Genomic DNA, 55,433 nt, shown 5'->3' on the forward strand with positions numbered 1-55,433 from the left:
GAACTGATCAACTGATCGTTCTAATTCGCGCGTTGTCCGGCGACTCTGTTCCACCACGGCCCGACCGCGGGCTGAACCCGTGTTAGGTTCCCTTGCGAAGCCATACAACGGGACAGGTGAAACGGTGCCACTTCCTTCTTTGACCCCGGAGCAGCGTGCGGCGGCTCTGGACAAGGCCGCGGCGGCGCGGCGTGAACGAGCCGAGATCAAGAACCGGATCCGGCACTCGGGAGCGTCTCCGACGGAGGTGCTCCACGAGGGGCAGACGAACGACGTGATCGGCAAGATGCGGGTCAGCCAGCTGCTGCAGTGCATCCCCGGAGTAGGCAAGGTCCGCGCCCAGCAGATCATGGAGCGCGCAGGCATCTCGGAGACGCGGCGGGTGCGCGGCCTCGGCTCGAACCAGATCGCCGCGCTCGAGCGCGAATTCGCCGAGTGATTGCCGAGTGATTTCAGCGTGAGCCAGACCAAAACCACGACCGGCTCGTTGGACACTGGTGTGACGATGACCACGCACGCGGGACACAGTTCGAACGAGCCGGCCGCGGCTCCCGACCCGGCGCGGCTGACCGTGCTGGCCGGACCGACCGCGGTCGGGAAGGGCACCGTCGCGGCCGACATCCGCGAACGGTTCCCGGACATCTGGATCTCGGTCTCCGCGACCACCCGCAAGCCCCGGCCGGGCGAGGTGCACGGCGTGCACTACCTGTTCGTGTCGGACGCCGAGTTCGACCGGATGATCGCCGACGGCGAGCTGCTGGAGTGGGCCGTGGTGCACAAGGCCGCCCGCTACGGCACCCCGAAGCAGCCGGTGCTCGACAAGCTCGCGGCCGGCCGCCCGGCCCTGCTGGAGATCGACCTGCAGGGCGCACGCCAGGTCCGCGAGACGATGCCGGGGGCGCAGTTCGTGTTCCTCGCGCCGCCGAGCTGGGACGAGCTGGTCCGCCGGCTGCTGTTCCGCGGCACCGAGACGCCGGAGGAGCGGGAGCGCCGGCTGGAGACCGCGACCGTCGAGCTGGCCGCCGAGAAGGAGTTCGACGTGACGATCGTGAACGCCTCGGTTCGGGAGGCCGCCGATCAGTTGGTAAAGTTGATTCGATCACCCTCCATCTCTGGAAAGAGCTGAACTTGTCTGGCAACCAGCCCGTCGCCATCGGCATCACCTCCCCGCCGATCGACGACCTGCTCACCCACACCGACTCCAAGTACAAGCTGGTGCTGTACTCGGCCAAGCGGGCGCGGCAGATCAACGCCTACTACTCGCAGCTCGGCGAGGGCCTGCTGGAGTACGTCGGGCCGCTGGTCGAGACGCACGTCCAGGAGAAGCCGCTGTCGATCGCGATGCGCGAGATCAACGACGGTGTGCTGACCTGCACCGACATCGACCCCGAGGCCGAGGCGGAAGCCGCTGCCGCGGAGAAGTCCGAGTAACCCACCCCGCATGAAGCCCAACGTGGTGCTCGGGGTCGGCGGCGGCATCGCGGCGTACAAGGTCTGCGACCTGCTCCGGAGGCTGACCGAGTCCGGGCACAGCGTGCGTGTGGTGCCGACCGCGGCCGCGCTGGAGTTCGTCGGCGAGGCGACCTGGGCGGCGCTGTCCGGGCAGCCGGTGACCGCCGATCCGTTCGACGACGTGCAGGAGGTTCCGCACGTCCGGATCGGCAAGGCCGCCGAGCTCGTCGTGGTGGCGCCCGCGACCGCGAACCTGATCGCCAAGGCCGCCCACGGCCTGGCCGACGACCTGCTCACGAACACGCTCCTCACCGCGCGCTGCCCGATCCTGTTCGCGGCCGCGATGCACACCGAGATGTGGGAGCACCCGGCCACCCAGGCGAACGTCGCCACCCTGCGTTCGCGCGGGATCACGGTCCTCGACCCGGCGGTCGGGCGGCTGACCGGCGCCGACACCGGCCGCGGCCGGCTGCCGGAGCCGTCGGAGATCTTCGCGATCAGCCAGTTGATGCTCGCCGACGAGGCCGCCCGCGCGGCGGGCCAGTCGGTGGCCGACCTGACCGGCAAGCAGGTCCTGATCAGCGCCGGCGGGACCCGGGAACACCTCGACCCGGTCCGGTATCTCGGCAATTCCTCGTCCGGCAAACAGGGCTACGCGCTCGCCCGGATCGCCGCCGCCCGCGGCGCCAAGGTCACCCTGGTCGCGGCGAACTCCGAGCTGCCCGACCCGGCCGGCGTCCAGGTCGTCCCGGTCACCAGCACCCGCGACCTGTACGACGAGATCACCGGGCGCGCCGGGGACGCGGACGCGATCGTGATGGCGGCCGCCCCGGCCGACTTCCGCCCGGCCGACGTCGCCGAGCACAAGATCAAGAAGACCGCCGACGGCTCGGTCCCCGCGGTCAGCCTGGTGCAGAACCCGGACATCCTGCAGACGATCTCGCACGACCGGGCCCGCACCGGGCAGGTGATCGTCGGGTTCGCCGCGGAGACCGGCGACGCGGACCACACGGTCCTCGAGCTCGGCCGCGCCAAACTCGAGCGCAAGGGCTGCGACCTTCTGGTCGTCAACGACGTCTCCGGCGGCAAGGTCTTCGGCAGCGACGTCAACGAGGCCGTCATCCTCGACCGCGACGGCAACGCCCTCCCGGTCCCCTCCGGCAGCAAGGACGCCCTCGCCGGCGTCATCTGGAACCTCGTCGCCACCCACTGGCAGTGACCCCGTGCTGCAGGTGAGATCGGCGGTCGAGGCCGACAGGCCGGCCATCTTCGGACTGGCCGGCGAGGTCGAGCACTGGTTCGGCCCGATGGTCGCCGAACCAGGCTTCCACCGCGCACTCGACAGTCACATCGCCGACGAGCGTGCGCTCGTGGCGTCCGACGAGGGTCAGCCAGTGGGAGCGGTCCTGTTCGGCGGCTCGTCGCCACGGTACGCCGTGCACTGGCTGGTGATCTCCGAGCGGGCCCGGGGCCTCGGCGTCGGCCGGCGGCTGATGGCCGCGGCGATCGAGCGGCTGACGGCGGGTCAAGGGCTCGCCGAGGGTGAGGTCGTCGACGTGGTGACCTTCGGCGCTGACCATCCGGGAGCGGTGGCCGGCGGAGCGCGCGTGTTCTACGAACGCCTCGGCTTCGTGCCTGCCGAGCCTGCGCCGGACGGGCCGGAGGGCGGCTCGCGGCAGGTCTTCCGCTATCAGAGGACAGAAGCTGTCCGCTTCCCGTTCTAGCGTGCTGGCCATGGAGATCTCCTGGGAAGCCGTCGTCGCGCGGCGGATGCGGCGGCATGGGTTGACGGCGCCGTTCGGTGCGGCGGTAGAGGCTGTGCGGGCGATGTGTGGGGCGCATGCGCAGATCGCGGCGGCGGGGGAGGCTTCCGTGGCGCTCCGGGTGGAGGGGGCGACGCGGGACACGGTGCGGCGGGACGAAGGGCTGGTGAAGACGTTTGGGCCGCGGGGGACGGTGCATCTGTTGCCGCTGGAGGACCTGGCGATGTGGACGGGTGCGCTGGGTGCGCTGCCGGCGAACGGTTCGCAGCCGGAGCCGATCCGGATGACGCCGGACGAGATCGATCAGGTGGTCGTCGCCATCGGCGCGGCCCTGGCGCACGACGACCTGACCGTCGACGAACTGACCGAGGAGGTCGTCCGGCGGACCGGTGAATGGGCCCGGGAGCCGACGATCCCGGCGTTCCAGGGCGCCTGGGCCCGCTGGCGGCAGGCGGTGTACGTCGCAGCGCACGCCGGCGTCCTGTGCCACGGACCGATGCGCGGCCGCCTGGTGACGTACGCGAACCCGCATCGCCTCCGGCCGTTCGAGCCGATGCCCGCCGAGCAGGCCCTGACCGAGCTCCTGCAGCGGTACCTCTACTCCTACGGTCCTGCGACCCCACAGCAGTTCGCCCGTTGGCTCAGCGTCGCTCCGACGCGAGTCAAGCCGTACTTCGAGGGCCTTCCGCAGGTCGAGCTCGACGGTCAGGCCGCCTGGGTCGCTCCCGGTGACGACGAGTTCCCCGACGACCGCGCCGAGGGAGTCAGGCTGCTGCCGTACTTCGACGCGTACGGCGTCGGCAGCTTCCCACGCGAACTGCTGTTCCCGGGCAAGGCGTTCGCCCGCGCGACCGCCCGCGGCCAGGCCGGCAACTACCCGCTGCTGCTCGTCGACGGGATCGTGGCCGGCGTCTGGCACCAGAGGAAGTCCGGCCGGACGGTGCAGGTCACCGTCGAGGCGCTCGCCCCGCTGAACCGGCGCCGTCGCGCCCAGCTGGACGCGGAGGTGGACCGCGTGGCTGCGATCCTTGGCGGTACGGCGTCGCTCACACTGGGCGACGTGACGGTCGGTGCGCACGCCTGAATCGGCAGCGATTATCCAGAATATGGGCACGGATCTCGTATCCTGGATGAATTCGGAGCGTCACCGGGACGCGGGTGGAAACTGCTGGCATACTTCCCAAGATGCATCGCCAACCGCCGGTGCATGGGGGGATCGCGCGGTTGTGCCAACGCGCAACCGGGCGGCACAAGAGGAATCCGAGGGAGAACTGTGGCGAGGCGCCTTTTCACGTCCGAGTCCGTGACCGAAGGTCACCCGGACAAGATCGCTGACCAGATCAGCGACTCCATTCTCGACGCGTTGCTGGCCGAGGACCCGAAGAGCCGGGTCGCGGTCGAGACCCTGATCACCACGGGTCTGGTCGTCGTCGCGGGAGAGGTCACCACGACGGCGTACGTCGACATTCCCGGGATCGTGCGGTCGCGCATCCTGGAGATCGGCTACGACTCGTCCCTGAAGGGTTTCGACGGCGCGTCCTGTGGGGTGCAGGTCGCCATCGGGAGCCAGTCCCCGGACATCGCCCAGGGTGTCGACACGGCGTACGAGACGCGCTCGGACGCCTCCCAGGACGCTCTGGACCTGCAGGGCGCGGGCGACCAGGGCCTGATGTTCGGCTACGCGTCGAACGAGACGCCGGAGCTGATGCCGCTGCCGATCACCATCGCGCACCGCCTGTCCGAGCGGCTTGCCGAGGTCCGCAAGAACGGCACCCTGGCCTACCTGCGGCCGGACGGCAAGACCCAGGTCACGGTCGAGTACGACGGTGACAAGGCGGTCCGGATCGACACCGTGGTGGTGTCCAGCCAGCACGCGGCGGACATCAACCTGGAGTCGATGCTGACGCCGGACATCAAGAAGCACGTCGTCGACCCGGTGCTCGAGCAGTTCGACATCGACGCGAGCGACTACAAGCTGCTGGTGAACCCGACCGGCCGGTTCGAGATCGGCGGCCCGATGGGCGACGCCGGGCTGACCGGGCGGAAGATCATCATCGACACCTACGGCGGGATGGCGCGGCACGGCGGCGGCGCGTTCTCCGGCAAGGACCCGTCCAAGGTGGACCGCTCGGCGGCGTACGCGATGCGCTGGGTGGCGAAGAACATCGTCGCGGCCGGTCTCGCCGACCGGGTCGAGTGCCAGGTCGCGTACGCGATCGGCAAGGCCGCGCCGGTCGGCTTCTACGTCGACACGTTCGGCACCGAGAAGGTCCCGGTCGAGAAGATCGCCGACGCGGTCCGCGAGGTCTTCGACCTGCGGCCGGCCGCGATCATCCGCGATCTCGAGCTGCTCCGGCCGATCTACGCCCAGACCGCGCGGAACGGTCACTTCGGCCGCACCGGCGAAGGCTTCACGTGGGAGCGCACCGACCGCGTCGAGGCCCTCAAGGCCGCGGTCGAAAAGTAGTTGTCCACAGCGGGCCGGCAGTGCACAAGCGCACTGTCGGCACGCTGCTCTAGCATTCCTCAGTGACATCGAACGTGGCCTCGGACGGGGATTCGCCGGAGCAGCTGACGCTGCTGCGGGACACCGTTCGCAAGTCACGCACCAAGGAACCGGCCGAGATCACCACGTCGTTGCCGGTGGCCCGGATCGCGGTCGACGTCTCGCTCCCGCACCTGGACCGGCCGTTCGACTACCTGGTGCCCGACGACATGGCCGCGGCCGCGCAGCCCGGCGCCCGGGTCAAGGTGCGGTTCGCGGGCAAGGACCTCGACGGATTCGTCCTGGAGCGGCTCGACGAGTCGGACCACGACGGCAAGCTGGTCCGGCTGCGGAAGGTCGTGTCGGCCGAGCGGGTGCTGACACCGCAGATCGCGGACCTGTGCCGGGCGGTCGCCGACCGGTACGCCGGGGTGCTCGCGGACGTCACCCGGCTGGCGGTCCCGCCGCGGCACGCGAAGGTCGAGGGGGAGCCGCTGCGCTGCGATCAGCCGGCGCGCCCGCCGGTGTCGACGTCCCGGTCCGAGTGGTCGCCGTACCCGCCGGGGTTCCTCGACGCGATCGAGCGCTCGAAGTCGCCGCGGGCGGTGTGGACCGCCGTACCGGGGGCCGACTGGGCGCTGGCGTTCGCGCAGGCCGCCGCGGTGTGTGCGGCGTCGGGGCGGGGTGCGTTGCTGCTCGCGCCGGACGCGCGGGATCTCGAGCGGCTCGCTGCCGCGTGCGCCGAGGTGCTGGGGGAGTCCGGCTTCGTCACGCTGTCCGCGGACCTGGGGCCGACGGCTCGCTATCGCGCGTTCCTGTCCGCGCTGCGCGGCTGTGCGCGGGTGGTGATCGGGACCCGGGCGGCGGCGTTCGCGCCGGTCGCGGATCTCGGGCTGGTGGCGATGTGGGACGACGGCGACGAGTCGTACGCCGAGCCGCGCGCGCCGTACCCGCATGCCCGGGAGGTGCTGCTGCTGCGGGCGTTCCGGCAGCAGTGCGCGGCGTTGCTCGGCGGGTTCGCGCGCTCCGCCGAGGCGGCGGCGCTGATCGAGTCCGGGTTCGCGCACGAGCTGATCGCGGACCGGAAGACGATCCGGGCGGCCGCGCCATCGGTGCACATCGCGGGGGAGTCGGACATCGACCTGGCGCGCGACCCCGCGGCGCGTGCCGCCCGGCTGCCGCACCGGGCGTTCGAGATCGCCCGTGAAGGGCTGCGGACCGGGCCGGTGCTGGTGCAGGTACCGCGCGCGGGGTATCTGCCGAGCCTGGTGTGCCAGACGTGCCGGGCGCCGTCGCGGTGCTCCACGTGCGGCGGCACGTTGCGTCGTACCGGCGGATCCGGACCGGCCAGCTGCAGCGTGTGCGGCCGGCCGGCCGTCGACCACCGCTGCCCGGAGTGCGGCGACACCCGGATGCGTGCGGCGGTCATCGGCGCCCGTCGTACGGCGGAGGAGTTGGGCCGTGCGTTCCCCGGTGTCGTCGTGCGGACGTCGGGCGGGGACAACATGCTCGACGTCGTACCGGACGCGCCGGCGCTGGTCGTCACCACGCCGGGAGCCGAACCGGTCGCCGAGGGCGGATACAGCGCGGCGCTGCTCCTCGACACCTGGCTGATGCTCGCCCGCCCCGACCTGCGCGCCCCTGAAGAGGCTGTCCGTCGCTGGTTCAACGCGGCCGCCCTGGTGCGTGCGGGCAGTCCCGTCATCCTGGTCGGCGACCCGTCGGCCTTGCCGCTGCAGGCGATCGTCCGCTGGAGCCCCGAGGGGTACGCGGCCCGCGAGATCGAGGAACGCCGTACGGCGCGCCTCGCCCCCGCCGCCAAGCTCGCCGAGCTCACCGGCCCGTCGGAGGCGGTCAACGACCTCGTCACCCGCCTCCGCGACCTGATCCCGCCGTCCTCGGGCCTCGAGGTCCTCGGCCCCGTGGACGTCGACGACGAGACGGTCCGCGCCGTGGTCCGCACCCCGCGGGCCCACGGCACGGCGCTCGTCCGCGCGTTGAAGGAAGCCCAGTCGACCCGAGCGACGAAGAAGAGCCCGGGCGCGGTCAGAGTCCAGGTCGACCCGCCCAGCTTCGGCTGACGCGCTACCTGCGGAATGCGGCTCTGGTCGCGGCCGCGGTGGCGGCGATGTACTCCGGTGGCTCGATGAACCACCACTCGTCGAACGGCACGCCGTTGGTGAGGTCGCGGTGGTAGCCGAAGCACACCAGGTAGAGCGGCCTGATGTACATCACCCCTTCGAGCCGGTCGAGTTCCTCGTCGGTCAGCTCGACATGTTTGCGGTAGGCGCTGACGACCGCTTCGACGTGCCCTTCGTTGGTGCGTCGGGTGGGAGCCCAGTCCCCGGTGCCCCACAGCAGGAACGCGAGGTCGGCGATCCGCGCTCCGCGGCCGGACGCCTTCCAGTTGATGGCCACCGGCCCGTCCGGGCCGATCACGGCATGGTCGGGAGCATGCAGGAGGTTGCCGTGCAGCAGGCCCTCGGGCAGGCCGTCGCCGTCGTCCGCGGTGCGCACCTGCTCGTGGAGCCGCTCGAAGCGCTCCCGATCGGCTGCCCCGACCTTCGTGTCCACCGCGTCGAGAAAGGCCAAGCCCGCCAGCAGGTCCTGCCGCGGCGTACCTGTCCGGCGCGGGTCCTCACCGCTCGCCCCACCGGGCCGGCTGACCGATTCGTCGAACGGCAGCGCGTGCAGCCGTCCGAGCAGGTCGCCCATGATCGCGAATCCCTCGCCCGGCGGCAGCGGGGTGTGGTCGACGAATTCGGTGACGAGCACCGCGCTGCCGTCGAAGTCGGACACGGCGTCGTCAACGGCGAGACGCTCCGCGGGATAGTCGTGCTGCTCGAGAAAGCGCAGGATCGCGGCATCGCCCTCGACGTGGGCCCGCGGCCGCGCCGGCGGGAACGCCCGCGCGATCCACGGGGCGCCGTCGTTGCGGTCGATGCGGAAGACGTACGTCTTGTGCACGCTGAGCTTGGTCGCCGAGATCGCGTCGATCCCGTACCGCTTCCGCAGGTGGGCGAGCAGCCGGTCCGCGTCCGGCTCGTGGTAGATGCGGTCGTCGAGACCCTCGAGATCGGTCAGAGCCTCGGTGTAGCGCTGCCCGGTCTCCTGGGCGTGCCGCCGTACGACCTTCTTGAAATTGCCGTCCTTCGTCATGACAAGCCTCTCCGTCGACACCTTCGTCCCCCAGTGACGTGGTGTTGAGAGATGGCCTGCTGGCATCGACGACCGAGAGGGCTGACTCCCCTTCGCGAATGGAACCCCGACTGGGGCGGACGTCCCACAGCTCGGCGACCGGTCGGCGCCGTCAGTCAATTTCGCCGATCGCCGCAGCGCTTGTCAAGGATCAGGCGGTCGTGGCGAGGGTCGTGGAGGCGGCGAGGAGTTGCTGGCCGAGCGCGGTGCGGTGGTAGAGCACGGCCCGGCCGTCGCGGCGGGACGTCACGACGCCGGCGTTGCGAAGGATGCTCAGATGAACGCTGAGCGTGGGGGCGGAGACGCCCAACTGGTTGGCCAGATGGGTGGTGGACATCGGCAGGTCGAGGTGGCTGACGATCGCGGCCCGGGTGCGGCCGACCAGGTCGGCGAGCGGCGAGTCGGTGGTCTCCTGGCGGTCCTCCCACAGCCGGCCGAGGCCGCGCGGCGGGTACGTGATGGTCGGGACGTGCGGCGCGCCGGTGACCGCCAGCCCGGCCGGCCAGGTGAACACGCACGGCACCAGCAGGACGCCCTGACCGGCCATCGGCTCGCCGTCGCAGCAGTACGGCCGGTCGATGTCGATCCGGTCGCCGCTGAACTTGATCGACGGGTGCAGGTTGCGGAACAGCCGCTCGATGCCGCCGGCGGCCAGCTCGTTCAGCCGGAACGCGAGGTCCTCCTGCAGCAGCGACCGCATCCGCCGCCAGTCGGGCTCGATCGCGCGCCGCCAGTACGTCTCCAGCGCCGAGGTGATCAGGTCGAGCGCCGCGGCCGGCCGGGCGATCAGGTCCGGCAGCATCGGATGTGGGGTGGCGCGGTACAGCCTGGTCAGCTCGGCCGTCGCCAGCGCGTGCGGTGTCGCGGCGATCGCGGCGAGACCGGACTCCAGGCTCGTCGACCGTCGCGGCGGAGCCGGCGTGAGGAAGTCCGGAATGTAGCCGGCCGACGGGATGAGGGCCCTGAGCAACGTCAGGTCGTCGCCCTCGATCGTCGGCCGGACCTTCTGCAGCCACGGGCCGTGCACGCTCCGCGCCGTGTTGTTGCTCAGCGCTCGCACGCTCGTGACGGCCTCCCAGACCGGTGACAGTGCGAACCGGATCCGCCCGATGTCGCCGGCGTTCAGCCTGATCGTGATCACCGGCCAAGATTAGCCGTGAGCCTAATCGTCGACAAGGTCCGGGCCGTTCGCGGACAGTTGCCCCATGAGTGCAACAGCCGTCGGCAACCCCACGTCCACCGCGCTGCCGCGGGCCTTCTGGGCGTTGTGGGTGTGCCAGCTGGTCAACCGGCTCGGCAGCTTCGTGCAACCGTTCCTCGTCCTCTACCTGACCCAGGACCGGCACCTCTCCGCGGGCACGGCGGGCGCCGTCGCCGCTGCCGTCGGTCTGGGATCGGTCGCCGCGCAGCTCGTCGGCGGTTTCCTCACCGATCGCATCGGTCGCCGGCTGACGATGCTGATCTGCTTCTTCGGGACCGGCGCCGCGCTGGTCCTGCTCGGCTCGGCCCGGTCGATGGCGCTGATCTGGGCGACCGCGTTCCTGGTCGGCCTGCTCGGTGACCTGTTCCGCCCGGCGGTCCAGGCGACCGTCGCGGACCTGCTGCAGCCGACCGAGCGGGTCCGCGCCTACGGTCTGCTGTTCTGGGCCATCAACCTCGGCTTCTCGGTCTCGACGGTCGCCGCGGGCGTCCTGGCCTCCTTCGGGTACGGCTTGCTGTTCTGGGTGAACGCCGCCACGTCGGTGATCGCCGGGCTGGTGATCTGGACGATGGTGCCGGAGACCCGCCCGGCGCCGGTGGCCGGGTCGGCGAGCCGGGCGCTGCTGCCGGTGGTCGCACGCGACACGGTGTTCCTGCTGATGATCCTGATCCAGATCGGCTACGCGACGATCTACATGCAGGGCTACTCGACCCTTCCGCTCGCGATGGCGGGCGACGGGCTGTCGTCGCGGGTCTACGGCCTGGTGATCGGGCTGAACGGCGTCGTGATCGTGCTGGTCCAGCCCTTCCTCGGCCGGTGGATGGTCAAGCTCGACCGCCCGAAGCTGCTGGCCGCCTCGATGCTCGTCGTCGGACTCGGGTTCGGCGTGGGCGCGGTCGTGCACAGCTGGTGGGGTTACGCGCTGTCGGTCGTGGTGTGGACGCTGGGGGAGATCGGGTTCGCCGCGGTCATCGGCGCGGTGTTCGCCGACCTCGCCCCGATCGACCTGCGCGGCCGCTACATGGGGCTGTCCGGTATGGCGTTCGGCGTCGGGACGGTGATCGGCCCGCTCGCCGGGACGAACGCCCTCGAGCACCTCGGCCCGACCGTCACCTGGCTGGGCTGCGCGGTCCTCGGCGTCACGATCTTCCTCGGCCAGTACGCACTGGCTCCCGCTCTGCACGCCCGCGCCGCCTCGAACGCCGAGGTGGCCTCGTAGGGTTGCGGTATGAGCGACCGGACGATCGACGTGGTGGTGTTCGACATCGGTGGGGTGCTGCTGGACTGGAGCCCGACGTACCTGTACGCCGACCTGATCCCGGACGAGGAGCAGCGGACGCACTTCCTGACCAAGGTGGCCACGCCGGCCTGGAACCACAAGCAGGACGAGGGGCGTCCGTGGGCGGAGGCGGTCGCCGAGCTGACCAGCCTGCATCCGGAGCACGCCGAGTGGATCCAGGCGTACGACACGGGGTGGCTGAAGATGGTGAAGGGCGTGTTCGAGGACACCGCCGCCGTTCTCGCGCAGCTGCAGGCCGCCGGCGTCCCGACGTACGCGTTGACGAACTTCTCCGGTGAGAAGTGGGAGGTCGCGAAGGAGGCGTTCCCGATCCTCACCCACTTCGACGGCGAGGTCGTGTCGGGTGTCGAGCAGACCGCGAAGCCCGACGAGAAGATCTACCGGATCCTGATCGAGCGCTTCGGGCTGGACCCGGCGCGCACGTTCTACACCGACGACATGGCCTACAACGTCGACGGGGCGCGGGCGGTCGGTCTCGACGCCGAGGTCTTCACCGGCGCCGCGGACCTGCGAACCCAGCTGCGTGAGCGGGGTCTGCCACTACAGTGAGCCGGTGACGTCGATGCCAGAAGACCGCTCGCCCGCGATCGGGGACGTGGACCGCAACGCGGCGGTGGAACGCGTCCAGGCGGCGTACACGGGTGGGTATCTCACCCACGACGAGATGGAGCAGCAGCTCCACCAGGTGCTGTCCGCCAGGACCCGCAAGGATCTCGAGGTCGCTGTCGCCGCGCTGCCGGCCGAGCAGCCGGGCCGCTCGGCGACCATCGGCGCCTCCGCCGGCCGGATCGTCCGGCGCGGCGTGTGGCGGGTGCCGCGACACCTCAAGGTCGAGTCCCTGCACGGGCGGGTGCGGCTCGACCTGTCGCAGGCGCAGTTCGAGCACGCGGACGTCGACATCGAGCTGAACGTGCTGCACGGCGGTGTCAAGATCACGCTGCCGCGGGACGCGGTCGTCGACTTCGACGCGGTCCGCACCGAGTGGAAGGACACCCGGTACAAGCCGGCGCGCACCTCCACCGGCGACGGCCCGCGGATCCGGATCACCGGCGTGATGGGCTTCGGTCGGCTGAAGATCCGGCACGCGCGCCGCTAGAGCGCTGCCGAGATGGCTTCGGTGTACGTCGGGGAGCTCGCGAGGTACGCGGCCTCGACGTACACGGTGCTGTCCTGGCACGTCATCGGCGTGAGCGCGACGCCGGGCTTCGCGGCGTACAGCCGTTGCGGGGCGGCCAGACCGGGACGCCAGCGGTTGATCTGGTAGGTCTCCTCGCCGGCCGGGCTCACGGTCCTCGTCTCCCACAGGATCCAGTTGCCGCAGGCAATAATCGTGTCGGTGACGACGGTGCCGAGCAGGCGGGCGGGGGAGTCGCCGGAGTCCCGGACGTACGCCTTGCTCTGGTACTGGTCCGGGTCCGCGGCGCCGACCTCGGACCACACGGTCGCGCCACGCAGGGTCGCGCCGCTCCACTGGATGCAGTTGGTTGCTGCGGGCACCGGCTGTGCGGCGCCCGCGGACAGCGGAGCGGCGAGGAGGCGCTTGCACCGGCGGGCAGTCTCCGGCGCGACGATCTCGCTGAACGTCACGGTGTCGGCCGACACCACCGGATCGGCCACGTAGCCGGGCGCCGCGACGCAGGTGACGGTGCGCGACTTCAGCGTCGCCAGGTCGGCGACGATCAGGCAGGAGCGGTTCTTCGCGTCGGTGGAGCTGTACGCGAAGGTGCCGTCGTAGGCGCCGATCTCCGGCTCGGACACCGGCGGCAGACCGGCCGGGACGGTGGCCTTGCCGGTCGTGAGGTCGTAGCGGACGACCTTGATCTGCGGGTCAGGACCATCGGAGCGGATGTCCTCGACCAGCGCCCACCGATCGTCGATGACGACCGGCGACTGCGCGACGAACCCACTCGTCGGGACGTGTTGGACGACGACCTTCTTGCTCGTCCGGTCCGCGATGGTCGTCGTACCGGCCTCGTCACTGCCACGCGTGACGACGTACTTGCGCTGCCGCGTCACGAGATGCTGCCCATCGACCGGCTGCCGGAGAACATTTGCCCACGCCGGCAACGCGGTACCGGTGTCCATCGGGCGGGTCGGCTGGGGCTGTGTCGTCGGCGCCGCTGACGTGGTCGGTGTGCGGCTGGGGGACGGGCTGCTCTGCGGCGGTTCGGCGGAGCAGCCCGCGACGAGCAGCACCAGGAGGGTGCCTGCAGCAACGGTACGACGACGCATCTACAGCCCGATGTTCTGGAAGGAGTTGGCGAGTGTGGCGTTGAACAGGGCGCTGGCCGGGATGTTCTTCGGGCCGTCGGTGACGTTGCCGCGGCTGTTGAAGCGGCGCTCGTTGAACACCTCGAAAATCGCGATCGTGCCCTTCGCCTTGTCGTAGCCGCGGCCGACCTGGTAGTGGCCGCTGTGGTTGAAGGCCAGGTACGGGAAGTACCGCTTGAGAAGCTGCACGTGCTCGATCACCGGTGCCTTGTACACGCCGAGGTGCTTCTGGTGCACGGTGAAGAAGGTCTGCGCGTTCCAGTGCGAGACGTTCTGCACGATGTACGTGCCCGCCGACTTGGGCCACGCGGTCTTCAGGTTGGTCTGCTTCACCATCGCCGAGATCGCCGTACCGGACGTGGTCGAGCCGAGGTCCTTCGCCCACGACGTCTGGGTGTCCTTCTGGTTGTCGTCGGCCCAGTCGATCGACTGGAACGTCGCCGGACCGCACCAGTACCCCTTCTCCTGCGAGGTCTGGAACCCCTTCATCAGGTACGCCGAGGCAGGTGCGGCGACCGGCGCAACCGGAGTCGACGGCACCGCGGTGGGCGTCCCCGCCGTCGGAGCGGTCCGCGTCGGCAGGAACGTGGGCGTCGCAGTCGAGGTCGGCGTCGCAGTCGGCGTCGCGATCGGCGCGGTAGTTGCCGCCTGGTCCGGCGTCGCGGAGGAGCCCGGTGTCGCCGAGGCGTCCGGTGTCGCCGTGGAGTCCGGTGTCGGTTGTGCGGTCGTGGTTTCCGGGGTCTGGGGGTTCGGCGGCGGCGTCTCGGCTTCGGCGAGTTCGCGGAGCTCGCGAGCCTTTTCGCGGCCGTTCCAGGCGGCTTCCATCTCGTCGAGTTCGGCGGTCACTCTCTGGGTCTTCGGCAGCGCGGCCCGCTCGGCGACGAACGCTGCAGGGGTCAGATCACCGGTCGAGATGTCCTGCTCGGCACCCAGCTCGTCCGCGGCGCGAAGGCTCGGCTCGGCCATCAGCGCGTGCCGCTGCGGCCCGGTCGGCACCTGGTCCACGAAGCCGAGCCCAAGGCAGTAGTTCTCGGTGTCGAGCTTGAAGCACCGGAGCATCGACGCGGCCTGCGCGGAGGTGTCCGCCGACCGCAGCTGCACATCACCCGGTGACGACTCGGTGACCTGCTTCACCACCTCGCTCCACGACCGCGCCGGTGGCTGCTCCGAACTGGAGCTCGACGGCTGTGCGGTCGGTTCCGTGGTCGGCGTCGTCGGACCGGTCGGTCCGGTGCGGAACTCCGGCTCGCGGGGCTGGTAGGCCTGGGCGGTGAGGGGTGCCTGGGTGAGTAGTGCACCCAGGAGGACCAGTGTTGCTCCCCGTGCTGCTGTGCGCATTGGGTCTCCCGAGCGGCGTGTGACGGCAGTGACTGAGGGTACGCCTGGGACCACAGTACGTGCTTGTGGCAACAAACGGGAGGGGCCTCCCAGCGGAAACGGCTCCGGCGGGCCAACTAGACTTGCCCGGTCCCGGTTCGTGGAGTCCTGTGGAGAGTCTGTGTCGGTCCAACCCATCCGTCTGTTCGGCGACCCCGTTCTGATCACCAAGGCCGAGCCGGTCGTCGACTTCGACGCCGAGCTGCGCCGCCTGGTCGCCGACCTCACCGACACCATGCAGGACGCGCCGGGCTCGGGGCTGGCCGCGCCGCAGATCGGCGTCGGCCTGCGGGTGTTCACGTACCACGTCGAGGGCGAGCTCGGGCACCTGATCAACCCGGAGCTGACGCTGTCGCTGGAGGAGCAGTTCGGCCCCGAGGGCTGTCTGTCGATCCCCGGCCTGACCTTCGACTGCCGCCGGGCCCAGTCGGTGATCGCCAAGGGCTTCAACATGTACGGCGACCCGGTGGTGATCGAGGGCTCCGACCTGCTGGCCCGCTGCATCCAGCACGAGACCGACCACCTGGACGGCGTCCTGTTCGTGGACCGCCTCGACCGCGAGACCCGCAAGCAGGCGATGAAGGCCATCCGCGAGGCCGAGTGGTCGGGCCTGGGCGGCCCACCGCAGATCAAGGTCTCCCCGCACCCCACGAACGGATTCGGTCTGTGAGAGTCGTCTTCGCCGGTACGCCGGAACCCGCTGTCACCGCGCTCGAGGCGATCGTCGCCAGTCGGCACGAACTGGTCGGTGTCGTCACCCGCCCGGACGCGCCGGCCGGCCGCGGCCGGAAGCTGGTCGCTTCGCCGGTCGCGCAGTACGCCGAGGAACTGGGCGGCGTCGAGATCCTGAAGCCGGTGAAGCCGAGTGACCCCGAGTTCCTGGCCCGGCTGCGGGAGATCGCCCCGGACTGCTGCCCGGTCGTCGCGTACGGCGGTCTGCTGCCGCAGGCGGCGCTCGACATCCCGCGGCACGGCTGGATCAACCTGCACTTCTCGGTGCTGCCCGCGTGGCGCGGCGCCGCGCCCGTGCAGCACTCGATCATCGCGGGCGACGACGTGGCCGGTGCGAGCACGTTCCGGATCGTGAAAGCGCTGGACGCCGGCCCGGTCTACGGCGTACTCACCGAGCCGATCGGCCCCGAGGACACCTCGGGCGACCTGCTGCACCGGCTGGCGGTGTCGGGGTCGAAGCTGCTCGTCGACACACTCGACGGCATCGAGGCCGGCGTGCTGGAGGCCCGCGAGCAACCTGCCGACGGCGTGACGCTGGCCCCGAAGATCACCGTCGAGGACGCGGAGCTGGACCTGACCGCGCCGGCGCAGCGGGTCGATCGGCTCGTGCGCGGCTGCAACCCGGCGCCGGGTGCGTGGACGATGTTCCGCGGCGAGCGGCTGAAGGTGCTCGCCGTACGGCCGACCGACGACGATCTGAAGCCCGGTGAGCTGCGCGCGACGAAGTCGAGTGTGCGCGTCGGCACGGGGAGCAAGGCGGTGGAGCTGGTGACGGTTCAGCCGCAGGGCAAGAAGCCGATGGCCGCGCCCGACTGGGCCCGCGGCGTCCGTCTCACCGACGAGGACCGGCTGGGACCTGCGGCGTGAGCGACCGGAATGCGCGGAACAGGGCGCCGCAGCGGCGGCCGGACCGGGTACGGCGGGTCGCGTACCAGGTCATCCGGCAGGTCACCGGCGAGGGCGGGTACGCGAACCTGGCGCTCAACAAGGCACTCCGGGAAGCGCGGCTCGGCGGGCGGGATGCGGCGTTCTGCACCGAGCTGGTGCACGGCACGCTGCGCTGGCAGGGCACGTACGACGCTTTCCTGGCGCGGAGCGTGTCGCGGCCGCTGGCGGAGCTCGATCCCGAGCTGCTCGACATGCTCCGGCTCGGCAGCCACCAGCTGCTGAACATGCGGGTCGACTCGTACGCCGCGGTGTCGGAGATGGTCACACTCACGCGGTCCGAGCTCGGGCAGAAGCGCACCGGACTGGTCAACGCGGTGCTCCGCAAGATCAGCCAGCGTTCCTTCGGCCACTGGATCGACGCGGTCGCGCCGTCACCCGACGAGGATCTCCTGGGTTACCTGGCTGTCGCCGAAGCCCACCCCCGCTGGGTGGTCGAGGCCTTCGACCGCGCACTCGCCGGCGAGTCGAACGAGCTCGAGGACTTGCTCGTGGCGGACAACGAGCCGCCCCGCGTGACGCTCGTCGCCCGGCCGGGTTTGGCCGCTGTCGGCGAGTTGGTCGCCGCGGGCGCGACGCCGGCGCGGTGGTCGCCGTACGCGGCGGTGCTCGAGGGTGGCGGCGACCCGGGGCGGATCGAAGCCGTCGCGACCGGGCGGGCCGGCGTCCAGGACGAGGGGTCGCAGCTCGTCGCGATCGCGCTGGCCTCGGCGAAGGTCGACGGCGACGACGCCAAGTGGCTCGACCTGTGCGCGGGCCCGGGCGGCAAGTCCGCGTTGCTGGCCGCGCTCGTCCAAGACGGTCAGCTGACCGCGGTCGAGCCGCTCAAACACCGCGCGGAACTCGTCCGCCAGAACCTGCGAGCGATCCCCGGCAACCACAGGGTGCTCGTCGGCGACGGCACGAAGCCCACCTGGCCGGAGGGCTCGTTCGACCGCGTGCTGGCGGACGTGCCGTGCAGTGGCCTCGGTGCGCTGCGCCGCCGCCCGGAAGCGCGCTGGCGCCGCACGCCGGAGGACGTCGAGGAGCTCCGCCCGCTGCAGGAGGCGTTGCTCGACTCGGCGATCACGTCCGTCCGGCCCGGCGGGGTGGTGGCGTACGTGACCTGCTCGCCGCATCCCGACGAGACCCGCGCGGTGGTCGACGCCGTCCTTGGCCGTCGCGGCGACGCGACCCTCGAGGACGCGCGGCCCCTGTTCCCCGGCGTGCCACACCTGGGTGCCGGTCCGGATGTCCAGCTCTGGCCGCACCTGCACGGCACCGACGCGATGTATCTGGCGCTGATCCGCCGGTCATGATGCGGACCTGCTGTCAGGCGCTATTGCTCGAACGGTGATGATAGTGCGGTGACCACCACCGCCACCCGTCCGGCCCCTTCGACCCGGCGGCACCACGTCGTCGGCCTCGCCTCGGCGTTCGGGATCGGGATGCTGGTCGCGGTCCAGTCGCGTCTGAACGGTGAGCTCGGCGGCATCCTCGGCGACGGCATCCCGGCGGCGCTGATCTCGTTCGGCACCGGTCTGCTGATCCTGCTGGTCGCCACCGCCGTCGTGCCGCCGGTGCGGCGCGGCCTGGTCACGGTGTGGCGCACGATCCGGCGTCCGATGCGCGGGTACGGCGGCCTGCGCTGGTGGCAGTGTCTGGGCGGAATCGCGGGGGCGTTCCTGGTGGCGACGCAGTCGATCACCGTTTCCGTGATCGGTGTGGCGGTGTTCCTGGTGGCAGGCGTGGCCGGGCAGGCGATCAGCAGCCTCGTCGTCGACCGTCTCGGCTTCGGTCCGGCCGGCCCGCAGCCGCTGACCGCCGTCCGCATCGTCGGTGCGGTGGTTGCGCTGGTCGCGGTCGGCCTCGCCGTGTCCGAGCAGTTGCGGCACCCCGACGGACTGCTGCTGGCGATCCTGCCCGCTCTGGGCGGCGTCGGCACGGCTGTGCAGCAGGCCATCAACGGGCGGGTGGCGCGGACCGCGTCCTCCGACGCGTACGGCGCGGTCGCGGCCGGAGTGGTGAACTTCCTGGTCGGATTCGTCGCGCTGCTGCTCGTGTTCCTGGTCGATCTCTCGCTCCGCGGTGCGCCGCGGCACCTGCCGAGCGAGCCCTGGCTGTACTTCGGCGGCGCGTGCGGCGTGATCTTCATCAGCGCCGCGGCCGCCGTGGTCCGGGTGGTCGGCGTCTTCGTGCTCGGCCTCGGCACGATCGCCGGTCAGCTGATCGCCAGCCTGTTCATCGACATCTTCCTGCCGGTGGCCGACAAGCCCGTCACCACCCCCGTCGTCGCCGGCACCCTCCTCGCCCTAATCGCGGTGGTCGTCGCCGCGATCCCGAACCTCCGTCGCATCTGACGCAGCTCGACAGTACGTATGCGTGTAGCACCCGCTACCCGCACGCCTGACCGTGGGCTTGAAGGTGCGGCAGTGGACGTATACGTACTGTCGAGCTGCATAGGTTCAGGTGGCAGGTGCTGCGGCGAGCGGTTTGCGGCGGAGGGCCGTGAGCAGGCCCTGGGAGACGGCGACACCGAGCAGGACGACGAGACCGCCGACGGGCTGGTACCAGGTCAGGTGCTCGTGCAGGACGAGGATGCCGACGACGATCGAGAAGATCGGCATCAGGTACGTGACCATCGACGAGCGGCTGGCGCCGATCAGGCGGATGTTGCGCATGTTCAGGACGAAGGCCAGGCCGCTGCCCAGCGCGCCCAGGGCGAGCACGCTCAGCACGGTCTCCGGGGACAGCGACCACGGCGCGGGCGGCGCCTGCCTGGTGACCAGCGGCGCGACGACGGCCAGCTGGACGGTTGCGCACAGCAACAAGCTCGTGGACAGCGCGGTGCCGGACAATGTCGTACCGGCCAGGAACCGTTTCTGGTAGGGGATCGCGAGCCCGTACGACACCGCGGCGAGCATGCACAGCGCCTGACCGGCCAGGTCCGCGCCGCCCTGCACCCGCCAGGCGCCGAGGACGACGAGCATCCCGGCGAAGCCGATCAGCAGCCCGATCCCGCGCTGCGCCGAGAACTTCTCGGTCCGGAAGATCAGCACCGCGATCGGCAGCACGACCAGGGGGGTGATGCCGTTCCAGATCCCGGCGAGCAGCGACGGGATCCGCTCCTCGCCGTACCCGAACAGGGTCCACGGGATCGCCGAGCCGATCGCCCCGACCACGAACGAGTGCGCCCACAGCCGCGGGTCGCGCGGCAGCGGCTCGCGCTTGGCGATCAGGATCGTGAGCAGCACGACCGAGCCCGCGATCACCCGACCCAGCGCGAGGTAGAGCGGCGGCAGTTCGCGGACGCCGACCGAGATGAACAGGAAGCTGCAGCCCCAGATGGCCGCCAGCGCCAGCATGATCGGGAGCCAGGCCCGGACCGGGGCCGCCGTGCTGTCAGGAGTCGTTACCATGCTCACTCCTGACATCCTGCACTACACCACGGACAGTTCGCGCATTTTTATCCGTATTCGGGCAGGCGGTAGCGCGCGCTGTCAGGACCGAGAGAGGATGACGCGCATGAATGCCTTCGACGTGGTCGCCGTCCGCAAGCAGTTCCCCGCGCTCGACGAGGGAGCCGCGCACTTCGACGGCCCCGGAGGGTCGCAGACCCCGCAGGCCGTGGCCGACGCGGTGGCGCACACCATGACCTCGGCCCTGGCCAATCGTGGCCGGCTGACCGCCGCCGAGCGCCGCGCCGACGAGATCGTGGTCGGCGCCCGGCAGGCGATGGCCGACCTGCTCGGCACCACCGCCGAGGGGATCGTGTTCGGCCGCAGCATGACGCAGCTGACCTACGACTTCTCCCGCGCGCTCGCGAAGACCTGGTCCGCGGGCGACGAGGTGATCGTCACCCGGCTCGACCACGACGCGAACGTCCGTCCGTGGGTGCAGGCCGCCGAGGCCGCCGGCGCCACGGTCAAATGGCTCGGGTTCGACCCGGAGACCTCCGAGTTGGACGACATCGCGCCGCTGCTCACGGACCGCACCCGCCTGGTCGCTGTCACCGCGGCGTCGAACCTGCTCGGCACCCGTCCGGACACGCAACGCATCGCCGACCAGGTCCACGAGGCCGGCGCACTGATCTACGTCGACGGCGTCCACCTGACGGCGCATGCGCCGGTCGACGCGCGGTACGCCGACTTCTACGTGTGCTCGCCGTACAAGTTCTTCGGCCCGCATCTCGGCGTACTGACCGCGGCGCCGGCGCTTCTCGAGACGCTGCGGCCCGACAAACTCTTGCCGTCGACGGACGCCGTACCGGAGCGTTTCGAGCTGGGCACGCTGCCGTACGAACTGCTGGCCGGCACGACGGCCGCGGTCGACTTCATCGCCGGGCTCGGAGGCAGCGGCACGACGCGGCGCGAGCGACTGATCACGTCGCTGCGGAGCGTCGAAGCGCATGAGGACGGGCTGCGTGACGAGCTGGAGACGGCCCTGAAGGCGATCCCCGGCATCACCCTCTACGGCCACGCCGCGCACCGCACGCCGACCCTGCTGTTCACGCTCGACGGGCACACGCCGGGGGAGGTGTCCGAGCAACTCGCGAAGGCCGGCGTCAACGCCCCGGCCGGCTCGTTCTACGCATACGAGCCCGCGCGACACCTCGGGCTCGGCCCGGCGGGCGCGGTCCGGGCCGGCCTCGCGCCGTACACGGACCGCGCCGACGTGGAGCGTCTCGTCGCCGCCGTGACCGCCTTGACCGGCCCGAGCGCGACTAACTAAAGTCTCTGGGGAAATTAAGTACCCCGAGGAGTCAGGTGAGAGAACCGAGCGCTGTTTTCGTCCAGGCGGACCCCTCGGACGGTTTGACCGCCCCGGCACGGGCCGGCATCGAGGTCAGCTGGAACGACGGGACGGTCGAGGTCACCGCGGCGAAGGTCTCCCGGGTCGCGCTGCGCTGGTCGGAGAAGCTGCCGAGCGACGCCCTGATCCTCGGCGATGCGTGGGAACGCTCGTACGGCGACCTGCAGTGGCGGCACCGGCAGCCCGAGCGGCTGCTGCCGTGGTACTTCCTCGCCCACTCCGCCGCGGGCACCTTCGGCATGGGCGTCGATGTCCAGCCGAACGCGTTCTGCGCCTGGACCGTCGACGGCGACGGCTTCACGTTGTGGCTCGATCTGCGCAACGGCGACGGCCCGGCGCTTTTGGACGGTCGTACCCTGACAGCAGCGGTCGTGCGACGATTCGAGGACGCCGGCACACCCTGGCAGACCCTGCACGCAGCGGTCACCACCATGAGCACCCGGCTACCGGCGCGACCTGAGCCCGCGCCGGTGGCCGGGCCTGTTGTCGGTGCCAACAACTGGTACTACGCCTACGGCGAGAACTTCGACGAGAAGGCCGTCCTGAAGGACGCGGCGACCATCGTCGAGCTCGCCGACGGCCACCCGGTGAAGCCGTTCAGCGTCGTCGACGACGGCTGGTACCCGGGCGGCATCGCCTCCGGCGGCCCCTGGGACCGCGGCACGCCCGGCGTCTTCGACGACCTGGCGGGTACGGCGGCCGCGATCAAGGCGATCGGTGCGCGGCCGGGCCTGTGGTTCCGCCCGCTCCTGGTCCGCGAACCGAGCCGGTGGGCGAAGTCCGGTCCGCACGACAAACCGGGCCGCGCCCTCGACCCGACCCGCCCCGAGGTCCTCGACGGCGTGCGCTCCGACCTCGAACGCTTCCGGTCCTGGGGATTCGAGCTCGTCAAGCACGACTTCAGTACGTACGACATCTTCGGCAACTTCGGGCCCGCGATGGGATCCCGCCTGACCACCGGGGGCTGGCAGTTCCACGACCGGTCGCGGACGACGGCCGAGATCGCGCTTGCGTTCTACCGCGAGATCCGGGCGGCGGCCGAGGACGTCGTACTGATCGGCTGCAACACCGTGGGCCACCTCGCGGCCGGGCTCGTCGACGTCCAGCGGACCGGCGACGACACCTCCGGCCGGGACTGGGAGCGGACCCGGAAGATGGGGGTGAACACCCTCGCGTTCCGGCTCCCGCAGCACCACCGGTTCTTCACGGTCGACGCGGACTGCGTCCCGTGCACGCCGCAGACGCCGTGGGAGCTGAACGAGCGGTTCCTGGATCTCGTCGCGCGGTCAGGTACGGCGCTGTTCCTGTCGATCGACCCGGCGGCGCGGACGGACCGCACGGACCGGGCGTTGCGGGACGGTATACGGTTGGCGCTCGACGGTGGTGCTGCCTCGGAGATCGAGCCGGTCGACTGGCTGGTCAACACCACTCCGAACGAATGGCGCACGGGTGGGGACACCATCCGATACGACTGGTCGCAACCGTGGGGTGCGGATCCAATTGGTTAGACGGGGGACGAACCTCGATCGCGTCGGGGGATTCAACGACGCCGTGGTGCTGGACGCGATCCGCCGCAGCGAGCAGTTGAGCCGCGTCGAGCTCGCCGAGGCCACCGGTCTGTCCGGTCAGGCGATCTCGAACATCGCGCGCCGCCTGCTCGACGCGGGCCTGGTCCGCGAAGCCGGACGGTTGCGGGGCGCGGGCCTCGGCAAGCCGCGGACGCTGCTCGAGCTCGAGCCCACCGGCCGGTACGCCGTCGGCGTCCACCTCGACCCGTCCGTCGTCACTGTCGTCCTGCTCGACCTGACCGGCGAGGTGGTCGCGCGGCGGCCCGTGGACCAGTACGCCGACGACCCCGGCCTGCTGATCGACGGCATCGCGAAGACGATCGAGGAGGTGATCGCCGAGGCGGGGGCGCCGCGGGACCGGGTGACCGGTGTCGGCATCGCCGCGCCCGGGCCGATCGACGTCGAGCGCGGCGTGGTGGTCGACCCGCCGAACCTCTCGACCTGGCACCTGGTGCCGCTCCGCGACGAGCTGGCCGAGCGCACCGGCCTGCCGATCGTCCTGGACAAGGACGTGACCGCGGCCGCGTCCGCCGAGCGGTGGGCCGGTCAGGGCGGCAGCTTCGTCTTCTTCTACCTCGGCACCGGCGTCGGCGCCGGGCTGGTGATCGGCGACGAGGTGGTCCGCGGCTCGTCCAGCAACGTCGGCGAGATCGGTCACGTGATCGTCGATCCGGACGGTCCGTTGTGCTACTGCGGCCGGCGTGGCTGCGTCGGCGAAGCCAGCCAGCCGCGGTACCTGGTGCAGCAGGGCGTCCAGGCCGAAGTGCTTGCCGATGGCATCGACCTGGACGACCGCCAGGCCGTCGAGGCGGCCTTCTCCCGGCTGTGCGCGCTGGCCGCGGACGGCTCCGCACCGGCGCGGGCGATCGTCACCGCGCTCGCGGAGCGGATCGCCAAGGTGGTCGAGGACATCGCGAACCTGCTCGATCTGGAGCGGGTCGTCTTCGGCGGCCCGCACTGGGAACACCTCGCACCGGTCCTCGACACCGCGGTCCGGGAGGCCTTGGACGGCCGGTTCCTGCTGCGGGCGGTGCATCCGTTCGAGGTCACCGGCACGACGCTCGGCGTGGACGTCGGCGCGATCGGCGCCGCGAGCCTGGTCCTGGACCGGACCTTCTCGCCCGACCCCTCTCTCGGCCTGACTCTTGATGGTGAAAGGTAGATGTGTTGATGATCGACCCCGAGGTCCTCGCCCGCGCCACGGAGGCTGTGCGGAAGGCGGGCGGCGACGACGTGATCGCGGAGATGTTCCGGCGCTCGATGGCCGAGAACCTGCCGGCCGTCGCCGAGCGGCTGCCGGACGGGACCACGTTCGTGCTCACCGGCGACATCCCGGCGATGTGGCTGCGCGACTCGGCCGCGCAACTGCGCCCGTACCTGCTGCTGTGCAAGGACGACCCGGGCCTGCAGGAGATCCTGGTCGGCGTGCTGCACCGGCAGCTCGAGTACGTCGTCCTGGACCCGTACGCGAACGCCTTCAACCAGGAGGCGAACGGCGCCGGTCACGTCACCGACGAGACCGAGATGTCGCCGTGGGTGTGGGAGCGCAAGTACGAGATCGACTCGCTGTGCTTCCCGCTCGAGCTGGCCTACCGGCTGTGGCGGATCACCGGCCGCGCGGACGTGATCGACGACCGCTTCCGGGCCGCCGCGGAGGCGATCGTCGAGCTGTGGACCGTCGAGCAGGACCACGAGGCGCGCTCGCCGTACCGGTTCCAGCGGCACGACGACCGGCCGTCGGACACCCTGGTCCGCGAAGGACGCGGGCGGCTGACGCGACCGACCGGGATGTCGTGGAGCGCGTTCCGGCCGAGTGACGACGCGACCGAGCTGGGCTTCAACGTGCCCGGGAACATGTTCGCGTCGGTGGTGCTCGGGTACCTGCAGGAGATCGCGACCGAGGTGCTGCGCGACGAGCCGCTGGCCGACCGGGCGAAGGCGCTGAAGGCCGAGATCGACGAGGGCATCGCGACGTTCGGCACGGTGCAGCATCCGGTGCACGGCCGGGTGTACGCGTACGAGGTCGACGGCCTGGGCGAGACGTTGCTGATGGACGACGCCAACATGCCGAGCCTGCTCTCGATCCCGCTCACCGGCTACGCCGCGCCGGACGACCCGACCTACCTCGCGACACGTGCGTTGCTGCTCAGCCCGTCGAATCCCTACTACTACAGCGGTACGGCGGCCGCCGGGATCGGCAGCCCGCACACCCCGCCGCGCTACATCTGGCACATCGCGCTCGCCGTGCAGGGGATCTCCAGTACGTCGGCGCAGGAGCGCCAGCAGTTGCTGGAGCTCCTGCGCGACACCACCGGCGGCACCGGCCAGATGCACGAGGGCTTCGACGTCGACGACCCCACGCAGTACACCCGCGAGTGGTTCTCCTGGGCCAACGCGATGTTCTGCGAGCTCGCGTTGGTGCACGCCGGGATCAGGTGACGTCGCGGCGTCGCGTGGTCCAGGCCGCGAGGACGGCGAACACCGCGCAGTAGCCGATCAGGGTCAGGAGCGCCCGTCCGCCGCCGACCGCATCGCGGACGCCGGGTGGTGCGTCGGCGGCGGCCATGCCGGTGACGCTGAAGACGAGTGAGCCGGCGTTCGTACCGGGCAACGCGTTGGCGAGCCAGTCCAGGCTCGGCAGCAGACTGCTCACGACGCCGGCCAGCAGCGTCTCGATGCCGAGGATCCACACCACACCGAGGCCGATCGGCAACGCGACGTTGCGGAAGGCAACGGCCAGGACGGCACCGGCGAGGCACCACATCATCAGCACCAGCCAGCCGCCGCCGAGGCCTTGCAGGAGATCGCCGAGGCCCGGCCAGTTCGTCGAACCGTTCTCGGCCGCGGCGACGCCGAGGCTGCACAGCGCGCAGGCGGCGAAGATCCCGAGCACCCAGAGCGCGATCATCGTGCCCAGCGCCAGGAACTGCGCGCCGAGGATCGTGCCGCGCTGCGGGCGCTGGGTGAGGACGGTCTTCAGCGTGCCCCAGGTGTACTCGCCGCCGATCACGATCGCGCCCAGCACGAGCGCGAGCGCGCCGGCGAAGATCGGGTACCCGCCGATGGTGTTGTCGACGACGCGTTCGGGCAACATGCCGCGCAGGATCTCGGCGCGCGGTACGCCGTCGGTCTGCGGGTTGTCGTCGCCGGTCGCGTAGCCCAGGTACGGCAGCAGGTACCCGAAGATCAGGCTCAGCACCAGGCCGGCGCCGAACAGCACCCAGACGGCGGAACGCTTGCGGAGCTTGAGCAGTTCGGCTCGGTAGCTACCCAACATCGGTGGTCTCCTCCCCGGTCGACAGCTCGGTCGACAGCTCGGTCGACAGCTCCGTGGTCAGCTCGAAGAAGATGTCTTCGAGCGCGCGTTCGGTGGTGTGCAGCTCGGACACCTCGATGCCGGCCTCGACGAGCGTCCGGTTCACCTCGGCGGCCTTCGCCGGATCCACCTGCACCCGGAGCGTGTCGTCGTACTGATGGACGCTGCCGAAGCGGGCCAGCAGGCGCTGCGCGTCGTCACGCGGCGACGCCCTGACCACCAGCTCCTGCTCGCCGCGCAGGTCGTCGACGTTGTGCTCGGCAACCATCCGGCCGGCGTTGATGATGCCGACCCGGTCGCAGATCTGCTGTACCTCGCCGAGCAGGTGGCTGGACAGCAGCACGGTCCGGCCGCCGCTGCCGAGCTCGCGGATCAGTCGGCGCATGTCGCGCATCCCGGCCGGGTCGAGGCCGTTGGTCGGCTCGTCGAGGATCACCAGCTCCGGGTCCTTGAGCAGCGCCGCCGCGACTCCGAGGCGCTGCTTCATCCCCAGGGAGTACGTCGAGAACCGGTCGGTCGCACGATCGGCGAGGTCGACGAGTTCGAGCACCTCGTCGATGCGCTGCCGCGACACCCCGGCGTACTCGGCCAGCAGCCGCAGGTTGTCCAGGCCGGACAGGTACGGGTAGAACGCGGGCGACTCGATCATCGAGCCGGTCCGCCGCAGCACGCCGGACTCGCCCGGCCAGCCGCCCAGCACCCGCACCCGGCCGCTGGTCGGCGCGATCAGCCCGGTGAGGATCCGGAGCGTCGTCGTCTTGCCCGCCCCGTTCGGCCCCAGGAATCCGTACACCTCACCCGGCAGCACCGTCAGATCGACACCGTCAACCGCCAAGGTGTCGCCGTATCGCTTCGTCAGCCCGCTGACCTCAACTAGCGCATCCATACCTAGAGCCTGACCGTCACCCCCCACCTCCGGCGTCGCCCAGGAGGAGTCACCGGCCCTACCCCGAGGGGAGTAGTCAGGTGCTGGGATTGGTCTCCAGCCGTTGCACACTGCCTGCCGCGAGAGCTTCCGCCACGTGCTCGAAGCCGCTTCTGATCAGGTCGCCGTAGTCCCCGGCGGGGAGCTTCGAGAGGTTGGCCTCCGCCATTGCGAGGTGCCGTCGGGCTTCTTCGGGGCGGCTCAGCCGGCGGTAGTCGTCGGCGAGGCTGAGGTGCAGGGACGGCAGCCACTGGTCGTCCGAGACGAGCTCCAAGGCCCGGAGATCCCAGCTCAGCTCGTCCTCGGTCTGATCCTGTACGTCGGCGAGGAAATGCGCGATCACGCACCGGGTCGCCGGGTCGTCGATCTCCTCCCAGAGCGCGGTCAATCGGGTGCGGGCAGCCTCACGATCCCCGCCCCGTCCGGCCTCGACAGCGGCGGTGATCTCCTCCAGTCGCATCATGCAACCACCCTCGCCCCTCGACCAGCTGGAAGGTCAACTCCGCAGACGAACCCGTGCAGTCTCGACAGGACGTATCCGTCGACAACAACCCACAGACCTCGAATCACGCGAGCCGGCAGCCGCGAGTTACAGAGACGTCCTGTCGACCTTGCACGCTCCGGCGGGTCAACCGAGCCAGCCGGGCCGCACGAGCCCGGTTTGATAGGCGACCACCACCAGTTGGGCGCGGTCGCGGACGCCGAGTTTGATCATCGCGCGGCTGACGTGGGTCTTCGCGGTCGCCGGGCTGAGTACCAGCCGCCCGGCGATCTCGTCGTTCGACAGGCCTTCGCCGACCAGCGCGACGATCTCCTTCTCGCGCTCGGTGAGGACGTCGAGCTCCTTGCTCGCATGCGGCTGCCGCGACCGCGACGCGAATTCCGCCACCAGCCGGCGCGTCACACCGGGAGACAGCAGCGCGTCACCGCGCGCCACCACCCGCACGGCCTGCAGCAGTTCGACCGGCTCGGTGTCCTTCACCAGGAACCCGCTGGCCCCGACCCGCAGCGCCTCGAACACGTACTCGTCGAGGTCGAACGTCGTCAGGATCACGACGTGCACGTCGGCCAGCTCCGGATCCGCGCCGATCTGTCGAGTCGCCTCCAGCCCGTCCGTCCCGGGCATCCGGATGTCCATCAGTACGACGTCGGGCTTGTCCCGCCGCGCCATCGCGACCGCCTCGGCGCCGTCCGCGACCTCGCCGACCACCGTGATGTCGTCCTCGGCGTTCAGCAACGACCGGAACCCGGCCCGCACCAACGCCTGATCGTCCGCCAGCAGCACCCGAATCATGCGCTGGAGCCTAGAGGACGCGCGGACAGATGGCACTTGCCGCGCGTCCTCTAGGCGAGCCCCGCGTCATGTGCGAGCAGCGCGATCTGCGTGCGGTTCCCGAGCTCGAGCTTGGTGAGGATGTGCGAGATGTGCGCCTTCACGGTCGCCAGGCTCATGAACAGCTCGGAGGCGATCTGCGCGTTCGCCTTGCCCTGGGCGACCGCGAGCATCACGTCGTACTCCCGGGGCGACAGCCGCTGCAGCTTCTGTTGCGCGATCGTGTGCGCATCGGCCTGGACGGCGGCGCGGTCCATCAGCCGGCGGGTGATCGCCGGCGACAGGATCGGGTCACCGGCCGCCACCCGCCGTACGGCGTCGACGATCTGCGCAGGCGGCGTGTCCTTGAGCAGGAACCCGCTCGCTCCGGCGCGGAGCGCGTGCAGGACGTTCTCGTCGGTGTCGAACGTGGTCAGCACGACGACCTCGGGCGGGTTCGTCCGCGCCCGCAGCCGCCGGGTCGCGACGATCCCGTCGACCCGCGGCATCCGCAGGTCCATCAGCACGATGTCCGGGAAGTGCGCGTCGACGGCCGCCGGTACTTCGTCACCGTCGGCGGCCTGCGCGACCACGGAGATCCCGTTCGCACCGTCCAGCATCATCTCGAGGCTGGCCCGGACCAACGCGTCGTCGTCCACCACGAGCACCCGGATGTTCACGAGGGCCACGGTAGCGAGGCCTCCAGCCGGAACCCGCCACCGGGCACCAGCCCGTGGTCGAGCGTGCCGCCCGCGAGCTGGACGCGCTCGGTCAGCCCGACCAGCCCGGTCCCGCTCCCGGGCGCCAGCGGCGTACCGTTCGAGGCCGGGTTGGTCAGCTCGATCCGCAACCGATCACCCGGTTCGCCGGACACCAGCACGGTCACCGGGTGTCCCGCCGCGTGCTTGCGAGCGTTGGTCAGGCCCTCCTGCACGACCCGGTACGCCGTCCTCCCGGTTGCCGGCGGCAAGGACGCCGGATCGGCGACCTGGTCCTCGTACGCGATCGTCGTACCGGCCTCGCGGGATTCGTCGACGAGCGCCCGGAGGTCCCCGAACGTCGGTTGCGGCCGGCCTTCGTACACGTCCTCGTCGCGCAGCACGTTGATCACCTCGCGCAACTCGTCGAGCGCCTGGTGGACACCGGTCCGGATCACGCCGGCCGCCTTGGCGAGCTTCTCCGGCGACGAGTCCGGGCGGTACTCGAGCGCACCGGCGTACGTCGCGAGCAGCGAGAGGCGATGGGCGAGGACGTCGTGCATCTCGCGCGCCATCTTGGTGCGCTCGAGCGAGCGCGCCTCGGCGATCCGGCGGCCCTGCTCGGCCTCCGCGCGCCGGGCGCGTTCCCGCAGTGACTCCAGCAACTGCCGCCGTGCCTGCGTTCCTTGCCCCCATCCGAGCAGTGCGGCGTGCACGGCCACGTCCAGGACGGCGAACCAGAGGAACGGGAGGCCGTGGATCGGTTGCCACAGGCCCTGGATCAGGTGCGCGACGGTGCCGATCACGGCGACCAGGATCGCCGGACGCCAGGGGCGGCGCATGGCCACGTTCAGCGTGCCGAGGGTGGAGGGCGGTGTGGCGGCGGGGGAGAGGGCCGCCAGGACGGCGAGTGCGATCGCGCCCGGCACCGGGCGGCGGAGCGCCACCGGGATCAGCGCGACCGCGAGGATGCCGACCACGATGTCGAGGAGCAGGAACTTGTGGTGCTCCGGATCCGGCAGCCGGCCGACGATCGTCAGCGCGACCAGGACGCCCATCGCGCCGGTCGCGACGAGGTCGACCCGCTTCGACGGCTTCCGCGGCATGCACTCCTCCATGACGCCGACCCTAGGCGGTCGGCCCCGATCCCTACCACCGACCAAAGTCGAAGCCGCATAGACTTCCGGTCGGCCGGACCCAGCACATCGGCGCGATCGCCGTCGTGGTGTCGGCATCGGGCTCGGCGCCAAGCTCGACCTCGCGTCACTCCACCTGGTCGTGGGCGCGGTTGTCATCCTGGGCCTGCGCCGCACCAGCCTCAGCGGCGCCGAACGGTGCTAACTGGGCCGCCTGGTAGAACCCCCGGATGTGCGCGGTCACGAGCCCGGCCGCGCGCTCCGGGTCACCGCCCCGCACCGCCGCCAGGATCGCCCGGTGCTCGGCCCGCAGCCCGACCGCGGTCGCCTCCCAGTCCGGGAGGTTCGGTACGGCGGCCAGCACGTACCCGTGGATCGCCGACCGCAGCGACGTCATCACCGCGGCGATCAGCACGTTCCCCGCCAGCCCGGACAGTGCGACGTGGAACTCCGCGTCGAGCACGTGGAACTCCTCCGGCGACAGCGCGGTGTCGTCCATCCGGTCGAGCAGTTCCTCCGCGACCTTCAGTTCGTCCGCTGCGAGCTCCCGCGCCGCGGCCTCCCGCGCCGACCAGGACTCCAGCAGCAGCCGGGTCTGCACGACGTCGCCCATCGGCAGATGATTGGTTGCCAGGTGCAACCGCAGTACGGCGGTCAGCGGCGACACCGGCTCGGCCACGATCACCGCGCCGGCCTCCGGCCCGGAGCCGGTCGCGGTCCGCACCACGCCCATCGCCTCCAGCACCCGGACCGCCTCCCGCACCGACGGCCGGCTGATCCCGAGCTGCTCGGCCAGCGCCCGCTCACCGGGCAGCCGGCCGCCGATCCGCAGCCGCCCGGCGGCCAGATCGGCCTCGACCCGGTGCAGGACCAGCTCGTAGTTCTTCATGTGGACAAGCCTATCTGTGTGGTCGGACCACAGGGTAGGGTGTGGTCCGACCACAGATTCAGCCGGGAGACCTGATGACCGATCGCCAGATGCCCAAATGGTCCGAGTTGAAGCCGCTGCTGCGGCCGAAGCCGATCACGGTGAACCCGACCGAGCGGCGCCTGGAGAAGGCGCTGACGATCGCGGACCTGCGGGCCATCGCGAAGCGCCGGACGCCGCGCTCGGTGTTCGACTACACCGACGGCGCCGCCGAGGCGGAGATCAGCCTGCGCCGCGCCCGCCGGCTGTTCGCCGAGATGGAGCTGCAGCCGTCGATCCTGCGGGACGTGTCCGACATCGATCTCGGGACGTCGATCCTCGGTGGCCGCTCCGAGCTGCCGTTCGCGTTCGCGCCGACCGGCTTCACCCGGATGATGAACCACGAGGGTGAGAGCGCGGTCGTGAAGGTCGCCGAGCAGGTCGGCATCCCGTACGCGTTGTCGACGATGGGCACCACCTCGATCGAGGACGTCGCGGCCGCGGGCCCGAACGCGCGCAAGTGGTTCCAGCTGTACGTGTGGAAGGACCGCACGGCCGGTGAGGACCTGGTGAAGCGGTCGGCCGCCGCCGGGTACGAGGCACTGATGCTGACGGTCGACGTACCGGTTGCCGGTGCCCGCCTCCGCGACGTCCGCAACGGCTTCACGATCCCGCCGTCGCTGACCGCGAAGACCGTCCTGGACGCGTCGCTGCACCCGGCCTGGTGGGCGAACCTGCTGACCACGCGGCCGCTGACGTTCGCCTCGCTGTCCACCTGGGACGGCACCGTCGCGGAGCTGCTCGACAAGCTGTTCGACCCGACCATGACGATCGACGATCTCAACTGGCTGCGCTCGATCTGGGACGGCCCGCTGATCGTCAAGGGCATCCAGACCGTCGAGGACGCCCGCCGGGTCGTCGACGCCGGCGCGGACGCGGTCGTGCTGTCGAACCACGGCGGCCGCCAGTTGGACCGTGCCCCGACGCCGTTGCGCATCCTGCCCGAGGTCCGCAAGGCCGTCGGCAGCGACGCGGAGATCTACCTCGACACCGGCATCATGTCCGGCGCCGACATCGTCGCCGCGATCGCGCTCGGCGCCGACGCCTGCCTGGTCGGCCGCGCGTACCTGTACGGCCTGATGGCCGGCGGTCAGCGCGGTGTCGCCCGGGCCGCGGACATCCTGACCAAGGAGGTACGCCGCACGATGGCCCTGCTCGGCGTCTCCCGCGTGGCCGACCTGAACCCGTCCCACGTCCGCCTGCCCTGACACCGGCCGGCGTGTTCACAGCGGCAGCGTCGCCGTGATCCGCAGGCTGCCGGTCGGTGTGCGGTTCGCGGTCAGGGTGCCGCCGAGTGCGGTGGCGCGTTCGCGCATCCCGGAGATGCCGTTGCCCTCTTGGGGCGCACCGGCCAGCGACTCCCCGTTGTCGTCGACCTGAAGCACCAGGGATTGCTCGCCGTACTGGATCCGGACCGTCGCCGACGTCGCCCGGGCGTGCCGTACGACGTTCGTCAGCGACTCCTGGACGATGCGGAACGCGGCGCGGTCGAGTCCGGCCGGCAGCGGCCGGGGGTCGCCGTGCACGATCTTGTGTACGTCGAGGCCGGCCCGCTCGGTCCGGCTGATCAGGTGGTCGAGGTGATCGAGTCCGGCGACCGGCTGCCGCGGCGCGGACTCGTCGGACTGCCGCAGCACGCCGACGATCGAGCGCAGCTCGACCAGCGCCTCCTTGCTCGCGTCCTTGATCGCGGACAGCGCCGGGGCGGCTTGCTCGGGCTGCCGGTCGACCAGGTGCAGCGCGGTGGCTGCCTGCACGTTGATGAGCGAGATGTGGTGCGCGACGACGTCGTGGAGCTCCTGCGCGATCCGCAGCCGTTCCTCACCGGCGCGGCGCAGCTCCGCCTCCTTCCGTGTGCGCGCCGCGGCCATCACCCGGTCGCGGTGCGCGCGGAAGAGCTCGGCGACGAAGCCGAGGACGCAGAAGCAGGTGCCGACGAGCAGCACCTGGTAGACGCCCTGCTCGTTGATGCCGAGGATCATCCGCCCGCCGACATGGCCGACGTACAGCGTGATCAGCCCGAGCCAGCCCGCCAGCCGGTGACCGAGCCGGATCGTGGTGAACACGGCGATCACGAACGCGAACACGACCGGGCCCCACGGATACTCGCGGAGCATGTAGACCAGCGTCGAGAGGACCGTTGCCCACAGCACCGGGATCGGGTTCGTCCACAGCCAGTACAGCGACAGCGAGCCGATCAGCAGCAGGACCACCATGAGCACGTCCGGCTCGTGGCGGTCGGTCTGACCGCGGGACGCACCGAACGTGCCGACCACCGAGAACACGGACAGCGCCACGGGCAGCAGCACGCGGCGCACTCGTGCCCCGAGGGTCGGGGTCACCTCTGTCGTGCTCACAGTACGGAACCGTAGAGGCCGGGCGGGGCCGGTGTCATCGTCGCCACGGAGTACATCGGCCTGCGCCCGGCGCGGTAGTTCAGTACTTGACCTTGTAGATCTTCTCCTCGTACGCCGTGCCGTAGTACTCCTCCAGCGTCGCGAGCTCCTCGTCGGGCCGCTCCAGCGCCTTCGCGATCCGCGGGCGGCTCGGCATCGCCTCCGGGTTCCAGGTCTCCGGCTTCCACAGCTGCGAGCGCAGGAACGCCTTCGAGCAGTGGTGGAAGATCTCCTCGATCTCGACCAGCAGGGCGAGCTGCGGGCGGTTGCCCTTCACGACCATCTCGTCGAAGAACGGCGCCTCGCGGACGATCCGGGCGCGGCCGTTGATCCGCAGCGTGTCGCCGCGGCCGGGCAGGAAGTAGATCAGCCCGACGTGCGGGTTGGAGAGGAGGTTGGTGAACCCGTCGACGCGCCGGTTGCCGGCCCGCTCCGGGATCGCGATCGTGGTGGCGTCGAACACCTTCGTGAACCCGGCCCGGTCGCCCTTGGGGGAGACGTCGCAGGTGCCGTCGGCCGCGGACGTGGCGATCAGGCAGAACGGGGAGGCCGCGAGCCACTCCCGGTCGAGGTCGTGCAACTCCTTGCGGGCCTTGCCGGCGGCGGCTGCCAGTGGTTGCGGGACGACCTCCCGCAGCTCGTCGTACGTCGTGATCTCGACCAGTCCGGGAATCTCCATCAGGCGGCGTTCTCCTCTACCAGCGACGGCGTGGCGTCCTCGTTGACGGCCCTCGTCCGCGCAGCCCATCGTACGGCGGGACCAGTCGCGCAACTGGTCCCCAGGAACAGTGCGCCGACGACCAGCCAGCCGATCGGGCCCCAGCCGAGCACCACCGTGGTGAGCAGTGCCGGGCCGAGCATCCGGGCGATCGCGGGGCCGGTGCCGAAGAAGCCCTGGTACTGACCCTGCTTGTCGGCGGGGGCCAGCCCGAAGCTGATTTCCCAGGCGCCGGAGGCGAGTTTCATCTCGCCGAGAGTCAGGAGTGCGGCGGCGATGACCAGGACGACGGCGGTGAGCGGGGCGCTCAGCCCGGCGGCGGTGGTCGCGAAGACCGCGCAGGCGGCCAGCATCGCGACACCGGCGTACCGGACGCTGCGGGACGCGGTGCGCAGATCCTTGACGCGCTTCGCGATCCGGACCTGGAAGAACGTGACGCCGAGGGTGTTCACGATCATCAGCGAGGCGACGACCCAGTCGGGTGCGTTCGTGCGGGTGACGATCCAGAGCGGGCCGACCAGGCTGATCAGCGGCATGAAGAGCAGCATCACCGCGTTGATCAGCGCGAGCACGGCGTACGGACGGTCGTGCAGCACGGCCAGCCGCGGCTCGCCCGCGACGCGCAGCGTGGTCGCGATCGACGGCACCCGGCGCAGCAGCCCGGCCGCGATCAGGAAGCTGAGGGCGTCGACCGCGAACACAGTCAGGTACGCCGCCGTGCTGTCGAACCGGAGCGCCACGCCGCCGAGAAGCGCGCCGATCGCGAGCCCGGCGTTCACGGTGGACTGCAGGAACGCGCGGATCCTGGTCCGCTCCGCCGGGGCGACCAGGCCCGCGAGCAACGCCTGCCGCGCCGCGGTGAGCCCGGTCTGACTGCACGCGTAGATCACCGCGGCGATCAGGAAGCCGGCGAAGCTCCTGACCACCAGGAACGAGGCGACTGCCGTTGCTGTCGTCAGCGCCAGCAGGACCGCGGTGCCGCGGGCTCCCTTGCGGTCCGCGAGGTTTCCGAGCGGGACGCCCGCCAGGAATCCGACCAGCCAGGCGATCGTCAGCCCGAGCCCGACCTCCGCGGTCGAGAGCCCGACCACGCGGGTGAAGAACAACGCCGAGGTGACGACGAACGCCCCGTCCCCCACCGAGTTGGCCAACTGCGCCATCGCGAGATCCCGCGGCGCTCCGGACGGCGGAAGCATCTGCCCAAGTCTGCTGCTCATGTCCTCGAGCCTAGATGCGCAACGGCCCACCCAAGAGATCCATTCCCGCCTCCAGAACATGGGCCAATTTCAGCTGTGGACAACCCGGCCCGGCGGCCGGAATCACGGCACCTTTACAGGCATGAGCTTCGAGAACCTCTCCGCTACCTGGCCCGACCGCCCGCTCACCGACCCCGCCGTCACAGCCGACGTCGTCGACCTCATGGTCAGCCACGGCGACCGCCGCCGAGGCACCCTCACAGTCCTCATCTGCGCCCCCGACGACCACTACCTGGCCACCGTAACCGTCGAACTCCCAGCCGACGCCATCCCAGCCGACGCAATCCCGCCCGAGGCCGTCTCGGTCGACCGGTCGAGCCATGCCGCAGGCCCCAGCCCGGCCCAGGTCTGCGGGACCGCCATGCACCCGATCATCCCGGCGGTCCGTACCGCCCCCGGCACGGCTCTCATCCTGGCCCTCGGCCGCCCCGGCCCCGCCTGCCTGAGCGACCTGGACAACCAGTGGTCACAAGCCGCCACCGCCATCTGCCGCGCCGCCGGCATCCGCCTCCTCGGCTTCTACATCGCCACCAAAGACGGCATCTACAGCCCAGACATCACCGCCTCCGCAGCCGCCGCATGAAACCGGCCTACGCGACCTGGCCCCTAGCCCCGCCCTCAACCAGAAGGTCCGGTGGCTTATCGGACGCCGCGCGGGCGGAACTGGATGCTGATTCGAGGGCCCACACGGCCGGTGGCTTTCGGGATGGCGTGTTCCCAGGTGCGTTGGCAGGAGCCGCCCATGACGATCAGGTCGCCGTGGCCGAGTGGGTACCGCACGGTCGAGCCGACCGGTCCGCTGGCGGCGCCTGGCCGTGGTCGCAGGGCGAGCACTCGTGGCTCCCCGACAGACAGGATCGCGACCATCGTGTCCTCGTGGTTGCCGCGCCCGATCCGATCCCCGTGCCACGCCACGCTGTCCCGGCCGTCGCGGTAGAAACACAACCCCGCCGTACGGAACGGCTCGCGCAGCTCGTCCGCGTAGTACCCGCTCAGCGCACCCCGCGCCTCGTCGAGGATCGGCAAGGGCAGCTCCGCGGTCTCACCGTAGAAGCACAGCAGGCGCGGCACGTCGACTACCCGGTCGTACATCTGCCGCCGCTCCGCCTGCCACGGCACCTCCCGAGCCAGCCGCTCGTACACCTGATCCGCCCCCGTCAACCACCCCGGAAGCACGTCGATCCAGGCCCCGCGCCCCAACTCGGTCCGCGACACCCCGTCCAGCGACCCCAACTCCGGATCCGCGAACGCATCCAGCAACGAGCCCTGAAGGTCAGCACCCATGCCCCCACCATACCCCCGCACACCTGAAACTCGAACACCTGTTCCCCTCGAAGATTCCGCGGCGGCGAGGAAAGGTCCGGCGGCCGACGTGTCACTGAGGAGGTATGTCTATGGAATCTGTTGCCAATTCTGTGCAGTTGCCGCCACTGGACAATCCGAACGAGCGGGCGGCCGTCGGTGAAGAACTGCAGGTCGTGCTGCACGACCTGATCGATCTCTCCCTGATCGGGAAGCAGATGCACTGGAGCGTGGTCGGGTCGGCCGCCCGTGGCGTGCATCTGTTCCTCGACGAGCTGGTCGGCGAGTGGCGCGAGCTCGCGGACCTCGTCGCCGAGCGTGCGGTGACGCTGGGATTCGTTCCCGACGGCCAGAGCTCGGCGGTGGCGAGCGGGTCACGGGTCGAAGCCGTCCCGGCGCGGTCGCTCGCCGACCATGCGGTGGTCTGGGAGTTGGCTCGGCGGGTGGCGGCGGTGGCCGAGCTGATCCGGGCACGGCTCGGCGCGATCGGTGCTGCGGATGTCGTGACGCAGGACGTCCTGGTGAGGGTGGTCGGGGCGTTGGAGAAGCAGCAATGGCTGCTGCGTGTGCAGCTGGGGGAGAAGGCCTGATGGCGGTCAGCAGGGGGTTCCTCGGCCGGCGCACCGCAGACTCTTCGCGAGTGCCGCCCGGGCAGTACGTCACGCGTGACTTCCCGGTGCTCTCGGCCGGGCCGACGCCGTACACGCAACTGGAGACCTGGGACTTCACGATCCGTGGTGCTGTGGATCATCCGGTGTCCTGGTCGTGGGCCGAGTTCCAGGCCTTGCCCCGCGAGACGTTCACCGTGGACATCCACTGCGTGACCAAGTGGACGAAGCTGGACATGACCTGGTCAGGGGTGTCCCTCGACACCTTCCTCGACGCGGTGCCGACGCAGGCGTCGTACGCCGTGGCGTTCTCCGACGGCGGCTACACGACGAACGTTCCGGTGGCGGACCTGCGCGGTGGAAAGGCCTGGGTCGTCGACGAGTACGACGGGCGGCCGCTCGAGCCGGAGCACGGTGGTCCGGCGCGGCTGCTGGTGCCCCATTTGTACTTCTGGAAGAGCGCGAAGTGGATCCGCGGTCTGGACCTGCGCCCGACGGATCAACCCGGCTTCTGGGAGATGTTCGGCTATCACAACTATGGAGACCCGTGGAAAGAACAGCGCTACTCCGGCGACTGACCTGGCGGACCGGCACGGTGATCTCGACGACCTTCGAAACTCCGCGGGTGAAGACCATCACGCTCGCGGTCGCCGATTGGCCCGGGCACCGTGCCGGGCAGCACGTCGACGTACGGCTGACAGCGCCTGACGGATATCAGACCGAGCGGAGTTACTCGATCGCGTCAGGACCGGAGGACGACGGCCTGTCACTGACCGTCGAGCGACTCGACGACGGGGAAGTGTCTCCCTATCTGGTGGACGAGCTGCGGGCAGGCGACGAGCTCGAGTTCCGCGGGCCGATCGGCGGTCATTTCACCTGGGACGACGACGTCGGCGGCCCGTTGTTCCTGGTGGCCGGTGGATCCGGGGTGGTCCCGCTGCGCTCGATGCTTCGGCATCATCGCGCCGTCGGGAGCCGAGTGCCAGTTCGCGTGCTGTGCTCCGCGCGCTCCCTCGAGCTGCTGATCTATCGCGAGGAGCTCATGGAGATGGCGGCCGACGACCTCGTCACGGTCTCGATCACCTTGACGCGGGCAGCCCCGAGCGGCTGGCAGGGCTATCGCGGGCGCATCGACCCGATGCTCTTGTCCACGGCCGGGTGGGCGGCCGGCTGTGATCCGCTGACCTACGTCTGTGGCCCGACCGCGTTCGTCGAGACGGCTGCGGCCGGGTTGGTGTCCTTGGGGTACGCCGCTGAACGGATCCGGACCGAACGCTTCGGCGGGACAGGCGGGTGACGACAATGGGACCACTCGACGGCAACGCCCTGGCGGGTGTGCTGCACGACCTCTTCGGGCGAGACATGACGACCATGGGCTACACGTGCACCAGTTGTGGCCGGACGGGGGTGATGGCGGAGCTGGTCGTGTACATGTCAGGGCCTGGCGCGGTGGCGCGCTGCAGGAACTGCGACACGATCCTGCTGATGCTGACCGAGCGCCATGGCAGGTACTGCGTCGACATTTCAGGCATGACAGAGACACCTGCACCTTTGAAAGGAGACTGATGACCATCCAGAACCCACCCGATCCGGGCGCGGCCGACCTGGCGAAGCAGCTGCCGGCGGCGATCATGAGGTACCTGCGCGAGGCCGATCCCCAGCGCAAGGCGAATGCCCACGACCTGTTGTCGGCGTTCGCGGCCGACGCGACGGTGATCGACGACGACGGCACCACCTACACCGGCCACGACGAGATCCATCGGTGGCGGGAGAGCGAGACCAGCGAGTACACCTACACGGTCGAGGTCGGCCACGTCGAGAAGTTCGACGACGCCCATTACGTCGTCACGAATCATCTCGAGGGTGACTTTCCCGGTGGCGAGGTCGACATCATCTACCGTTTCACCCTCGTCGACGGCCTCATCAGCAGGCTCGAGATCGCTCCCTGACCCCGGCGCCTGTCCTGCGGTGCCGGCTGGTGCTGAAGGACGACCTCCCTCGAGGTTGTCCTTCAGCACCGTTGCCTCGGAAGCCGGTCAGCTACGAGCGAAGGCGGACGATCGTCTTGCCCTTCAGCCGTTCGGTCGAGTTGAAGGTGGCCACCGCGTCGTCGAGCGTTGCGACGGTGCCGATGTTCGTCCGCAGCCGCCCGTCCCGAACCCGCTGGACGATCTCGGTCAGCTGGCCCCGGTCCGCCTCGACGACGAAGTCGATCGCCAGCCCGTCCGCCGGCCGCGCCTCGGGCGGGCCCACGACGGTCACCAGCGTCCCACCGGGTTTGATCCGGGCCGCGGAGCTCTTCTGGACGTCTCCGCCGATCACGTCGAACACCAGGTCGACCGGCCCGACGTCGTCCAGCGAGTCGTTGGCGAGGTCGACGAACTCGTGCGCACCGAAGTCGAGTGCCTTGTCACGGTCCGCGGCGCGTCCGGTGCCGATGACGTAGGCGCCGAACTCGCGGGCGAGCTGCGTCACCATCGTGCCGACGGCACCGGCCGCGCCGTGGGCGAGGACGCTCTGCCCCGATTGGAGGCGGCCGTGCTGAAACAGGCCCTGCCAGGCCGTCAGTCCCGAGATGGGCAGGCTCGCCCCCACGGTGAAGTCGACGTCACCCGGGAGCGGCGCGACGTTGCGTGCCTCGATCGCCACGTACTCCGCCAGCGTGCCGTCGCGATGCCAGTCCGCGAGGCCGAACACCCGTTGACCGACCGACAGACCTGTCGTGCCGTAGCCGAGCTCGGTGACCACACCCGCCAGCTCGTGCCCGAGGATCGACGGTGCTCGGTCCCGGCCGGCGCGGTCGGTCCAGGTCGAGGGCCACTCGAGCTCGGTCGGAACGTAACCCGACGCCTGGACCTCGACGACAACGTCGTTGATCGCCGCCGACGGCTCCGGCCGCTCCGCGAGCGTCATGCCGGCTGTTCCTGCTGCCTGGTCGGTCACCACGATTGCCCTCATCAGGCACCTCCTCGTATCCAGTCCTTCGCCGACACGGCACTGTCGGCTCGTAACCATTCGCGGCACCGCACACTCGACGTCTTACCACCAGAAGCGGCACTTGGCTGCAAGCAGGACGTAAGATCCGTTCCCGTCCGAACACCAACGGTTATCCGGACAGGACATCGGCGACAACGCGGCTTTCTGATCGACTGCTAGAGGTGAACAGTGACCGGCTGGCGGGAGGGGCTCGAGCGATTCCTCGCCACAGACCCGGACGACGTCGGGTGTGACGAGGCGACGGCTGTTCTGCACCTCTATGCCGAGCTTCTCGCAGCCGGAGTCGACGCCGCCGACCACTATCCCGGACTCGCGGCGCACCTGGCTGCCTGCGAAGCCTGTGCGGACGACGCCGACGGACTGCTGGCCGCCGTGCAGAACCACGATCCATTCAGCGACACGTCCGATCTCGACCCGTAAGCACGAGGGGATCGACGGCCACCAAGGAGTCGTACAGACTCGAAATGGAGGCCCGAGCGCGATGAGTGACAGACTGCAGGACTTCGACACGACCGACGGTGCGGCGGTTGCCGCGGCTGACATCCCGAAGGCGGTGACGGCCGGCCGGTTCGTCTACTCCGACGGTGCGACGCAGATCTTCACGATCGACGGGCAGACCACGTACACCGAGCGAGGACATGACAGCGCGGGGGAATGGTACGTCGATGGCCAGGGCAGGTTCTGCTCGTTCTGGCCGCCGAGCTATCGGGCCTGCTACGCGCTTCGCTGGATCGTCGAGGACACACGGATCGTCGGAGTCAGCTTCACCGGGCTCCAGGACGGCGTGACGTTCGAGGGCCGCTATGCGTGATCGGGTGCCGGCGTGTCTGCGACGGCGGCCCTGATCCTCCACGGCACCCCCGGCCGCAGCGTTCCACAGAAAACGGGACGAGATAGACCATTTACGGCTCACCTGAACAGCCGTGATGGCCTTATCTAGGCGGAGTGGACGGAGTCATGAATGGACGGTATCGTCCATCTTGCTGATCCGGGATGCGCCACACCGCCGTGCCGCACCTGTGGGGTCACCGTGTTCCGCTGATCGCCGGAGATCCATGAAGAGCCAAGCTTCCGAGTCCTCCCAGGTGCAGGTCGTCTCCATCGACGTGGCCCTGGAGAACTGTGCCTGGGTTCGCGACCTGAGCAGCGCGGGAGAGCGGCGCGAGCTTGCCAGCCGGCGCCTGTACGAGATCCTGCTGCGCGCCGCGCGAGCGGAGGTCGGCCGGCGGGCGACCAGGCTGCGACTCGCCGGACCGGAGCTGGACGACCTCGCGCACCAGGCCGCGGCCGACGCGCTGCTGGCGATCTGCGGCAAGATCGAGACCTTCCGCGGTGACTGCAAGTTCACCACCTGGGCGTACAAGTTCGTGATCTTCGACGTGGCCGCCAAGGTCAACCGGCACTTCTGGCAGCGAGCCGGTGTCGCGTTCGACGAGGAGGACTGGGGCCGCCTTCCGGCCCGGCTCGGCATCGGCCCGGAGGCGTACGCCGAGGGCCGGGACCTGCTGAACGCCGTACGCCGTGCCGTCGACGAGAGGCTGACAGCCAAGCAACGGACGGTGTTCGTCGCTCTGGTGCTGAACGGGATGCCCACCACGGTGCTCGCCGATCAGCTCGGCGCGACCCATAATGCGATCTACAAGACGATGTTCGACGCCCGCCGGAAACTGCGCGCCGCGTTGGTCGACGCCGGGTACCTGCCGGAGCAGCGAATCGCCTGATCGGTGTCGACGAGCAGCCCGACAGATCGGCCGGCAGGGGAGGACCGGATGGCAGTCGTCAACCGCGGGTTCGGTAGCAAAGGCCGGTCCGACGATCCCAGGCTCCCACCCGGCCAGCACCTCACCGACGGTTTCCCGGTGCTGTCGGCGAGTCCGACTCCGCTGATCCCCAAGGACACATGGGTGTTCACGCTCACCTCGGAGACCGGCGAGGAGCGACGCTGGCGGTGGCACGAACTCCTCGATCTTCCGTCCGAGCCGGTCGTCACCGACATCCACTGCGTCACCAGGTGGTCGAAATTCGACACTCACTGGGAGGGCGTCTCCGTCGATGTGATCCTCGCCGGCGTGACCACGGATGCGACCCACGCGATGGCCACCTGCTACGGCGGATACACCACCAATCTGCCGTTGTCCGAGCTCCGCGGCGGGAAGGCCTGGATCGTCTACCGGTACGGGGGAGAGGATCTCGGAGCGCTGCACGGCGGTCCTGCCCGTCTGCTCGTCCCGCAGTTGTACTTCTGGAAGTCGGCCAAGTGGCTCAACGGACTGCGGCTGCTGGTGCGGGACGAGCCGGGCTTCTGGGAGGGAGCGGGGTACCACAATCACGGTGACCCGTGGCGCGAGCAACGCTACGAGTTCGACTGACCGGTCCGGGGCGCGTCGGTGTGATCGACGGTTACCCGACGTCGGGAGTCGGGCTGTCGTTCAACGTGCCGATCGTCGCGCGCATTGTCGTCCTTCCGGTCTACTTGACGGTCTCGTCGTAGAAGCTGTTGATGCCGTCGACGATCTCCTGCAGGCAGTCCTCGGTTGCGAAGTGTCCGGAGTCGAGGCGGACCAGCTTCGCGTCGGGGAGGTCACGCAGATAGGCCTCGCCGCCGGCCGGGGTGAAGAAGATGTCACCTCGGCCCCAGAAGATCAGCGTCTTGGGCTGGTCGCGGCGCAGCCGTCGCTGCCAGGCGGGATACTGCGCCGCGTTCGTCCGGTAGTCGTAGAGGAGATCGAGTTGCACCCTGCGGGCGTTCGGGCGGGCCAGGAAGTGCAGGTCCAGGTTCCAGTTGTCCGGGCTGATCTTCGCCGGATCGCGATGGCCGGTCAGGTAGATCGCCTTCACCGCCTCCGGTTCGAGCAATGCCTCGACCGGCGCCTCTGTCCGCCGGGTGCGCTCGACCCAGAAGTCCTGACGGATCCCGTCCCAGATCTCGGTGAAGCCCTCGTCGTAGAGGTTGGAGTTCTGGATGACCTGCCACTCCAGCCAGTCCGGATGGAGCGAGATCAGCCGGTTCCCGATCTGACCGCCGTAGTCCTGCATGTACAGCCCCATCGGCCCGGTGAAGTCGATCGCCAGCAGCGACTCGTCGACGATCTCCGCGAGATGGTCGAAGCTGTAGTCCCACCGCGCGGGATCGGGCAGCTCGGTGTTCCCGAAGCCGGGGTAGTCGATCGAGACCAGGTGGAACCTGTCCGCAAGCGCCGGCATCAGGTTCCGGAACTGGTGCGACGAGGACGGGAATCCGCCGAGCAGCAGGAGTTTCGGCGCTCCCGCCGTGCCCGCCTCGCGGTAGAAGACCTGCAGCCCGCCGGCGGACACGGTCCGAAAACTCGTCATGGCACTCCACAGTCGTTCGGCGGGGTTCGGCCGGCACAGGTTCAGTTGCGCCCGGCCATGACGCCGCCGTCGACGTTGAGGATCGCGCCGGTGATCCAACTGGCCTCCGGAGAAAGGAGGAACACGATCGCGGACGCGATGTCCTGGGCTGTCCCGACCCGTCCCAAGGGATGGAAGGCGTCGAATCCCTTCACCGTCTCCTCGAGTTGGTCTGCCGGGACGAATCCCTCGTACAACGGTGTGGCCACCACCGCGGGAGCAACGGCGTTGACGCGAATGCCGTCGGCCGCCAGTTCCATGGCCAGGTTGTGGGTCAGTGCGTGCAGGCCGGCCTTCGCCATCGAGTAGCCGGTCGCCGGCGTCGCCGCCACGGCCTGATGGGCCCACATGCTGCCGATGTTGGCGATCGCACCGCCGGAGCCGCTCGCCTTCATCCCGCGAACCACTGTCTGGGTCAGGAAGAACGTCGCCCGGCTCAGCTCCAGGTAGGCGTCGTAGTCGTCCTGGCCGTAGTCGAGAAAGCCCTTGGGAATGAAGAATCCGGCCGCGTTGACCAGCAGCGTCGCGTCGGCGTGCTCGGCGGCGAGTTGCTCCTGCACGTCCTCCACCTGTTTGCGGTCCGCCAGGTCGGCGGTGATGCCCCAAGTCTCGCCCTTCTGGCCGAGCTCAGCGACGGTCTGGTCGACCTTCGCCTGCTGACGCCCGACGATGACTGCCTTGCCGCCTTGCCCGACAACCTCGGCAGCAGTCTGCCGACCCATGCCGCTGCTCCCACCGATCACGATCAGCTTGCGGCCTTCGAAGTATGCGCTCATCGGGTTTCCCCTCGATTCGTTCCGGGCCGGGGTGGCCCGGATGGTCCCTACCTGTGTGCCGGTCGGCGGGCCCGGCCTTACGGCTTCCCGGGATCCGGATGGGTGTGAGGTGCCTCGTCAGGCGTGCCGAACAGGTAGTGGGAGAAGGCGGAATGCTGATTCGCGTGCTCGGCCGACTCGCTCGGAAGCCCACGTCCTTCCAGCTCGTCCCAGGTCGAGTCGGCGATGCGCCACAGTTGGTGTGCCAGTCGGCCGGCGACTCCGGCGTGCGGCGAGTTGGGGTGCGGCCGCGTCGGCGACGTCCACTGCCGTTTCGCCAAGGATCGCGCCAGCTCCGTGGCGCCGTCGCCATCATGGAGTCGCTCGAGAGCGAAGACGATCCGCGCCGCGGTAGATTCGTGCTCGCTCAGGAGGCGTCGGGCCTCTCGCCACGTCTCGGCTGCGCTCAGGTCCAGGAAGCGCGCGTCGCCGTACGCCCTGCCTTTGAGCACTCGCAATGCTTGCTCGAACTGTTTGAGATTCTCGAGCAGCAGGGCTGCCTCGTCGCCGGGCAATCTCCTGGCCGCGGGCAGCAGGACATCGGCGACGGCCGCGGCGTGTTGCGCGGCGACAGCGGTGAACTGGTCCGTGACCCGACGCCTTTCGAATCCGTCCAGGCCCGGATCCTGAGCGCGTTCGGCGAGCTCTCGGAGCCTGGTGTGCTGGGCGTGTACGAGCTGCTGCAATGGCGCGGCGTGCGGATGTAGCGGTGGGTGTGACGCGTCGAGCACCACGAGGTACTCCGGCTGGGCGCGGAGAAAGCGGTCGACCGCCGGGCAGTAGTTCGTGACACGGACTCCATGGGCGATCAGGTCGTCGAGAACCGCTTTGATCAGCTCGGTGCCGAGTCCGCGGCCACGCTGGTCGGCGGCGATTTCGGTGTGCCCCAGGACACGTCGCCGACCGAGGATGCGGAAGTCGAGGGTCCCGACGATCGTGCCCGCGACAAGCAACTCGTACCTGCGCGACTCGTCGTTCTCGACCACGGTCACGTCGCGATCGGTGTCGTTGACCAGGGTCCTCATCGCTGATCAGCCGATCTCATCGAGCGCCACCGGTTCATCGTCGACAAGGTGGATCGCGGCTTCCTCGGCGCTCGCGGCGCCGCCGTCGATGCCGACGTCGGCCGCGACGAGCTCTTCGTCACGATCGAAGTGCGACCCTTCGTCCGGGGCGACCAGACGACCGGCACGATCGTGGCCGACCTCCGGGCCGTCGACGTACTCCGGGGGTACCGCGTACGGATCGATGTCCGGCTCCTCCTGGGCCAGCCGCTGCTCGAAGGTCTCGCCCTGCAACGCCTCCGCCGCGGTCGTGCCGAAGCCCTCGCCGGCCGACCACCTCTCCGGCGGTGAGTAACCCTCGTCGAGAAGATCGGCGACGCCGCGCCCGTCGAGCGTGTCCGCGAACTGGAGCTGGTCCTCGTCGTCCACGCTGTAACTGCCGTAGTACTCCCGACTGACTTCGCTCATGCGACCTCCTGTCGATCGGCCGGCGGTCTGCCGGCTGTGCACGAGTGGTTGGTGTCGGGCACGGCGGCATTGCTTACGCCGTCCGGCGCCAGCAATCGTTGCTCCGTCCCGATAAGCTCTTTGCGTGCCCGAGACTGTGAACGAGCTCGATCGCCGGCTGACCGCCCGCGGTGCGGCGACGCGAGCCCGTATCGTCGCTGCGGCCGATGAGCTGATGTCTCTCAAAGGCGCCGCGGCGACCACGCTCGACGAGGTGACCGCGGCGAGCGGCACGAGCAAGTCACAGTTCTACCGGCATTTCAGCGACAAGAGCGCTTTGGTCCAGGCGGTGATCGCACTGCGGGGCGGCCGGGTGCTCGAGCGCGAGGAGCAGTATCTGCGCAGAGTCGACTCGTTCAACGGGCTCGACCGATGGTGCAGGGCCATCCTCCAGCGGGTCACCGCACGCCGTGGAGCGCTGGGCTGCGAACTCGGATCCCTCTCGACCGAGCTCTCCGACCAGGACGAGGCGGCGCGCATCGATCTCGAGGCGCACCTGACATCGTGGATCTCCCTACTGACCGCCGCGCTCGAGCGGATGAAGGCCAACGACACGCTGTCCGAGGACGCCGACCCGGCGACGCTGGCGACGGGCATCATGGCCGCACTGCAGGGCGGATACGTCCTTGCCCAGGCGGCCCGTGATCCCGCCCCGATGCGGATCGCGCTCGAGCTCGCGATGGACTCGGTCCGAGCGCACGCGAAACCGGCCGGCGCCGGCACCTAGAGTTTCACCATGCGTCAGGCCGTCCGTGGTCTGGCGAGGATGTCGCCGTACTCAGGATTCTTCTCGACGAAACGGCGCACGACCGCGCAGTAGTTCGATACTGTCACCTCCCGCGTGCGGATGTCGTCGAGAGCGCGGCCGACCAGCACCCAGGAGAGTCCTTGTCCGCGGTACGTCGGTTCGACGACGGTATGCGTGATCGACAGCTGCGAGCCGATCACGTGGTACACGAGAAGCCCAGCCTGGTGGCCGTCGACGAGCAGCTCGTAGTACTCGTCTTCAGGGTGGTGGACGACAGACACTGTCGGCCGGGGTGCGGGATCTGGTTCAGCAACCGCGCCGTCGATGGTCAGCAGATCCGCCAGCGGAGCCGGCCAGCCCTCGCCGAATGCCTCGGGAGGTAGGTCGGACTGCCAGGTGAGGCCCGCTCCGGCCCGATCCCGGAAGTGGAGAACGAGCCGCCAGGCACCGTCGGCGTCCTGGAGTGGCGCCGCGGCGCGCACTCGAATACGCACGCTGCTCGGAAGCGAGTTGAGCATCACCGGCTGCGTCTGCACGGGCAGGGTCATTCGCCCGTCCTGCGAGCGCAGGCAACTCGTCCCGGTGCTGCTCCAGCTGGCCAGCACCACATCCGAGTCGTCACCACCGAACAAGGCCGCCGTGACACTCAGATCGACTGGCCGGCCGACCGCGGGCACCGTCAACCTGCCGTCGGCGAGGTGGTACCCCGTTCCGTCGGGTCGCATCGCTACGTCCTCCCTGCTTCGCACTCAGTAGAGGACTATATCGTCCACTGGCGAGTCCTTGACACCCGGCCCACTTGATCGTCTGATCCCGAAGTGGACCGATGCGGCCTCTTCAGTCCTTGACTGCCACCGATGGACCTCTGATTGGACAAGATGCTGTACGTCGACGAGGCGGGAGGACGAATGGCGCGACTGGTGGTCCGCAACGTGTCCGTGCTGGTCGTGCCCGAGGAGGGTGAGTGCCGCGTCGACGAGGCGCAGGACATCCTGGTCGAGGACGACCGGATCGTGTCCGTCGCGCCGACGGGAACTCATGCTGTGCAGACGACCGACCCTGCGGCACCTTCCGAGGTCCTGGACGGGACCGGGTTGCTGGCGGTGCCTGGGCTGGTGAACTCGCATACGCACAGTCCGATGGTGATGATGCGCGGGGCGGCCGAGGATCTGGCGATCGAGGACTGGTTCAACCGGCGCATCTGGCCGATGGAGGTCAACCTGACGCCGGAGCGAGTCCGGGTCGGGGCTCGGCTGGCGTGTGCGGAGATGTTGCTGGCCGGGGTGACGACCTTCGCCGACCACTATTTCCACGCCGACCAGATCGCCGAGGCCGCGGTCGAGTCCGGGATCCGCGCAGACCTCGCGCCGACGTTCTTCTCCTCGGCTGGTGAGCAAGCCCTCGGCGCGGCCTTCGACACGACCTTGGAGCTCGCGCACCGGCATCCGCGGATCACCGCGAGCCTCGGCCCGCACGCGACGTACACGGTCACCGACCAGGACCTCCGGCGTACCGCGGACTTCGCGCGGGCGGAAGGGCTGCGGATCCACGTGCATGCCGCCGAGACGGACGACCAGACGCAGGCCTCGCTCGACAAGCACGGAGTCACACCGATCCAGGTGCTCGAACGGACCGGTGTCCTCGACGCAGGCGCCCTGGTCGCGCACGGCTGCGGGATCCGCGCGGACGACCTGCCGATCCTGGAGCGGTACGCCGGGACGACCGTCGCGTCCTGCCCCAAGGTCTACCTGAAGCTCGCGATGGGCGAAGTCACCCCGATCAAGGCTCTGCGCGCGGCCGGCGTCAACGTCGGCATCGGCACCGACGGCGCCGCCGTGCACAACACCCTCGACGTCTGGGAAGCGATCCGCATGGTCGCCCTCACCCAGAAGCAACGTGAACACGACGCCGAGTGGATGACCCTGTCCGACACCCTCCGCCTGGCCACCCGCGGCAGTGCGGCGGCTGCCGGGCTCGCCGACCACATCGGCGTACTCGAGCCGGGCCGGCAGGCCGACATCGTCCTCGTCGACCTGAGCGCACCCCACAACCAGCCGCTGCACGATCCCCGCGCCGCACTCGTGTACTCGGTCCGAGCCTCCGACGTGGTCACTGTCCTCGTCGCAGGTCAGATCGTGGTGCGCGACCGCCGGCTGACGACCATGGACCTGGCCGGGGTCCTGGCCGATGCGAGATCCCTCGCCCACACGCTCGTGGACCTGTCCGCGGGCGGCGCCGTGCAACACTACGCGCCATGACCGCGGATCTGGCCTCCTGGCGGAGGGCGCCGTTCGCCGGTGCCGGCCTGACCTACGACTGCTTCGAGAAGGGCGAGGGACCCGGCGTCGTCCTGATCCCGGAGATTCCCGGGTTGACCCCGGAGGTGGCAGCGTTCGGCGAGCATCTGGTGCGCGAGGGGTTCACCGTCGTCATCCCGTCGCCGTTCGGTACGCCGGGACGCGCCGAGACCCCTGGTTACACGCTCGGCGTGATCGCGCGGTTGTGCGTCTCGAAGGAGTTCCGGTGCTTCGCGGCGAACGCCGAGCGCCCGATCACGCAGTACCTGCGGGCCGTCGCGACCGATCTGGCCGCGCGGACGCCGGGCCGCGGCGTCGGTGTGGTCGGGATGTGTTTCTCCGGCGGGTTCGCGCTCGCGACCGCGGTCGAGGACGTGGTGACGGCGCCGGTGCTGAGCCAGCCGTCGACGCCGTTCTCGGTGACGCCGAAGCTGCGGCGGGATCCCGGCCTGTCGCCGCAAGAACTCGACAAGATCAAGGAGCGGACCCGGGCCGACGGGCTCTGCGTCCTCGGTCTGCGCTTCAGCCGGGATCGGATGTCGCCGCCCGAGAGGTTCGTCACGTTGCGTGCGCAACTCGGCGACGCGTTCGAGGTGATCGAGCTGGACTCGGCATCCGGCAACCCTGACGGGTACGGGCGGCCCGCGCACTCGGTGCTCACCCGCGAGTTGCGCGAGGATCCGCCGAATTCGGCGTACCACGCCCGGACCCGGACCGTGGACTTCCTCCGTCGACAGCTGACAGCGACCGCGTGACGACGTTCCGTGCGGAAATGCAAAGATCGCGTTCGGTAACCCGAACGATGTGATTCAGTGGCCCTCCGGCGGGGAATCCTCAGTTTTGCTGGGGGTGTTCGTTGCTGTCTGCGAAAGTGGGGGAGCGGTGGGTCACGCTGTCGTTCTTCCTCTGGTCCTGGGTACCGGACGCATGGCACGATCGGCCACCGAGGCACCACAGGGGACTGGGACGAGTGAGGCTCTATGAACGGGCGGACAGCGCAGGAAAGTCGGCTCCCGAAGAGCGGGGGCGCAGCGGCGAACGGCACCAACGGTCACGCTCCGCAACCAGCTCCTCACCCTGAACCGTCGCCCGAGTGGCAGCCGGGGCAGCAGGTCGGTGAGATCAAGCTGGATCAGCCGCAGGACGTCGTACGGCGTTCGGAGTGGCTGTCCGAGGTGCGCGACCGGCCGCGGGACACCTCCGGTGCGACGCTGCGCCAGTTCAACACGCCCGTCCGGGTCGACGAGATCGCGGTCGCGGCGATGACGCTCGCCGAGGACCTGCACGCCGCGACGCAGAACATGCCCGAGTCCGTCGAGCTACGCCGGTTCCGGCGTGACCTCGACCAGGCCGCGACCACGTTCCGCGACCTGGCGAGCAAACTGGAGGTCACCGCCGGCAAACTCGTCCGCCTGGCCGCGAACGAGGGCCAGGCGTGTGGTGTCGGCTGGGGCGTCTGCCCCGAGCACGGCCTGACGCTGATGAACGTCGGCGAGACCGTCACCTGCCACGTCCTCGGGTGCGGCCGTGAGAACGAGGGTGAGGTCGAGCGCTGCGAGCACCCGGTCGCGTACCGGGTCGTGGACGCCGCGGGGCCGGCCCTGCTCACCTGCACCGGCCACGCGATCGCCTGCCGCCTCTACTTCGACAACCCGGTCATCACGGCCACCGCCGACAGCATGGAGCTGTTCTAGGAGATCCAACAGGACGTCAGCTCGTCGTTCGCGTTCGGCGTCAGCGCGACGAAATTCGGCGTGTCCGCGGTCCGTACCCACGACTGCCCGCCGAAGTTGTCCTCGGCGTAGACCGTCACCGTCCAGCCGGCCGGCACCCGCACCGACGACGCCCAGTTGTCCGGGATGCCGGCCGCCTGCAACTGCGCTCGCGTGTAGTTGCCCTTGGCAAGCACGGCGCCGGCCGCGCCGCCGTAATCCACGTGCTCGTAGAAGATCACGCCGGCGCCCGGTGCGGGCATCGGTACGGTCGGGCGCGTCGCGGTCAGCGGCGCCTGCCCCTTGAACATCCGTCCGCCGTCGTTCGTCAGCCTCAGGTAGTAGTCGGCGGAACAGGCCGTGCCGTCCTCGTCGAGAGCGCGGATCCCCGAGCCGGCCGGGACCCAGGCGGACGTCTCCGCGGTCTTGGCGATCTGGTTGCCCTCGTTGAACTCGTCGAACATCGAGATGTACAGGCCTTGGACGCCGACGCGCGTGAGGTTGTAGAACTGGCGCCACATCAGGTCGCCGTGCCGCCGGTGCCCGGACTGCAGGTCGCCGGGGATCACGCACGGCTGGTAGTCGATCCCGTGGGCATTGCAGTCCGCCTGGTCCTGCTGGTTGACGTTGTTGTAGTAGTGATCCGCGCCCGCGATGTCGCTGATCCGGCCGACCATCCACGGCGAGAGCATGTTGAACGCGTGGTACACGTCCAGGTACCCGGGCCGCGAGTCCTCGTTGCCCGGCAGCCAGTGCGTCGGCACTCCGCCGATGACGTAGCAGCCCTGGCCCTTGAACCAGTTCACGACGTCGAGACACACGTCGGCCGGCCACGCCTTGTTCGCTTCGTTGAAGCCGAAGCCCCAGATGCAGACGACCGGTTTGCCGTTCTGGCGCGCGTAGGCCGGTGAGGACGTGTAGGCGCGCATCTTGTTGATCCAGTCCGCCTTCATCTCGGACTGCATCGACGTCCAGCCGGTCGCGTCGTACATGATGTAGAACTTGCGGCCGTACTGCTCCGCGGCCTGGCGCACCTTCGCCGCCATCGCGTCCCGCGTCGGTCCTTCGCCGCCCGTCGGGTTGAACCGCTGCAGCGCGGCCGTGTCGCAGCCGTTCTGCTGCATCCACTGGAAGTGCGTGTTCACGGTCTGCTGGTCGTACGACGAGAACAGCCGCGCGGGCTGCCCGTTGCCGAGGTTGGCGTACGCCGTCTGGTACGTCGCGGTGAAATCGCGGACGTCGGGCCAGCTGACGATCGCGGTGTTGGTCGGCGACGGCGGCTGGCCCCAGTTCTGGCTCCAGTGCCACCAACCGTTGATCGGGGCGCCGTCGCCGGCACAGGCGAACCAGCCCTGGTAGCCGACGGTGACTTTGCCGACGACGTCGCCCGGGGGACTGGCGGCGAAGGCGAACTGGGACTTGCCGGCAAGCGCGACTGCGGCGGTGCCGGCGAGGAGGGTACGACGACTGAGCTTCATGGGCGGGCTCCTGGAGGGGGCGGGCAGGAGAAAGCTCCGTGAGCGTACAAAACCCTACAAAGCGCTGCAAGAACTCGACTGTTACGAACTCTTGACGACGAAAAGGCGCGGACTTAGTTTGTTGGATCAACAGACAAAGTCTGCACAGTCTGCACAGGGGGTGCTCGCATGACCTTGACCGACGGCCGCCGCCCGGGAAGCCGGGGCGTTGCCGCCGATCACGTGTCGCTGCGGCGCAACAACCTCTCGGTGGTCCTGCGGCACGTCCGCGACCTCGGCCCGCGGTCCCGCGCCCGGATCGCCGAGGAGACCGGCCTGAACAAGGCGACCGTGAGCAGTCTGGTCGCCGAACTCGTCGAGCGCGGCCTGCTTCGCGAGGGCTCGGCCGACTCCAGCCGCGCCCTCGGCCGCCCGGGCCAGCTCGTCGAGCTCGACGGCACTGGCGTCTGCGGGGTCGGCGCCGAGATCAACGTCGACTACCTGGCGGTCGCGGCGCTCGACCTGGCCGGCCGCGTGGTGCTGGAGAAGCGCGTGCCCCTGGACGTCGCGCACCTCGAGCCGGCGAAGACGCTCGACCGGCTGGCCGACCTGATCCGGGAGGCGCTCGCGGCGATGGATGCCCGCGGCGGGCAGCTCGCCGGCGTGACGCTGGCGGTGCCGGGTCTGGTCGAGGGCGAGACCGGCGAGCTGAAGCTCGCACCGAACCTGGGCTGGGGCGAGGTCTCGGTCGCCCAGGAGATGCGGACCCGGCTGGGCGACCCCGGCTACCCACTGCACGTCGACAACGAGGCGAACCTGGCGGCGCTCGCCGCGTACGCCGAGCTCCAGCGCGCGGCAGACGCGGGCCAGGACCGCCCGCCCCACGACCTCGTCCTGCTCACCGGAGCGGTCGGCGTCGGCGGCGGCATGGTGTCGAACGGGCACCTGCTGCGCGGCGGCCGCGGGTACAGCGGCGAGGTCGGGCACATGCCGGTCGCCCCGCCCGGGCGGACCTGCGGTTGCGGCCGGACCGGGTGCTGGGAGACCGTCGTCGGGCTGACCGCACTGTTGCACAAGGCAACGGACAGGGACGACCCGGTGCGGGACCCGTCGCTGGACGTGGAACAGCGGCTGGCCGGGATCACCCGGCGAGCCGTTGCGGGGGACACGCGGACGCTGTCCGCGTTGAAGGACGTCGGCACCTGGCTGGGGATTGGGGGAGCGATCCTGGTGAACATCCTGAACCCGGACGTGCTCGTGCTGGGCGGCTACTTCGCCGTCCTCGGGCCGTGGCTGAAGGAACCTCTGGAGAAGGCGATCCGCGACCGCGTGATCGCACCGGACGGCGGCGGCTGCCGGGTCGTCCGGTCGGAGCTCGGTTTCGCGGCGGCCGTCCGCGGCGGGGCGCAGATCTCGCTCGACCAGATCTTCGTCGACCCGACCCGGATCGGGGTCGTGGCATGACCGAACTGCTGACCATGACGGGGATCGTCAAGGAGTTCCCCGGCGTCCGCGCGCTGGACGGCGTGGACCTCGACGTCCGCGCGGGCGAGGTGCACTGCCTGCTCGGGCAGAACGGCGCCGGCAAGTCCACGCTGATCCGGGTGCTGACCGGTGCCCACCAGCCGGATGCGGGCACGATCCGGATCAACGACGAGCCGGTGCAGCTGAACAGCCCGACCGCGGCGATCCAGCGGGGCATCGCCGCGATCTACCAGGAGCTGGACCTGGTGCCGGAGCTGACCGTGGCCGAGAACGTCTTCCTCGGCCACGAACCGTCCCGCTACGGCTTCAGCCGGACCCACGAGGCGAACGCGAAGGCGCGCAGGATCCTGCAGGGCCTCGGCCACGCCGAGATCCCGGTGCATCGCACGGTCGGCTCCTTGCCGGCCGCCGGGCAGCAGATCGTCAGCATGGCCCGCGCACTGTCCCGCGACGCCCGTCTGATCGTGATGGACGAGCCGTCGGCCGTGCTCGACCCGGAAGAGGTGTCGAACCTGTTCCGGGTGATCCGCGGCCTGACCGATCGCGGTGTCGCGGTCGTCTACATCTCGCACCGGCTCGAGGAGATCCGGGAGATCGGCGACCGGGTCACGGTGCTGAAGGACGGCGCGACCGTCGCGACCGGCCTGGACGCCCGCGAGACGCCGACCAAGGAACTCATCCAGCTGATGACCGGGCGGTCGATCGAGTACGTCTTCCCGCCGCGCACCGAGGTCCCGGCCGCGGCGCCCGTCCTCCTGGAGGTCGTCGGCCTGACCCGGCCGGGCGAGTTCTCCGGCATCGACTTCGAGGTCCGAGCGGGAGAGATCGTCGGACTGGCCGGACTGGTCGGCTCCGGGCGTTCCGAAGTCCTCGAGACCGTGTACGGCGCGCGTCGACCGGCGACCGGATTCGTGCGGGTCGACGGGGCCACGCTCCGGCCGGGCAGGGTGCAGGCTGCCGTCAAGGCCGGGGTCGGGCTGGCGCCGGAGGAACGCAAGAGCCAGGCGTTGCTGCTCGACGAGGCGGTGTTCAAGAACATCACCGTGTCGACGCTGGGACGGTTCGCCAGCACCGGATTCCTGAACAACCGGGCCGAGCGGGAGGCCGCGGGCAAGCTGGTCAAGGCCCTGGACGTCCGCCCGGCCGGTGTCGATCACCCGGTGCGCAACCTGTCCGGCGGCAACCAGCAGAAGGTCGTGCTGGCGCGCTGGTTGCTGCGGGACTGCCGGGTGCTGCTGCTCGACGAACCGACCCGGGGAGTCGACGTCGGGGCCCGCTCGGAGATCTACGCGTTGATCCGGCAGTTGGCGTCCAACGGGGTC

60 protein-coding genes (2 of these 60 cut by a window edge) are annotated in these 55,433 nt (G+C 70.0%); 37 read left to right on the forward strand and 23 right to left on the reverse strand.

Annotation, left to right across the window (positions count from 1 at the left end; all coding sequences use genetic code 11):
• The 9 genes from ABZX12_RS10145 to ABZX12_RS10185 all read left to right on the forward strand — a co-directional run.
• Positions 1–7, forward strand: the end of a protein-coding gene (locus ABZX12_RS10145; RefSeq protein ID WP_355691705.1) for a hypothetical protein. The gene continues 368 nt to the left of window position 1, outside the view; the window shows 7 of its 375 coding nt (coding positions 369–375); its start codon lies beyond the left edge, outside the window; its stop codon occupies positions 5–7.
• A gap of 117 nt (positions 8–124) precedes the next feature.
• On the forward strand, positions 125–439 hold the full coding sequence (gene mihF, locus ABZX12_RS10150) for an integration host factor, actinobacterial type (RefSeq protein WP_132145957.1): 315 nt from the start codon (positions 125–127) through the stop codon (positions 437–439).
• A gap of 66 nt (positions 440–505) precedes the next feature.
• The gene (gene gmk, locus ABZX12_RS10155) at positions 506–1,126 is read left to right on the forward strand and encodes a guanylate kinase (RefSeq protein ID WP_355692838.1); all 621 of its coding nucleotides are present in this window, start codon (positions 506–508) and stop codon (positions 1,124–1,126) included.
• A 2-nt stretch (positions 1,127–1,128) separates the two neighbouring features.
• Positions 1,129–1,431, forward strand: coding sequence for a DNA-directed RNA polymerase subunit omega (rpoZ, locus tag ABZX12_RS10160; RefSeq protein WP_355478349.1), 303 nt, complete (start codon positions 1,129–1,131; stop codon positions 1,429–1,431).
• 10 nt (positions 1,432–1,441) lie between these two features.
• A complete protein-coding gene (coaBC, locus tag ABZX12_RS10165; RefSeq protein WP_355691707.1) occupies positions 1,442–2,671 on the forward strand; it encodes a bifunctional phosphopantothenoylcysteine decarboxylase/phosphopantothenate--cysteine ligase CoaBC in 1,230 nt (409 codons plus the stop codon).
• A gap of 4 nt (positions 2,672–2,675) precedes the next feature.
• Complete coding sequence (locus ABZX12_RS10170; RefSeq protein WP_355691709.1) at positions 2,676–3,176, forward strand: GNAT family N-acetyltransferase; 501 nt, start codon at positions 2,676–2,678, stop codon at positions 3,174–3,176.
• A 10-nt stretch (positions 3,177–3,186) separates the two neighbouring features.
• The gene (locus ABZX12_RS10175) at positions 3,187–4,299 is read left to right on the forward strand and encodes a winged helix DNA-binding domain-containing protein (RefSeq protein WP_355691711.1); all 1,113 of its coding nucleotides are present in this window, start codon (positions 3,187–3,189) and stop codon (positions 4,297–4,299) included.
• A gap of 189 nt (positions 4,300–4,488) precedes the next feature.
• Complete coding sequence (gene metK / locus ABZX12_RS10180) at positions 4,489–5,682, forward strand: methionine adenosyltransferase (RefSeq protein WP_355691712.1); 1,194 nt, start codon at positions 4,489–4,491, stop codon at positions 5,680–5,682.
• Between the two features lie 62 nt (positions 5,683–5,744).
• Positions 5,745–7,781, forward strand: a complete 2,037-nt coding sequence (locus ABZX12_RS10185; protein WP_355691714.1) for a primosomal protein N' — start codon at positions 5,745–5,747, stop codon at positions 7,779–7,781.
• 4 nt (positions 7,782–7,785) lie between these two features.
• Here ABZX12_RS10185 and ABZX12_RS10190 read toward each other — a convergent pair whose 3' ends face one another.
• Positions 7,786–8,859, reverse strand: coding sequence for an aminoglycoside phosphotransferase (locus tag ABZX12_RS10190; RefSeq protein ID WP_355691716.1), 1,074 nt, complete (start codon positions 8,857–8,859; stop codon positions 7,786–7,788).
• Positions 8,860–9,049: 190 nt separating this feature from the next.
• Positions 9,050–10,039, reverse strand: coding sequence for a helix-turn-helix domain-containing protein (locus tag ABZX12_RS10195; protein ID WP_355691717.1), 990 nt, complete (start codon positions 10,037–10,039; stop codon positions 9,050–9,052).
• Positions 10,040–10,103: 64 nt separating this feature from the next.
• Here ABZX12_RS10195 and ABZX12_RS10200 point away from each other — a divergent pair, with 64 nt between their 5' ends.
• Genes ABZX12_RS10200 through ABZX12_RS10210 form a run of 3 tightly spaced genes read left to right on the forward strand, consistent with a single transcriptional unit; the run spans position 10,104 to position 12,495 of the window.
• Positions 10,104–11,318, forward strand: coding sequence for an MFS transporter (locus ABZX12_RS10200; RefSeq protein WP_355691719.1), 1,215 nt, complete (start codon positions 10,104–10,106; stop codon positions 11,316–11,318).
• A 9-nt stretch (positions 11,319–11,327) separates the two neighbouring features.
• A complete protein-coding gene (locus tag ABZX12_RS10205) occupies positions 11,328–11,948 on the forward strand; it encodes an HAD-IA family hydrolase (RefSeq protein ID WP_355691721.1) in 621 nt (206 codons plus the stop codon).
• A gap of 13 nt (positions 11,949–11,961) precedes the next feature.
• Positions 11,962–12,495, forward strand: coding sequence for a DUF1707 domain-containing protein (locus tag ABZX12_RS10210; protein WP_355692840.1), 534 nt, complete (start codon positions 11,962–11,964; stop codon positions 12,493–12,495).
• On the opposite strand, the gene ABZX12_RS10215 is transcribed toward ABZX12_RS10210, so the two are convergent.
• The gene (locus tag ABZX12_RS10215) at positions 12,492–13,631 is read right to left on the reverse strand and encodes a hypothetical protein (RefSeq protein ID WP_355691723.1); all 1,140 of its coding nucleotides are present in this window, start codon (positions 13,629–13,631) and stop codon (positions 12,492–12,494) included. The genes ABZX12_RS10210 and ABZX12_RS10215 overlap by 4 nt on opposite strands.
• Positions 13,632–15,008, reverse strand: a complete 1,377-nt coding sequence (locus ABZX12_RS10220) for a C39 family peptidase (RefSeq protein WP_355691724.1) — start codon at positions 15,006–15,008, stop codon at positions 13,632–13,634. It abuts the gene before it with no gap.
• A 160-nt stretch (positions 15,009–15,168) separates the two neighbouring features.
• On the opposite strand from ABZX12_RS10220, the gene def reads away from it, so the two are divergent.
• From def to ABZX12_RS10240, 4 genes are read left to right on the forward strand one after another with little or no spacing between them, the layout of a single operon-like run.
• Entirely contained in the window at positions 15,169–15,717 is a 549-nt protein-coding gene (gene def, locus ABZX12_RS10225; RefSeq protein WP_355691726.1) for a peptide deformylase, read from the forward strand.
• Positions 15,714–16,646, forward strand: coding sequence for a methionyl-tRNA formyltransferase (gene fmt / locus ABZX12_RS10230; protein ID WP_355691728.1), 933 nt, complete (start codon positions 15,714–15,716; stop codon positions 16,644–16,646). The genes def and fmt overlap by 4 nt, the downstream gene beginning before the upstream one ends.
• Complete coding sequence (locus ABZX12_RS10235; protein WP_355691730.1) at positions 16,643–18,022, forward strand: transcription antitermination factor NusB; 1,380 nt, start codon at positions 16,643–16,645, stop codon at positions 18,020–18,022. Before fmt ends, ABZX12_RS10235 begins: the two co-directional genes overlap by 4 nt.
• Before the next feature lie 48 nt (positions 18,023–18,070).
• Positions 18,071–19,063 carry a DMT family transporter gene (locus ABZX12_RS10240; RefSeq protein WP_355691732.1) on the forward strand — a complete coding sequence of 331 codons (993 nt, stop codon included), beginning with the start codon at positions 18,071–18,073 and terminating at the stop codon, positions 19,061–19,063.
• 105 nt (positions 19,064–19,168) lie between these two features.
• On the opposite strand, the gene ABZX12_RS10245 is transcribed toward ABZX12_RS10240, so the two are convergent.
• The gene (locus tag ABZX12_RS10245) at positions 19,169–20,122 is read right to left on the reverse strand and encodes a DMT family transporter (protein WP_355691734.1); all 954 of its coding nucleotides are present in this window, start codon (positions 20,120–20,122) and stop codon (positions 19,169–19,171) included.
• A gap of 106 nt (positions 20,123–20,228) precedes the next feature.
• Between ABZX12_RS10245 and ABZX12_RS10250 the strand changes: the two genes are divergently transcribed.
• The 4 genes from ABZX12_RS10250 to ABZX12_RS10265 are packed head-to-tail and all read left to right on the forward strand — an operon-like array spanning position 20,229 to position 25,522.
• On the forward strand, positions 20,229–21,434 hold the full coding sequence (locus tag ABZX12_RS10250; RefSeq protein WP_355691735.1) for a cysteine desulfurase-like protein: 1,206 nt from the start codon (positions 20,229–20,231) through the stop codon (positions 21,432–21,434).
• A 35-nt stretch (positions 21,435–21,469) separates the two neighbouring features.
• Entirely contained in the window at positions 21,470–23,023 is a 1,554-nt protein-coding gene (locus tag ABZX12_RS10255) for a hypothetical protein (RefSeq protein ID WP_355691737.1), read from the forward strand.
• On the forward strand, positions 23,016–24,245 hold the full coding sequence (locus tag ABZX12_RS10260) for an ROK family transcriptional regulator (protein WP_355691739.1): 1,230 nt from the start codon (positions 23,016–23,018) through the stop codon (positions 24,243–24,245). The genes ABZX12_RS10255 and ABZX12_RS10260 overlap by 8 nt, the downstream gene beginning before the upstream one ends.
• 8 nt (positions 24,246–24,253) lie before the next feature.
• Positions 24,254–25,522, forward strand: a complete 1,269-nt coding sequence (locus tag ABZX12_RS10265; protein WP_355691741.1) for a glycoside hydrolase family 125 protein — start codon at positions 24,254–24,256, stop codon at positions 25,520–25,522.
• Here ABZX12_RS10265 and ABZX12_RS10270 read toward each other — a convergent pair.
• From ABZX12_RS10270 to ABZX12_RS10300, 7 genes are all read right to left on the reverse strand, one after another.
• Positions 25,515–26,360, reverse strand: coding sequence for an ABC transporter permease (locus ABZX12_RS10270; protein ID WP_355691743.1), 846 nt, complete (start codon positions 26,358–26,360; stop codon positions 25,515–25,517). The genes ABZX12_RS10265 and ABZX12_RS10270 overlap by 8 nt on opposite strands.
• Positions 26,350–27,285, reverse strand: a complete 936-nt coding sequence (locus ABZX12_RS10275) for an ABC transporter ATP-binding protein (protein ID WP_355691745.1) — start codon at positions 27,283–27,285, stop codon at positions 26,350–26,352. The genes ABZX12_RS10270 and ABZX12_RS10275 overlap by 11 nt, the downstream gene beginning before the upstream one ends.
• 76 nt (positions 27,286–27,361) lie before the next feature.
• Positions 27,362–27,787 carry a hypothetical protein gene (locus tag ABZX12_RS10280; protein WP_355691746.1) on the reverse strand — a complete coding sequence of 142 codons (426 nt, stop codon included), beginning with the start codon at positions 27,785–27,787 and terminating at the stop codon, positions 27,362–27,364.
• Positions 27,788–27,952: 165 nt separating this feature from the next.
• Entirely contained in the window at positions 27,953–28,618 is a 666-nt protein-coding gene (locus tag ABZX12_RS10285) for a response regulator transcription factor (protein ID WP_355691748.1), read from the reverse strand.
• Positions 28,619–28,668: 50 nt separating this feature from the next.
• Positions 28,669–29,316, reverse strand: a complete 648-nt coding sequence (locus tag ABZX12_RS10290) for a response regulator transcription factor (RefSeq protein WP_355691750.1) — start codon at positions 29,314–29,316, stop codon at positions 28,669–28,671.
• Positions 29,313–30,452, reverse strand: coding sequence for a histidine kinase (locus ABZX12_RS10295; RefSeq protein ID WP_355691752.1), 1,140 nt, complete (start codon positions 30,450–30,452; stop codon positions 29,313–29,315). Before ABZX12_RS10295 ends, ABZX12_RS10290 begins: the two co-directional genes overlap by 4 nt.
• A 145-nt stretch (positions 30,453–30,597) precedes the next feature.
• On the reverse strand, positions 30,598–31,359 hold the full coding sequence (locus tag ABZX12_RS10300; protein WP_355691753.1) for an FCD domain-containing protein: 762 nt from the start codon (positions 31,357–31,359) through the stop codon (positions 30,598–30,600).
• Between the two features lie 74 nt (positions 31,360–31,433).
• On the opposite strand from ABZX12_RS10300, the gene ABZX12_RS10305 reads away from it, so the two are divergent.
• Entirely contained in the window at positions 31,434–32,645 is a 1,212-nt protein-coding gene (locus ABZX12_RS10305; RefSeq protein WP_355691754.1) for an alpha-hydroxy acid oxidase, read from the forward strand.
• A 15-nt stretch (positions 32,646–32,660) separates the two neighbouring features.
• Here the strand turns inward: ABZX12_RS10305 and ABZX12_RS10310 are convergent, their stop codons facing one another.
• From ABZX12_RS10310 to ABZX12_RS10320, 3 genes are all read right to left on the reverse strand, one after another.
• Complete coding sequence (locus tag ABZX12_RS10310; RefSeq protein ID WP_355691756.1) at positions 32,661–33,794, reverse strand: sensor histidine kinase; 1,134 nt, start codon at positions 33,792–33,794, stop codon at positions 32,661–32,663.
• Positions 33,795–33,873: 79 nt separating this feature from the next.
• Positions 33,874–34,512 carry a pyridoxamine 5'-phosphate oxidase family protein gene (locus ABZX12_RS10315; protein WP_355691758.1) on the reverse strand — a complete coding sequence of 213 codons (639 nt, stop codon included), beginning with the start codon at positions 34,510–34,512 and terminating at the stop codon, positions 33,874–33,876.
• Entirely contained in the window at positions 34,512–35,768 is a 1,257-nt protein-coding gene (locus ABZX12_RS10320) for an MFS transporter (protein WP_355691759.1), read from the reverse strand. Before ABZX12_RS10320 ends, ABZX12_RS10315 begins: the two co-directional genes overlap by 1 nt.
• Positions 35,769–35,889: 121 nt before the next feature.
• Between ABZX12_RS10320 and ABZX12_RS10325 the strand changes: the two genes are divergently transcribed.
• A complete protein-coding gene (locus ABZX12_RS10325) occupies positions 35,890–36,390 on the forward strand; it encodes a hypothetical protein (RefSeq protein ID WP_355691761.1) in 501 nt (166 codons plus the stop codon).
• A gap of 56 nt (positions 36,391–36,446) precedes the next feature.
• On the opposite strand, the gene ABZX12_RS10330 is transcribed toward ABZX12_RS10325, so the two are convergent.
• A complete protein-coding gene (locus ABZX12_RS10330) occupies positions 36,447–37,091 on the reverse strand; it encodes an alpha-ketoglutarate-dependent dioxygenase AlkB (RefSeq protein WP_355691763.1) in 645 nt (214 codons plus the stop codon).
• A 110-nt stretch (positions 37,092–37,201) separates the two neighbouring features.
• Here ABZX12_RS10330 and ABZX12_RS10335 point away from each other — a divergent pair, with 110 nt between their 5' ends.
• The 5 genes from ABZX12_RS10335 to ABZX12_RS10355 all read left to right on the forward strand — a co-directional run bounded on the left by ABZX12_RS10335 (position 37,202) and on the right by ABZX12_RS10355 (position 39,666).
• Positions 37,202–37,699: a DNA starvation/stationary phase protection protein gene (locus ABZX12_RS10335; protein ID WP_355691765.1), complete on the forward strand. Its 498-nt coding sequence runs from the start codon at positions 37,202–37,204 to the stop codon at positions 37,697–37,699.
• Positions 37,699–38,295 (forward strand): sulfite oxidase-like oxidoreductase, encoded by a 597-nt coding sequence (locus ABZX12_RS10340; RefSeq protein ID WP_355691766.1) that lies wholly within the window; start codon positions 37,699–37,701, stop codon positions 38,293–38,295. Before ABZX12_RS10335 ends, ABZX12_RS10340 begins: the two co-directional genes overlap by 1 nt.
• Entirely contained in the window at positions 38,265–39,014 is a 750-nt protein-coding gene (locus tag ABZX12_RS10345; protein ID WP_355691768.1) for a ferredoxin reductase, read from the forward strand. The genes ABZX12_RS10340 and ABZX12_RS10345 overlap by 31 nt, the downstream gene beginning before the upstream one ends.
• A 65-nt stretch (positions 39,015–39,079) precedes the next feature.
• Positions 39,080–39,283, forward strand: coding sequence for a DUF6510 family protein (locus ABZX12_RS10350; RefSeq protein ID WP_355692841.1), 204 nt, complete (start codon positions 39,080–39,082; stop codon positions 39,281–39,283).
• Positions 39,283–39,666 carry a nuclear transport factor 2 family protein gene (locus tag ABZX12_RS10355; protein WP_355691770.1) on the forward strand — a complete coding sequence of 128 codons (384 nt, stop codon included), beginning with the start codon at positions 39,283–39,285 and terminating at the stop codon, positions 39,664–39,666. Before ABZX12_RS10350 ends, ABZX12_RS10355 begins: the two co-directional genes overlap by 1 nt.
• Positions 39,667–39,757: 91 nt before the next feature.
• Here the strand turns inward: ABZX12_RS10355 and ABZX12_RS10360 are convergent, their stop codons facing one another.
• A complete protein-coding gene (locus ABZX12_RS10360; protein WP_355691772.1) occupies positions 39,758–40,675 on the reverse strand; it encodes an NADP-dependent oxidoreductase in 918 nt (305 codons plus the stop codon).
• Positions 40,676–40,882: 207 nt separating this feature from the next.
• Between ABZX12_RS10360 and ABZX12_RS10365 the strand changes: the two genes are divergently transcribed.
• From ABZX12_RS10365 to ABZX12_RS10380, 4 genes are all read left to right on the forward strand, one after another.
• Complete coding sequence (locus ABZX12_RS10365) at positions 40,883–41,134, forward strand: hypothetical protein (RefSeq protein ID WP_355691773.1); 252 nt, start codon at positions 40,883–40,885, stop codon at positions 41,132–41,134.
• Between the two features lie 61 nt (positions 41,135–41,195).
• Positions 41,196–41,525, forward strand: coding sequence for a hypothetical protein (locus ABZX12_RS10370; RefSeq protein ID WP_355691774.1), 330 nt, complete (start codon positions 41,196–41,198; stop codon positions 41,523–41,525).
• 244 nt (positions 41,526–41,769) lie between these two features.
• Positions 41,770–42,435, forward strand: coding sequence for a sigma-70 family RNA polymerase sigma factor (locus ABZX12_RS10375; RefSeq protein WP_355691776.1), 666 nt, complete (start codon positions 41,770–41,772; stop codon positions 42,433–42,435).
• Between the two features lie 48 nt (positions 42,436–42,483).
• The gene (locus tag ABZX12_RS10380) at positions 42,484–43,083 is read left to right on the forward strand and encodes a molybdopterin-dependent oxidoreductase (protein ID WP_355691778.1); all 600 of its coding nucleotides are present in this window, start codon (positions 42,484–42,486) and stop codon (positions 43,081–43,083) included.
• A 100-nt stretch (positions 43,084–43,183) separates the two neighbouring features.
• Here the strand turns inward: ABZX12_RS10380 and ABZX12_RS10385 are convergent, their stop codons facing one another.
• The 4 genes from ABZX12_RS10385 to ABZX12_RS10400 all read right to left on the reverse strand — a co-directional run bounded on the left by ABZX12_RS10385 (position 43,184) and on the right by ABZX12_RS10400 (position 46,373).
• Complete coding sequence (locus ABZX12_RS10385; RefSeq protein WP_355691780.1) at positions 43,184–44,047, reverse strand: alpha/beta fold hydrolase; 864 nt, start codon at positions 44,045–44,047, stop codon at positions 43,184–43,186.
• A 41-nt stretch (positions 44,048–44,088) separates the two neighbouring features.
• Positions 44,089–44,862: an SDR family oxidoreductase gene (locus ABZX12_RS10390; protein WP_355691782.1), complete on the reverse strand. Its 774-nt coding sequence runs from the start codon at positions 44,860–44,862 to the stop codon at positions 44,089–44,091.
• Positions 44,863–44,939: 77 nt separating this feature from the next.
• Entirely contained in the window at positions 44,940–45,926 is a 987-nt protein-coding gene (locus ABZX12_RS10395; RefSeq protein ID WP_355691784.1) for a GNAT family N-acetyltransferase, read from the reverse strand.
• 6 nt (positions 45,927–45,932) lie between these two features.
• On the reverse strand, positions 45,933–46,373 hold the full coding sequence (locus ABZX12_RS10400; RefSeq protein WP_355691786.1) for a DUF5709 domain-containing protein: 441 nt from the start codon (positions 46,371–46,373) through the stop codon (positions 45,933–45,935).
• A gap of 124 nt (positions 46,374–46,497) precedes the next feature.
• On the opposite strand from ABZX12_RS10400, the gene ABZX12_RS10405 reads away from it, so the two are divergent.
• Positions 46,498–47,139 (forward strand): TetR/AcrR family transcriptional regulator, encoded by a 642-nt coding sequence (locus ABZX12_RS10405; RefSeq protein WP_355691788.1) that lies wholly within the window; start codon positions 46,498–46,500, stop codon positions 47,137–47,139.
• A gap of 14 nt (positions 47,140–47,153) precedes the next feature.
• Here ABZX12_RS10405 and ABZX12_RS10410 read toward each other — a convergent pair whose 3' ends face one another.
• Positions 47,154–47,885, reverse strand: coding sequence for a GNAT family N-acetyltransferase (locus ABZX12_RS10410; RefSeq protein WP_355691789.1), 732 nt, complete (start codon positions 47,883–47,885; stop codon positions 47,154–47,156).
• Positions 47,886–48,038: 153 nt separating this feature from the next.
• Between ABZX12_RS10410 and ABZX12_RS10415 the strand changes: the two genes are divergently transcribed.
• From ABZX12_RS10415 to ABZX12_RS10425, 3 genes are all read left to right on the forward strand, one after another.
• Entirely contained in the window at positions 48,039–49,418 is a 1,380-nt protein-coding gene (locus ABZX12_RS10415; protein WP_355692843.1) for an amidohydrolase, read from the forward strand.
• Complete coding sequence (locus tag ABZX12_RS10420; protein WP_355691791.1) at positions 49,415–50,212, forward strand: dienelactone hydrolase family protein; 798 nt, start codon at positions 49,415–49,417, stop codon at positions 50,210–50,212. Before ABZX12_RS10415 ends, ABZX12_RS10420 begins: the two co-directional genes overlap by 4 nt.
• 225 nt (positions 50,213–50,437) lie before the next feature.
• Positions 50,438–51,151: a hypothetical protein gene (locus ABZX12_RS10425; RefSeq protein ID WP_355691793.1), complete on the forward strand. Its 714-nt coding sequence runs from the start codon at positions 50,438–50,440 to the stop codon at positions 51,149–51,151.
• Here the strand turns inward: ABZX12_RS10425 and ABZX12_RS10430 are convergent.
• Positions 51,148–52,647, reverse strand: a complete 1,500-nt coding sequence (locus ABZX12_RS10430) for a lectin (protein WP_355691794.1) — start codon at positions 52,645–52,647, stop codon at positions 51,148–51,150. The genes ABZX12_RS10425 and ABZX12_RS10430 overlap by 4 nt on opposite strands.
• 168 nt (positions 52,648–52,815) lie before the next feature.
• Here ABZX12_RS10430 and ABZX12_RS10435 point away from each other — a divergent pair, with 168 nt between their 5' ends.
• On the forward strand, positions 52,816–54,090 hold the full coding sequence (locus ABZX12_RS10435; RefSeq protein ID WP_355691796.1) for an ROK family transcriptional regulator: 1,275 nt from the start codon (positions 52,816–52,818) through the stop codon (positions 54,088–54,090).
• Positions 54,087–55,433 carry the 5' portion of a sugar ABC transporter ATP-binding protein gene (locus tag ABZX12_RS10440; protein ID WP_355691798.1) on the forward strand. The gene runs 156 nt beyond the window's last position, so the window shows 1,347 of its 1,503 coding nt (coding positions 1–1,347); the start codon lies at positions 54,087–54,089; its stop codon lies beyond the right edge, outside the window. Before ABZX12_RS10435 ends, ABZX12_RS10440 begins: the two co-directional genes overlap by 4 nt.

This window comes from Kribbella sp. NPDC003505 (assembly GCF_040610875.1).
Lineage (GTDB): Bacteria > Actinomycetota > Actinomycetes > Propionibacteriales > Kribbellaceae > Kribbella.

Coding starts and splice junctions, on each gene's coding strand:
- ABZX12_RS10325 (WP_355691761.1), top strand. CDS start 35,890: ATGAGCTTCGAGAACCTCTCCGCTACCTGGCCCGACCGCCCGCTCACC.
- ABZX12_RS10215 (WP_355691723.1), bottom strand. CDS start 13,631: ATGCGTCGTCGTACCGTTGCTGCAGGCACCCTCCTGGTGCTGCTCGTC.
- ABZX12_RS10430 (WP_355691794.1), bottom strand. CDS start 52,647: ATGAAGCTCAGTCGTCGTACCCTCCTCGCCGGCACCGCCGCAGTCGCG.
- ABZX12_RS10245 (WP_355691734.1), bottom strand. CDS start 20,122: ATGGTAACGACTCCTGACAGCACGGCGGCCCCGGTCCGGGCCTGGCTC.
- ABZX12_RS10220 (WP_355691724.1), bottom strand. CDS start 15,008: ATGCGCACAGCAGCACGGGGAGCAACACTGGTCCTCCTGGGTGCACTA.
- ABZX12_RS10200 (WP_355691719.1), top strand. CDS start 10,104: ATGAGTGCAACAGCCGTCGGCAACCCCACGTCCACCGCGCTGCCGCGG.
- ABZX12_RS10270 (WP_355691743.1), bottom strand. CDS start 26,360: ATGTTGGGTAGCTACCGAGCCGAACTGCTCAAGCTCCGCAAGCGTTCC.
- ABZX12_RS10370 (WP_355691774.1), top strand. CDS start 41,196: ATGAGTGACAGACTGCAGGACTTCGACACGACCGACGGTGCGGCGGTT.
- ABZX12_RS10315 (WP_355691758.1), bottom strand. CDS start 34,512: ATGGAGATTCCCGGACTGGTCGAGATCACGACGTACGACGAGCTGCGG.
- ABZX12_RS10305 (WP_355691754.1), top strand. CDS start 31,434: ATGACCGATCGCCAGATGCCCAAATGGTCCGAGTTGAAGCCGCTGCTG.
- ABZX12_RS10175 (WP_355691711.1), top strand. CDS start 3,187: ATGGAGATCTCCTGGGAAGCCGTCGTCGCGCGGCGGATGCGGCGGCAT.
- ABZX12_RS10210 (WP_355692840.1), top strand. CDS start 11,962: ATGCCAGAAGACCGCTCGCCCGCGATCGGGGACGTGGACCGCAACGCG.
- ABZX12_RS10400 (WP_355691786.1), bottom strand. CDS start 46,373: ATGAGCGAAGTCAGTCGGGAGTACTACGGCAGTTACAGCGTGGACGAC.
- ABZX12_RS10320 (WP_355691759.1), bottom strand. CDS start 35,768: ATGAGCAGCAGACTTGGGCAGATGCTTCCGCCGTCCGGAGCGCCGCGG.
- ABZX12_RS10410 (WP_355691789.1), bottom strand. CDS start 47,885: ATGCGACCCGACGGAACGGGGTACCACCTCGCCGACGGCAGGTTGACG.
- ABZX12_RS10295 (WP_355691752.1), bottom strand. CDS start 30,452: ATGGAGGAGTGCATGCCGCGGAAGCCGTCGAAGCGGGTCGACCTCGTC.
- ABZX12_RS10420 (WP_355691791.1), top strand. CDS start 49,415: ATGACCGCGGATCTGGCCTCCTGGCGGAGGGCGCCGTTCGCCGGTGCC.
- ABZX12_RS10265 (WP_355691741.1), top strand. CDS start 24,254: ATGATCGACCCCGAGGTCCTCGCCCGCGCCACGGAGGCTGTGCGGAAG.
- ABZX12_RS10425 (WP_355691793.1), top strand. CDS start 50,438: ATGAACGGGCGGACAGCGCAGGAAAGTCGGCTCCCGAAGAGCGGGGGC.
- ABZX12_RS10250 (WP_355691735.1), top strand. CDS start 20,229: ATGAATGCCTTCGACGTGGTCGCCGTCCGCAAGCAGTTCCCCGCGCTC.
- gmk (WP_355692838.1), top strand. CDS start 506: ATGACCACGCACGCGGGACACAGTTCGAACGAGCCGGCCGCGGCTCCC.
- ABZX12_RS10415 (WP_355692843.1), top strand. CDS start 48,039: ATGCTGTACGTCGACGAGGCGGGAGGACGAATGGCGCGACTGGTGGTC.
- ABZX12_RS10190 (WP_355691716.1), bottom strand. CDS start 8,859: ATGACGAAGGACGGCAATTTCAAGAAGGTCGTACGGCGGCACGCCCAG.
- ABZX12_RS10350 (WP_355692841.1), top strand. CDS start 39,080: ATGACGACCATGGGCTACACGTGCACCAGTTGTGGCCGGACGGGGGTG.
- ABZX12_RS10395 (WP_355691784.1), bottom strand. CDS start 45,926: ATGAGGACCCTGGTCAACGACACCGATCGCGACGTGACCGTGGTCGAG.
- ABZX12_RS10300 (WP_355691753.1), bottom strand. CDS start 31,359: ATGAAGAACTACGAGCTGGTCCTGCACCGGGTCGAGGCCGATCTGGCC.
- ABZX12_RS10205 (WP_355691721.1), top strand. CDS start 11,328: ATGAGCGACCGGACGATCGACGTGGTGGTGTTCGACATCGGTGGGGTG.
- ABZX12_RS10380 (WP_355691778.1), top strand. CDS start 42,484: ATGGCAGTCGTCAACCGCGGGTTCGGTAGCAAAGGCCGGTCCGACGAT.
- ABZX12_RS10335 (WP_355691765.1), top strand. CDS start 37,202: ATGGAATCTGTTGCCAATTCTGTGCAGTTGCCGCCACTGGACAATCCG.
- ABZX12_RS10375 (WP_355691776.1), top strand. CDS start 41,770: ATGAAGAGCCAAGCTTCCGAGTCCTCCCAGGTGCAGGTCGTCTCCATC.
- ABZX12_RS10280 (WP_355691746.1), bottom strand. CDS start 27,787: ATGATGCGACTGGAGGAGATCACCGCCGCTGTCGAGGCCGGACGGGGC.
- coaBC (WP_355691707.1), top strand. CDS start 1,442: ATGAAGCCCAACGTGGTGCTCGGGGTCGGCGGCGGCATCGCGGCGTAC.
- ABZX12_RS10330 (WP_355691763.1), bottom strand. CDS start 37,091: ATGGGTGCTGACCTTCAGGGCTCGTTGCTGGATGCGTTCGCGGATCCG.
- ABZX12_RS10285 (WP_355691748.1), bottom strand. CDS start 28,618: ATGATTCGGGTGCTGCTGGCGGACGATCAGGCGTTGGTGCGGGCCGGG.
- ABZX12_RS10355 (WP_355691770.1), top strand. CDS start 39,283: ATGACCATCCAGAACCCACCCGATCCGGGCGCGGCCGACCTGGCGAAG.
- ABZX12_RS10340 (WP_355691766.1), top strand. CDS start 37,699: ATGGCGGTCAGCAGGGGGTTCCTCGGCCGGCGCACCGCAGACTCTTCG.
- ABZX12_RS10435 (WP_355691796.1), top strand. CDS start 52,816: ATGACCTTGACCGACGGCCGCCGCCCGGGAAGCCGGGGCGTTGCCGCC.
- ABZX12_RS10390 (WP_355691782.1), bottom strand. CDS start 44,862: ATGAGCGCATACTTCGAAGGCCGCAAGCTGATCGTGATCGGTGGGAGC.
- ABZX12_RS10385 (WP_355691780.1), bottom strand. CDS start 44,047: ATGACGAGTTTTCGGACCGTGTCCGCCGGCGGGCTGCAGGTCTTCTAC.
- ABZX12_RS10275 (WP_355691745.1), bottom strand. CDS start 27,285: ATGGATGCGCTAGTTGAGGTCAGCGGGCTGACGAAGCGATACGGCGAC.
- ABZX12_RS10360 (WP_355691772.1), bottom strand. CDS start 40,675: ATGAGGGCAATCGTGGTGACCGACCAGGCAGCAGGAACAGCCGGCATG.